Below are 53,537 nucleotides of genomic sequence, written 5' to 3'. Positions count from 1 at the left end.
GGCCGAGACGCGGCGGGCCGAGACGCGGCGGGCCGAGACGCGGCGGGCCGAGACGCGGCGGGCCGAGACGCGGCGGGCCGAGACGCGGCGGGCCGAGACGCGGCGGGCCGGCGGGTCTCGCCCCAGGGCGAGACCCGGCCGTGAACGGCCTCTAGCGGCCGGAACGCCTGCGACGCGAGGAAGCCGGCCTGGCGCCGGAACGCGGAGCGGACGACCCGGCGGGTTTGCCTCCGGCGCGCGGGGTGGACGACGTGGACGGCCTGGCGCCGGTGCCCGGGCTCGGCGTTCCGGCCGGCTTCGCAGCGGTGCCGGGGACCGGCGTCGCGGACGGCTTGGCGCCGGGGCGTGGGGTGGACGATGCGGCCGGTTTGGCGCCGGGACGTGGAGTGGAGGACGGGGCCACGGCAGGAGGGCCGGCCGGGGTGGGGTAGCGGCGGTGGATGTAGATCTGCTGGGCGAGGGCGACGAGGTTCTGGGTGGTCCAGTAGAGGAGGACGCCGATCGGGAAGATCAGGCCGGAGACCAGCAGCGAGAGCGGGATGACGTACAGGATGACGCGCTGGACGGTGCGCTGCTGGGGGTTCTCCGACCAGCCGGTCTTCAGGATGGACATCCGGCTGGTCAGGAACGTGGTGGTGACCATGGCGGCGATCAGGACCGCCGCGACGATCTTGACGGTGGCGCCGTGGGCGGCGAGGGAGCCGAGGTCGGTGACGGCGGTCTGGAAGCCGGCGGCGATCGGGGCGCCGAACAGCTTGGCGTGCGAGGCGTCCTCGAACTGGGCGGCGGTCCAGCCGTAGAGGGTCCGGGCGGCGGGGTCGGTGATGGACGGCTGCAGGTGGCGCAGCACGTGCAGCAGGCCGATGAAGATCGGGAACTGCAGCAGCATCGGCAGGAAGCCGCCGAACGGGCTGGCCTTCTCGGTGCGGTACAGGTCGGCGAGGGCGGCCTGCAACGCCTGCGGGTCGCCCTGGTGCTTGTCCTTGAGCTCGCGGAATCTCGGCTGGAGCCGCTGCATCGCCCGCTGCGACCGGACCTGGCGCAGGAACAGCGGGAACAACACGGCACGGACGGTCAGCACCAGGAAGACGATGCCGAGGACCCACGCCCAGTCGGTGGCCAGGGCGTGCGGGTCGCCGAGCAGGCGGTCCCAGGCGCTGTGCCAGAACAGCAGGACGGCGGAGATGACGTGATAGACGACGGACATGAGTGCGCTGAACATGGTGGAGGTACCCCCAGGGGCGGCTAGCAACCAGTCAATGACGGACAGTCACCGGCGGCCGCCGGGAGCGGGCGGCAGACATCAACGGAAGAAGTGCGCAGGGCCCGCTCAGGCGACCGCTGCGCCGCCGGTCGGCCCCCTGGGGCGGGTGCGCCCGGACGCGTCGGGATCTCGGTGGCGGGGCACGCCGGTCCGCTGCGAACGGTCACGCAGCGCGAAGCCGGCGGAGCGGTGCACGCCGCCGGTCGCGGGGAGGACCAGGACCGAGCGGGCGAGGACGGCGATCAGGATCAGGCCGACGAGGGCGCCGGCGCCACCGGCCAGGTCGGACGACCCGGCCTCGGCCAGCAAGCCGGCCAGGCGACTGAGGGCGTCCCACCACTTCACGGCGCCACCGTAACACCGGCCCGCCACTCCCGCCGACCCCTGACAGGGGAGGGCGGCCGGTTCTCAGAGCGCGCGGTGGCGGCCCACGTGGTGGTCGGCGGGGACGGCGGCGGAGGTCGGGGCGGAGGCGGCGCGTTCGTCCCAGGGGGAGATGGCCGGGGTCCGTTCCGGGGTGAGTTCGCGCAGCGGGACGTAGACCCGCGCGTCGACGGCCTCGGCCAGCAGCAGGGCGGCGACCAGCGCGGTGGGGCGGTCCGCCGGGTCGCGGGCGAGGCAGCGCGACACCAGGTCGAGGACTTCCGGGGGCAGGTCGGGGAAGTGCGGCAGCGGTTCCGGGTCGGCGAAGCGCTGGGCGGTGACGAGTTCGGTGTGGGTACGCGCGGTCCACGGCAGACGGCCGGAGAGGCAGTGGTAGAGCAGGGTGCCGAGGGCGAACATGTCGGCGGCGGGGGTGGCCGGCAGGCCCTCGAAGCGTTCCGGGGCGATGTAGGCGGGGGTGCCCATGACCGGGCCGTCGGGGTCGGGTTCCGGGGAGCCGATCACGGCGGCGATGCCGAAGTCGAGGACCTTGGCGCCGGCCGGGGTGAGCATGATGTTGGCCGGTTTGATGTCGCGGTGCACCACGTCCTCGGCGTGCGCGGCGGCCAGGGCGGCGGCGACCTCGGCGCAGATCCGCACGCCGATGTGCCAGTCCAGGCGGCCGGCGGCGAGATGGTCGCTGAGGGTCTGGCCCTCGACGAGTTCCATGACGATGTACGGGACGTCGCGATCCGCCCCGGGCGAGGTGCCGAAGTCGTGGACGCTGGCGACGTTGGGGTGGGCGAGCCGGGCGGCGGAGCGGGCCTCGGCACGGACCAGCGCGACGCCGGTCTCGCCGAGGGTCCCCTCCACCGCCGGGGTCATGATCTTGACGGCGACCGGGCGGTCGAGGACGCGGTCGTGCCCGCGCCACACCTCCGACATGCCGCCGAGACCGATACGGTTCACCAACCGGTACCGTCCGCCCAGTGTCCGCACCCGCACCCCCCAGCCCGCGCCGACTTCCGGCGTCAACGGGTGCCGTTACCCCGGCCGCCGGGGGACAAACGCCGCACCGGCCCCGAGGGGTGACGAGGAGTCACCGAAAGTGATGGCGGGGCCGGTCCTTGTGAGACCGGCCCCGCCATCGGCAGTGGCCCGGTTTTCCGTACGCACTTGACGCCGCCGACGACGTTAGGGCATGTGGATCAAGGGGTCCACACCCGCCCCCGGCCGAGGTGATCACGCTCTCACTGTCATCCCGCCCGACCGGGTTCGATCACCCTGCGCAACAGCGGATCAGAACAGCTCGGTACGCAGATCGTGCGCCCCGTCCGCGCGGGTGGCCTCGTAGTACAGCCGCTGCCCGCCGTCCGGCAGCGCGACCACGCTGAGGTAGCGCAGGCCGTGCGGCTCGTGCGGGCTGCCCAGCGGTTCCCGCTCCACCGCGGTGAGCGGGCCGAACGTGCCGTCCGGCAGTCGCACGCCGTGGGCCAGGCCGGTCCGCTCCTCCCAGTTCTCCCCGGCGGTGGCGCGGCCGTCGTAGGAGGCGGTGATCCGGTCGCCCTCGACCACCACGGAGGAGATCCGTACGCCGCGGGCGTCCCACTCCCCCGGCCGGCCGGCGAGGGCGGTCCGCACCCAGGTCCAGTGCACGCCGTCGGGGCTGGTCGCGTACTCGGTGGTCATCCGGTCGGCGTCGTCCCACGACTCCAGGGGATGCACCGACGCCCACAGGTGCCAGCCGTGCCCGTCGTGGTGCAGCACCGGGTCCTTGACGCCGATCGTGTCGTCACCGGCCAGGACGGTCCGGGGCGCGGCCGTCTCCAGGCCCTCCGGGGTGCCGGCCTCGATCAGGTCGACCCGCCAGTGCTTGGTCCCGGGGGTGGCGGCGCTGACATACAGCCGCCACCGGCCTTCGGGGGTACGGACCAGCGCCGGCCGTTCCAGGCTCTCGGCGCCGAAGCGGTCCTTGCCGATCTCGGCGACCACCGTGAAGTCGAGGCCGTCCGCCGAGCGGGCCACCACGTTGGCGATGCCGCGGCCGGCGCCGATCGGCAGCCGCAGCCGGTACGCCAGGTAGATGTGGCCGTCGGCGTGGACCGAGCTGGGGGCGCCGGACCAGGCTCCCGGCTCGGTGCCCGGCGGCTCCACCACCACGGTGGACTCCTCCCAGCCGGGAAGTGGCAGGGTGGTGGTTCCGGTGCTCAAAACGGCTCCCTTCGGTAGAACGGTCATCGGGCCGAGGCGTGCCTGTCCAGGCTCAGCCAGTCGTCGTACCGCTCACCGGTGACGTCCTGGAGCAGGGCGATGTCCTCGGTGAAGTACGGCAGCAGGGCGGCCCGCTCCTCCGGCGTGGTCACCGGGCGGTTGCCCTTCTTGCGGTGCAGCAGGGTGAGCAGCGGGCCCCGGGCGGCCAGCCGCAACGGGACCGGGAAGTGGTGCCCGGCGTTCCCGCCGGCGCGGAGCAGGCCGCGCAGCACCCGGTTGAGCCCGTTGTCCTCGACGTAGTGCCGGTTCACGTTCTCCTTCGGGATCGCGGTGAGCACGCCGGTCCGCACCCCCAGGAAGGAGCACACCCGGTCCAGCGTCTCGGCCGGGGAGTCCTTGAGGTCGCGGTAGCGCAGCAGGAGCACCTGCTCGCGGGAGAAACGCTGGAACAGGTGCTGAAGTTGCCGTCCGTAGAGCCCCAGTCCGATGTAGTGCCAGAAGCCGGCCCACTGCCGCGCCTTGCGGGACTCCTCGGCCCGGCAGGCAGCGAGGAAGTCGGCCTCCTCCTCGAGACCGGCCACCCACAGGTGGGTCCAGTTGGAGTGGGCGCGGTCGACCGGGTCACGCAGCAGGATGATCAGCTTGACGTCCGGGATCAGATTCCTGATCCGGTCGTGGGACTTCAGGTCGTACAGGTAGAACGGGGTGGCCTCGCCGGTGAGGGCGCCGGGCGGGGCCGGCGCGAAGAGCTTCTCGTACTCCGGCTGCCGCCAGACGTGCTCCTGGTACGTCTGCACGTCCCCGGGGCCGCCCACGGTGGGCGGCGGGCCGCCGGAGAGGAAGAACTTCGGCTCCTTGACCGACGGCAGGAACAGCTCGGGGTGCCTGGCGAGCGCGGCGTGCAACGCGGTGGTACCGGCTTTGGGCACGCCCGCGATCAGGAAGTCGGGAAGTGACATCGGGATCTCCCTCGGCTCAAAGTGAGCTTAGCCTACAGATCCACTAGGATTTCGCAGCCTTCCGCTCACCTGACGGACGCCCTGTTGCCGACCCGATGCCCGTTCCGGGCCGTCCGGCTCGCGGGAAAGAGGTGACCGCTCCCGGCCACCGGCCGGTTCAGCCGACCACCGATCCGCCGATGCGGCAGGGCGCCGGGGGAATCGGCGTCATCCGTTCGGCCGAGGCCTGATCAGGCGCCGCCACCAGGCCGTGGCCGGCCGGAACCGAGGACAGCGGCCCGCCTCGCAAAGGGCGCATTCCGTCCCGGAGCGGTAGTGCTCGTGTGCCTCGAACGGATGCCCACAACGGCATTGTCCGTTTCTCTCCGTCATCGCCGCACCGGGGACCAGGTCACCGTGGGCCGCATCCGCGATCTCACAGGTCGATGGTATCGCCCACGCATCGTTATCACGGATTGACACTGCGGCGATCCGCCATTAACTGCAGGTAAATGGCCTGACTACGCGCCGCGATAACCGCACTTGTCCGTATTTGTCATGATCGACTGCCGCCTTTTGCATTTGCCGGAGAGCCGGTCGGGTAGCCCGATTCTGCCTGCTTGACCGTTACGCAACGTAACTAATGTGGCCTTGATCGCGCCGTACCACACGCAACACGCGTCTCACGACATACTGCGAGCTGCAGCTTTAGCCCGGCTGTGATCTGAACCGTCCTCTTGAACTGTTGACGCTACGTAATCCGTTGCTAGGTTGATTGCCTGAAGCGAGCGGCTCTGCGATCCCGCTCGGATATCGCGCAACAGAGTCGTATTGCCGCCCCCGGAAGGGACCGACATGGAGCTTTCGCACGTGCACTCGAACACTGACAGTAATCGTCCTCAGTCACCCACAGTGAGCGTGGTGATTCCGACCCTGAACGAGGAGCGGAACCTGCCGCACGTGTTCGCGAAGCTCCCCGCGATGATCACGGAGGTCATCGTGGTCGACGGCGGCTCCAAGGACCGGACCGTCGAGGTGGCACGCCAGCTCCGGCCGGACGCGGTGATCGTGCAGCAGACCCGTAAGGGCAAGGGCAACGCGCTGGCCTGCGGGTTCGCCGCGTGCACCGGCGACATCATCGTGATGATCGACGCCGACGGCTCGACCGACCCGGCCGAGATCCCGCTGTTCGTGGACAAGCTGATCAACGGCGACCACTTCGTGAAGGGCTCCCGGTTCAGCCACGGCGGCCACAGCCACGACATCACCCGGCTGCGCAAGCTCGGCAACGACGGCCTCAACCTGGTGGTGAACGTCCTGTTCCGGACGCATTTCACCGACCTCTGCTACGGCTACAACGCCTTCTGGCGCGCGGTCGTGCCGGCGCTGGACCTGCCGGACGTGAAGCTGCCCCGCCCGTCGGACGGCAGCAAGCTGTGGGGCGACGGCTTCGAGATCGAGACGATGATCAACATTCGGGCGGTCGCGGAGAAGCTGAAGGTCGGCGAGGTCGGCAGCACCGAGCACGAGCGGATCCACGGCGAGAGCAACCTCAACACCTTCCGTGACGGCTTCCGGGTGCTCCGCACCATCTTCAGCGAGTACGGCAGGATGCGCCGCCGCCGGAGCGCCGGCCTGCGCCCGTTCGTCGACGGCCTCCAGGTGAACACCGCCCCGGCCCGCGGCCTCAACCCGGTCCCGCCCCGGCACCCGGCCGACCCCCGCCGCGAGGCCGGCCACGTGAGCCGCGCCCGGCGCACCGACGACATCAACAAGATCCGCGCCCGGGAGCTGGACGACCTCGGCGGCCGGCCGACCCAGGACATCAACAAGCTTCGCAGCGGCCCCTCCGCCGACTGAGCGCCCCTTCCGCCCACAGGAGCACTCCCCTCGTGAACCACACCCCCCTCGCCACGACGATCGTCATCCCGACCTACTCCGAGGTCCGGTGGGACTACCTCACCCGGACCCTGGAGTCGGCCCGCGCGCAGACACACACCCCTGAAGAGATCGTCGTGGTGGTCGACCACAACCCGGCGATGTACGAGCGCATCCAGCGTGAGCTGCCCGGCGTCACGGTGCTGCGGAACGCGTACGCCCAGGGCGTCTCCGGCAACCGCAACACCGGCGCCTTCCACGCCCGGACGCCGCTGATCGCGTTCCTCGACGACGACATCATCGCCGACCGGCACTGGCTGGCCCGGCAGATCGAGCCGTTCAGCGACCCGTCGGTGGTCGGCACCGGCGGCGCGATCGAGCCGGCCTGGGAAGGCCCGGCTCCGCGATGGATGCCCGCGGAGTTCCTCTGGGCGGTCGGTGGCTCGTACGCCGGGATGCCCACCCGGACCGCGCCGATCCGCAACGTGTGGTCGGCCAACATGATCGTCCGTAAGGACGTGTTCGAGGCGGCCGAGGGCTTCCGGGTCGGCTTCGGCAAGCTCGGCTCCCGCAACCGGCCCGAGGACACCGACCTCTGCCTGCGGATGAGCCAGGTCAGCGGCGGCCGGTGGATGTACGTGCCGAGCGCCGTCATCCAGCACGAGGTCCCCAGCGAGCGGGCGAGCTTCGCGTTCTTCGTGCGGCGCTGCTACGCCGAGGGCCGCGGCAAGGTCCAGATGGCCGGCCTGCACGAGAACGACGCGCTGGGCGCCGAGCGGAACTACCTGTGGTCGCTGCCCAGGGCGATGTTCCGCTACCTCGGCGCCGGCCTGACCGGCCGGGGCGCCGACAACTTCCTGCGGTCCGGCGGCGTGGTCGCCGGAGTCGCCGCCGCCGGTCTCGGTGGCGTCGTCGAGACCGTCAGCTCCCGGCGGCCCGGCCGCCGTACCCCCGTAGAGGTTGCCCCGTGACCGCGACAGTCCCCCCGCAGCTCGACGCGGAGAACGACGTCCTGCCCGCCGTCGTCCTCGACCTGGAGATGTCCGGGCCCCTGCCCGCGGTCGGCGCGATCGCCCCGGACGGGCGCCGGGTCCAGCAGGCGTGGGCGCTGGTCCGGGTGTTCACCGAACCGCTCGGCACCATCCTCGTCGACGTGCCGGAGCCGGGTCTCACCCCGGACGACCTGGCCGCGGCGGTCGACCGCGAGCTGGGCGACCTGGTCCGCCCGCGGCTCGCGGCGGCCGCCGGCGGGTCCGAGCCGGCCTTCCTCGCCGGCCGGCGGGCGGCCCTCGCCTCCGCCCCCGATATCACCGTGGTGATCTGCACCCGGGAGCGGCCGGGCGCGCTGGCCCGCTGCCTGGACAGCCTGCTCACCCAGGTGTACCCGCCGGCCCGGATCCTGGTGGTGGACAACGCCCCGGTGACCGGCGCGACGGCCGAGGTGGCCCGGTCGGCGGCCCGCCGGGGCCCGGTCGACTACCTCACGGAGCCGAAGGCGGGGCTGTCGTTCGCCCGCAACACGGCCGAGGCGGCGACCCGTGGCGAGATCGTCGCGTGGATCGACGACGACGAGCTGGCCGACCGGTACTGGCTGGCCGAGGTGGCCCGGGCGCTGGTGGAGAACCCGGACGCCGACGTGATCTCCGGTGTCATCGTCCCGGCCGAGCTGGAGACCCGGGCGCAGATCTGGTTCGAGCAGTTCGGCGGGCACAGCAAGGGGCGCGGGTTCACGCCCGACACGTTCGGCCCGCACACCGCGCACCGGCAGAGCCCGCTCTACCCGCTGCCGCCGTTCGGCACCGGCGCGAACATGACGTTCCGGCCCGGTGTGATCGGCCGGATCGGCGGCTGGGACAACGCGCTCGGCGCCGGCACCCCGGCGATGGGCTCCGAGGACACCCTCGCGTTCACGAAGGTGCTGCTGGCCGGCGGGACGATCGTCTACCAGCCGACGGCAGTGACCCACCACTACCACCGGCGCGACTTCGAGGGCCTGCACAAACAGATGGTGGGGTACGGGACCGGGCTGACCGCCGCGTACACCAGCCTGCTGCTCGGCCGCCCCGGGCTGCTCTGGCCGCTGATCAGGCTGGCCCCGGCCGCGCTGCGGGACCTGACCGGATCGGACAGCCTGCGGGTGTCGACCCTGCGGGACGATTTCCCACGTGACCTGCTCACGGCCAACCGGCGGGGGATGATTGCCGGACCGGGCGCGTACCTGCGGGGGCGGCGCGCCGCCCGGGCGAAGCTGCGCGACTCCCGCTGACGACGTACCGCCCTCGACCAGCTGTGGAGGCACTTTCTCATGGGGGACCAGCCGACGTCCGGCCGGAAACGGGCGCCGGAGGACACGGTCGTGATCAGGAAGGCCACGGCCGACGACACCGTCGTGATCAAGAAGGCCACGGCCGACGACACGGTGGTGATCAGGAAGCCCGCCGGCGACGACACGGTGATCATCCGGATCCCCGGCGGGCCCTCGTCGAAGCGGAGGAAGACGGCGGGTGACGACACCGTCATCATCCGGCTGCCCAGCGGGCCGAGGAGTGGCGGCGGCGCCAGCGTCACCAGCACCCAGGCGCTGACCACGGCGCGCAAGCGGGCCGCCGAGGACACGGTCGTCATCCGGCTGCCGCAGGCGCCCGCCAAGAAGGCCGAGGAGACCGTCGTCATCCGGCTCCCGGCCGCCGCGCCGGAGCCCGAACCGCGAGAACGTCTCGCGCTCGGCTGGGCCCCGTGGGTGCTGGCGCTGTCCAGCCTGGGCGTGGTGCTCGTGGCGCTCGCCTACGCGGGCGGCCGGCACGAGGCGTCCTGGGCGATGGCCGCGTACTGGATCGGCCAGGTCATCGTCTTCTCCCCCGTGGTGTTCCGGCTGCTCAGCCGGCTGGCCGGGGTCGCCGAGTCGTTCGTGCTGGTGATGGGCCTGGCCACCAACCAGTACATGCTCAAGTGGATGTACAGCCCGGACCAGTTCCGGTTCCCCGACGAGCTGCAGCACTGGCTGGCCACCACCCTGATCACCGAGTCCGGCGAGCTGTTCCGGCAGAACAACGCGCTGCCACCTGCCGTGCACTTCCCCGGCCTGGCCGAGATGGGCGCCGGGTTGTCGCTGCTCACCGGGCTGCCGGTGACCGCGGCCGGGATCATCGTGGCCGGCATCGCGCACCTGATCTTCGTGGGCTGGCTGTTCGCCGCCGTGCTGCGGGCCAGCGACTCCCCGGCGATGGCCGGGGTGGCCTGCGTGACCTACGCGACGGCCATGCACTACCTGTTCTTCAATTCGATGTTCCTGTACGCGACCGCGGCCCTGCCGTTCTTCATGCTGACCGTCTGGGCACACCGGCGGTGGCGTACCGGCGGCGGCAACCGGTTCCTGGCGCTCGCCGTCGCCGGCATCGCGATGACCACGGTCAGCCACCACGTCACCGCGTTCGCCCTGGTCGCGACCCTGCTGCTGTTGTCGCTCACCGAACTGGCCCTGGACCGGCCGGTGCCGTGGGCGACGCTGTTCACGCCCGCCCTGGCGCTGGCCGTGGTGTGCTGCTGGATCGGGTTCGTGGCGCAGGACGTCATCTCCTACCTGGAGGCGCCGGTCGAACGGCTGGCCGCGGCCCTCAGCCAGATGTTCGGCGGGGCCACCGCCGGCGCCGAGGAGGCCGGCGCCACCAAACCGGTCCCGCTGGTGCAGCTCGCCGTGCAGGGCCTGGGGATCCTCGGCCTGCTGGTGCTGTTCACGGCGGTGGCCCGGGACATGATCCTGCGGAGGGACCGGGACACCTGGCGCTGGGCGGCGCTGGTCGGCGGTGCGGTGTTCTTCGCCGGCAACGGCGCCCGGTTCCTCGGCTCCGGCGGCCCGGAGATCGCCGGCCGGCTCTCCACGTTCACCTACGTCCCGATGTCGATCATCGCGGCGATCGCGATCGTGCACGCCGTGCCGGTCGTCCCGCCGAAGGACTCGCACGGCAGGCGCTGGCTGTCCCCGCCGCCGCCGGGCGTCGCGGTCACCACCGGGCGGCGGCTGGCCGGGCAGGTGTACATCGGCACCACGCTGATCACGCTGCTGATGGTCGGCGCGCGGACCGGCGGGTGGCCGCCGGTGTCGGCGCTGCTGCCGGGGCCGTACATGCCGGCCGCGTACGAGCGGTCGGTGGACGCGTACGGCGTGGACGCCGCCCACTGGCAGGACCGGCACCTGCCGCACGAGTCCCGGGTCGGCGGCGACATCACGGCGGTGGCCCTGTCGTCGACGTACGGGCGGATCGACCCGGTCCGGGAGGTCGGCGACCTGTACTGGGCGCCGTCGTGGGGCGACGCCGAGTGGGCGGCGGCCCGGCAGCTGGCGATCGACTACCTGGTGGTGGACCGGCGGCTCGGCGAGCTGCTGCCGATGGACAACGCGTACTTCCAGGGCGACCCGATGGCCGGGCGGATCACCGCGCCGCTCGGCGCCGAACAGCTCGGCAAGTTCGACACCACGGGCGGCATCTCGCGGCTCTACGACAACGGCAACGTGCGGATCTACCGGCTGGAGGCGCCGTGAACCCGGTACGCGCGGGCGTCCTGGCCGCCCTGACCATCGCGTCGTCGGTCGCGGCCGGCCTCGGGCCGCTCGCCCTCGCCGTGCCGGCCGGCCTGCTGCTGGTGTTCGTGCTGCCGGGGTACGCGATCACCGCGGCCCTGTTCCGCCGGGAGATCGGGATGGTGGAGCGGTCGGTGCTCGTGCCCTCGCTCAGTCTCGCCGTCCTGGTGCTGGGCGGGCTGGGGCTGTGGGCGTCGGGCGGGCACCTGAACCGGGCGAGCTGGACGCTGCTCTGCGCGGTGGCCACGCTGCTCGCCGCCGGGGTGGCGTACTACCGGCACACGCAGTCGCCGGTGGAGCCCGAGCGGACCGGGTTCCGGATCACCCAGGAGCGGCTGATCCGGGACGTGCTGCCGCTGACCCTCGCGGTGCTGCTGCTGGCCGGGGCCGGGGTGTGGTCGTACGCGGACTCGGTGAACACCTACGACATCCGGGTCAGCACCCTGTCGGCGGATCCGCCCGGCCCGGCCGGCACCGACGGCAACCGGACCGTGCAGGTCAGCGCGACCGGGCTGGCGTCGTCGGCGGGGCCGTGGTCGATGGTGCTCACCGGCGCCGAGGGAGCCGAGATCAGCCGGCAGGACATCACGCCGGGCACCGGCGGGGACTGGACCGGGCGGCTCACCGTTCCGGGCGACGAGCGGGTCACCGTGAACCTTTTCCGCGGCGGGGAGACGGGCGCGTTCCGTACCCTGATCATCGCTGCCGCCGCCCAGTAAGTCGCACGGAGAACCTTGATGTCGGATATTTCCGGTGCGCCGTTGCGGCGCCGCCTCTGGCTGGCCGTCGCCGGGGTGGCCGCGCTCGCCCTCGGCATCTCCATCGCCATCACGGTCAACCCGGCAGACGACGATCACTCCCCGGCTCCCCCGGTCACGAACCCGCCGAGCGCCAAGACCGGCTGGCTCTCCGGCGTCAACGGGTTCCCGCTGCTCAACACCGCTGCCGTCACGGAGTTCTGCGCGGCCCGGGGCCGTCCCTGCGACGTCGCGCAGACCTACACCGACCGCACCACCTACGACTCGATGACCCGCGGCTCCGGGTGGGTGTTCGAGTACTTCGCCGACTTCGACGGCCTGCTCGTCATCTCCCAGGCGCTGGTGCCGGACAAGGGCGAGAACCTGATGGCGGCGTGCGCGAAGGGCGACTACGACCAGCACTGGCGGGACTTCGGCGCGCTGATGGTCGCGAACGGGCGCGGCGACTCGATCGTGCGGCTCGGCTGGGAGATGAACGAGGGGTCGATGGCGTGGCGCGGGCTGAACACCGCCGACTACATCGCCTGCTACCGGTCCGCGGCCACGGCGATCCGGGCGGTCAACCCACAGGTGGTGCTGGACTGGACGATCAACGCGCACAACACGCCGGCCGACCTGTGCGGCGGGCTGAGCACCAACTGCTACCCCGGTGACGAGTACGTCGACATCATCGGCATCGACAACTACGACCACCATCCGTGGTCGCCGACGAAGGCGGACTTCGACCGGACGGCGGACGCCCCGGAGGGCCTGAACTGGCTGTACGGGTTCGCCCGTACCCATGGCAAGAAGTTCTCCGTCGGCGAATGGGGCATCATGCCGACCGGGGACGCCGGCAAGGACAACCCCGAGTTCATCCGCTGGATGCACGAGTGGTTCACCGAGCACGCCGAGCATCTCGTCTACGAGGCGTACTTCCAGCGGTGCGACGGAACGTTCTCCCAGTCGGCGATCCTGCGCCCGAACGACCCGAAGTGCCTTCCGAACACCGGGTCGTCGGACGTCTACCGGGAGCTGTTCAGCCGCTGAAGCGGGCGCTGCGGGCCATCGCCGTGTACGCGGCGGTGGTCTCCGCCGAGGTGTCGAAGCGCCACTTCTCCGGATAGTGCGGGTGCGTGTCGGTGTCGAACCACACCACCGCGCCGATCGCCGGGCGCTGCTCCACGTACCCCTGGAACTCGGTGATCCAGTCGGCCTTGGTGCTGCCGCCGTGATCCTTCGAGCCCACCTCGCTGATCATGATGGGCTTACGGGACGCGTACTTGCTGTAGATCGGGTCGAACAGCCGGGCGACCCGCTCCTTGCCGACGTTGTAGCCGGAGACGCCCACCCAGTCGACGTACTCGTCGCCGGGGTAGTAGTCGACGAGGCGGTTCCAGGACTCGTTGGGCTGGTTGTTCCAGTTCGGGCTCCACACCCAGCAGACGTTGGCGGCGCCCTCCGCGTCGAAGATCTTCCGCAGGTGACGGAAGCACCGGATGTAGCCGTCCGGGTTCTTGTCGTTGCGGGAGCCGCCCCAGTCGTACCAGAATCCGTTCATCTCCCAGCCCCAGCGCAGGAACACCGGGCGCTTCCAGGCCTTGAGGCGCCGGGCGGCGCGGGCGATCAGCTCGTCGGAGCCGCCGTCGAGGATCCTGCGGTACTTCGGGCCGCGCCACGACACCATCGGGATCGAGTCGTCCGGCATGCCCTTGATGGACGAGGGCAGGGTGTCCGGCCAGGCGTAGAAGACGTGGGTGATCCGCTGGTCGCGGCCGAGTTGCCGGCGGCGGAGCTTGACGGCGTCCCCGTACGACATTTCGGACAAATCGAGATATGAGCCGAGCATTGCCTTGCCCGCGATGAACGGCACAGTGCCGCCGCGCCCTTCCGGCAGGACAGCGGAAGGGGTTGCGGCAGGCGTCGGGGTGAGGGCGGGCGGCAGCGACTCGACCAGGGCGGCGGCGGGCCCGGGCTCCTTCGCCGCCGCCTTCCAGATGCCGAACGCGCCCGCTGCGGACGCCCCGCCGAGACCGGCCAGCCCGATCAGGCCGCGGCGGCTGATCTTCCCGTCGCTCACGTCAGGTTCCGGCCGGCCGTGCGGGCGAGCCGGCGGACCATCCGCCAGCCCGGCTGGGCGTACTGCTTGAGCTTCGCCGGCAACGGCGACCCGGCGCCCTCGACCAGGCGCACCAGGTCGGCGCCGGTGTGATCCGGGGTCGGCTGGAACCGGGGCACCGCGAACCGCTTCTCCCGCGGGGTGTGCGGGCGGCGGCCGACCTCGGTGGCGTTGTCGTGACCGGACGCCTCGACCACCCGGCGCACCCGGGCGCTGTTGTAGCCGTGCGGGTACGCGAACGACCGCACCTTCCGCTGCAACCGCTGCTCGAGCTGGTCGTGGCTGCTGACCACCTCCGCGCGCAACTGCGCCGCGGTGAGCACGTCGAGCGGGTGGTGGATCAGGCTGTGGTTGCCGATCTCGATGCCGGCGGCGGCCACCTCGTCCAGCTCGGACCAGGTCAGCATCGGGCCGAAGTCGGGTGACCAGCGGCCGAGCCAGCCGGCGTGGCCGCCGAGGTGACCGACCGAGGCGTACAGGGTGGCGCCCGCGCCGGCCTCCCGGAGCACCGGAACACCCTGGGTGAGGAAGTCGCGGTATCCGTCGTCGAACGTGACCGCGACCATCTTCTCCCGCGACCCGGCGGCCAGGAGATCGAGCGCCTCGGTGAGGCCGACCAGGCGGTACCCCGCACCGGACAGGGCGGCGAGCTGCTCGGCCAGGCGCTCCGGCGGGACCGCCAGATCACGGAGCGGACCACCGACCACGGAGACCGAGTGATACATCAGCGCCGGCAGCGTAGTCCAGGTCACCGCGCGTTCTCCCCCACTCTTGCTGTCCTTGTACCGGCCCGGAACGCTACCCGCCGAGGCGATCATGGCGGCTCCGACGTTCGGACCGTACCTCTGGCCATTTCGCACTACAGCGAGTAACGTCCGAGGCCCTCCGGGCTTCCAGCCTGCACAAATACGGTCACTGCTACATCACTCAAAGTGACTTGTGAACCGAAGTCGTGCCGCGGACGTATCCGGGGGAGACACCGAGAACCGCTCTAACCCCGGGAGCGCGCACCATGTTCCGCCTCATCCAGCTGCACACCGAAGCCGGTGTTCCACGCATCGGCGTCGACCCCGACGGATACGTCAGCGCCCGTGCCGCGCTGGCCCACTACCGCACCGCCCCGGCGACCTACTTCGCCGTCGGGCGCTTCGACCACGAGGGCACCCTCACCGAGGTGATCCTCGACCCGATCTGCGGTCTCGACGGCGCCTGCCAGCGCCCCGCGTCCGTGATCCACGCCCAGACCTACGAGCGGCTCTGCGAACGGTGCGCCTCCGGGCTCGACGTGCTCACCGTCCCGCAGCTGGCCCGCCGCCTCGGCATCGCCTGCCGTCTCGCCCCGTCCGTCGCCCGGTTCCGCCAGACCACCCTCGGTGGCCTGCGCGCGCCCGCCGGCAACCGGATCGCCCGCGAGTTCCCCGACCACGTCCACGACCCGGTCTGGCGCCAGGAGCTGTGCATCAGCCTCGCGCAGAGCCCCACCGCGCTGAACGGCCTGCTCATCGGCGTGGGCGCGCTCAGCCACCGGCAGGTCCTCGACCTCTACCCGGTGCTGTGCGCGCTCGGCGACGAGCTGCCGGAGGAGATCCGTGCCGATCTCTCCCGGGCCACGGCACGCGCCCTCTCCCCCGCCGGCGTCGCCGGCCTCCGCCTGGGCCTCCGCGTCCTGCCCTGAGGTCGAGGCCGGGCGGACACGGACGATGCCGGTAGGTTCGGCGCATGACGCACACGTTCGCCGAGCTGGTGGCCCGGGCCCGGGATCTGGGCGTGTACCGGCGGGCCGTGCTCGGCATCGCCGGACCGCCGGCGGCGGGCAAGACCACCCTCGCCGGCGATCTCGTCGCGGCACTCGCCGCGGCGCCCCCGGCCGGTCACGGCGCGGACTGGGTGGCGCACGTGCCGATGGACGGGTTCCACCTGGCGGACGTGGAGCTGGACCGGCTCGGGCTGCGCGACCGCAAGGGCGCGCCGGAGACGTTCGACGCCGGGGGCTACGCGGCCCTGCTGCGGCGGCTGCACGAGGACCGGGACGAGATCGTGTACGCGCCGGGCTTCGAGCGGGACCTCGAACAGCCGATCGCCGGCAGCATCCCGGTGCCACCTGCCGCCCGGCTGATCGTCACCGAGGGCAACTACCTGCTGCTGGACGATCCGCGCTGGACGCCGGTGCGGGAGCTGCTCGCCGAGGTCTGGTACACCGACCTGGAGCCGGCCGAACGGCTGCGGCGGCTGGTCGACCGGCACGTCCGCTTCGGCAAGGAGCGGGCGGCGGCGGAGGCCTGGGCGAACGGCACCGACGAGCGGAACGCGCGCCTGGTCGAGGCCGGCCGCTCCCGCGCCGACCTGATCCTCGGGAGCCCGCCCGGCTGAGAGTGGGCTGAGTCGTGACGGAGGGCACAGGCGGCGGTTTTGCCGTGGGCGAGTGGCATGCTTGCCCTCATGTCGGTGGGTGAGACGGTCGAGGCGGAGCCGCGCCGGCGCGGGCCGCGGTTCGCGCCGTTCGGGGTCATTCTGGTCGCGGTGATCGGGCTGCTGTTCGGCGTGCCGTGGGCGACGCTGGTGTGGTCGGGCAACGACTGGCCACCGGCGGTCTTCGCCGCCGGGACGCTGCTGTTCGCCGTCCTGGCGGCCGGGTTCCCGTGGCTGATGTTCCGCGGTCACGGCGGCCACCGGGACCGCGAGTCCCGGATCGCCGACACCCTGCTCGGCGTGGTCTGGGTGCTGTTCGTCTGGTCGGTGATCGGGCAGGCCGCCGGTCTGGCGCTGCTGGCGCTGGGCGTGGACGACCCGGTCCGTTCCCGGCTGGTCTCGGCGTTCGCCGTGGTGGTCTCCGCCGGGCTGCTGGCCTGGGGCCACCACGAGGCGATGCGCGTCTCCCGGGTGCGCGAGGTCGAGGTCACCATCCCCCGGCTCGGTCCCGGGCTGGACGGGCTGCGGGTGGCGCTGATCACCGACACCCACTACGGCCCGATCGACCGGGCCCGCTGGTCGCGCGGCGTCACCGAGGTGGTCAACTCGCTCGACGCCGACATCGTGGCGCACACCGGCGACATCGCCGACGGCCTGGTGGAGCAGCGGCTCGAGATGGCCGCGCCGCTGGCCGACATCCGGGCCCGGTTCGCCCGGGTCTACGTGACCGGCAACCACGAGTACCACAGCGGCGCCCAGGGCTGGGTCGAGCACATGGAGCGCCTCGGCTGGGAGACCCTGCACAACCGGCACGTGCTGGTGACCCGCGGCGGCGACTCGCTGGTGGTGGCCGGCGTCGACGACCGGACCGCGGGCGGCTCCGGGCTCCCCGGGCACCGCACCGACCACGAGGCCGCGCTGGCCGGCGCCGACCCCGACCTGCCGGTCCTGCTGCTGGCGCACCAGCCGCAGCAGATCAAGGACGCCGTGGCGCACGGCATCGACCTGCAGTTGTCCGGGCACACGCACGGCGGCCAGATGTGGCCGTTCCACTACCTGGTGCTCACCGACCAGCCGAGCCTGCAGGGCCTGTCCCGGCATTCCGAGCGCACCCAGCTCTACACCAGCCGCGGCACCGGTTTCTGGGGCCCGCCGTTCCGGATCTTCGCACCCAGCGAGATCACCCTGCTGACGCTGCGCACTCCCCGGACCTCCTGAGCCGACCGGGCGTTTCGCCGGGAATAAACCGGTTGAGCAGGGCTCGCCGGGCGCAGCAGGATGGGAGAACCGCCGCTTCCCTATCCTGCCGAGGACTCCTCCATGCGTCTGCTCAGCGACCTGTGGGCCACAAGCCGAAGTCGCACCGCGCTCGTCGCGATCCTGATCGTCATCGGCGCGTCAGGTTCGGCGGGCGCGCTGGCCCTGGCCGGCCCGGTGCTGGTCGACCGCTCCTACCCGCTGTTCCTGCTGCTCGCCGGGGCCCTGGTCGCCTCCGTCCTCTCCGACGTGACAGTCGGCCTGGTGATCGCCCGGCTGACCGCCGACTGGGCCGCGCGGGCCCGCCGCCGGCTCAACCGGGTCGCGTTCGGCCAGGACATCCCCACCCTGGAGAACACCCCGGTCGGCGAGATGCTGGACCGGATCGACTCGGACGTCTACCAGGTCGGCTCGGAGCTGCGCGGCAGCGGCATCCGGCTGGCCCAGTCGGTGGCGCTGGCCACCCTCTCGATCGGTACCACGTTCTTCGTCTGGTGGCCCGCCGCGATCGCGATGATCGCGGTCAGCGTGCTGCTGTTCGTGGTGATGAACAAACCGATCCAGCGGATCGGCCCGATCCGCATCGCCGAGGAGGAGGCCTGGTCCGACCTGGCCGCGGTGATGGAGGAGGCCATCCACGGGCAGGACGACGTGCGGACCAGCCTCGCCGCGCCGTACGTCCGCCGCCTCTACGCCCTGCGGTCGGCCGAGGTGCTGCGCCGCGGCCGCCTGGTGTGGCGGACCTCCGCCCGGGTGACCACGGCGGCGGGCGCGATCACCCGGTCGCTGATCGCCGCCCTGGTGGTCGGCGGCGCGTGGGCGCTGTTCACCGGCCATATCACCGGGGCCCGGCTGACCGCGGTGTGGCTGCTGGCGCTCGGGTTCGGCGGCACCCTGGAGCACCTGACCCGGATGGTCCCGGAGATGCAGAACGCGCTCGGCGCCTGGGGCCGGGTGCAGCTGCTGAGCCAGGTGCCGCAGGAGCCGACCGACGGTGTGCCGCCGTCCGGCGGTGACCTGGAGGTGCGCGGCCTGACCTTCCGGTACGGCGAGGCCGACAGCGGCCGCCCGCCGGCGTTGCGGGACGTGACCGTGACGTTCGAGCGCGGCCGCTCCTACGCGCTGATCGGCCGGACCGGCTCCGGCAAGTCCACGCTGGCCAAGGTGCTGACCCGGGCGGTGGACGTGCCGCGCGGCACGGTGTTCCTGGGTGGCGCCGACATCAACGACATCGGGGTGGAGGCGCTGCGCCGGTGGACGGCGATCGTCCCGCAGCGCACCGAGATCCTGGCCGGCACCCTCGCCGAGAACATCGCGCTGTTCGACGCGGAACTGCTGCCGCGGGCCGGCGCGGCTCTCGACGAGCTGGGCCTGACCGCGTGGGTGGCGGGGCTGCCGGACGGTCTGGACACCAAGCTGGGCGAGAGCGGCTACAAGTTGTCCGCCGGCCAGGAGCAGCTGGTGGCGTTCGCCCGGATCCTGGTCCGCGACCCGCAGGTGGTGATCCTGGACGAGGCGACCGCCCGGATGGATCCGGTCACCGAGTCGTGGGTGCAACGGGCCACCGACCGGCTGCTCGAGGGCCGGATCGGGGTGATCGTGGCGCACCGGCTGTCCTCGGTGCAGCGCTGCGACGAGGTGGTCGTGCTCGCCGACGGCGCGGTGCTGGAGTCCGGGCCGCTGCGCGAGTCGCGGCGCTTCGCTGAGCTGATGGCCAGCAGCAATCTGGCGGTTCCGGCGGCCGGGCCGTCCGGTGGCGGGGTGCTGCTCGCCGAACGGGACTGGGACGCCGGCCTGCGTGAGGAGCTGGGCCCGGACGCGCTGTCCAATCCGCTGCCCACGGTGGAGCCGCCGGAGCTGCCGGAGCCGCCGCGGGCCCGCACCATGCGGGAGATCGCCCGGCTGGCCACCAACGACGCCCGGTACGGCCTGGGCGCCTGCGTGTTCTTCGTGTTCCTGGTGCTGCTCGGTTTCGACGGCGCGATCCTGCCGCTGCTGTGGACGAACGTGGTCGACGGCATCGGCAACCCGATGTACCCGGCGCTCGGCATCGCGGCCGCGCTGCTCGTGCTGATCCCGACGCTGTACTACACCGGCGCCTGGTTCCCGGAGTGGTGGGTGCGGCAGATGCTGCGGATCAGCCTGCGGCTGCTGCACGGGCAGATCGGCCCGCGCCGGGTCAGCAAGCACACCCCGGCCGAGGTGGTCGCGCAGGGCGGTGACACCGAGCGGGTGGTGATGCTCGCCGACAACCTGATCGACAACACGGTGGCGCTGTTCGCCCTGGTGTCGATGACGGTGTTCGCCCAGTCGCTGGTGCCGGGCATGTTCTTCCTCGGCACGATGCTGCTGTCCGGGCTGGCGGCGACCCTGTTCGGGCCGCGGCTGGAGCAGGCGGCCCGGCGGACCGTGGCGGCCCGGGCGGCGTTCGCCACGTCGCTGGTGTCGTCGCTGTCGGCGGCGCGCACGGTGAAGCTGGCCGGCGCGACCGAGCCGGTGCTGGCGCATCTGGCCGAGCTGGACACGACCCGCAGTGAGCTGCAGCGCCGGGAGATCGCGATCCAGGTGTGGGCCCGGTCCACGCCGTCGATCGTGAGCGGGCTGCTGCCGATCGCGGCGTGGTGGCTGTACCTGGGCGGGCACCTGACCGCGGCGGCGACGCTGATCGCGGTGTCGGTGCTGGGCGCGGCCCGCTGGTTCGCGTGGACGACGGCGTCGCTGGTGTCGCACTTCCCGTCGGCGAGGGTGTGGACCCGCCGGACCGCCGCGATGACCGGCACCGCGGAGTACTCCGCCGAGGTCACCGGGGTGGACATCGCGGCCGGCACGGCGCCGGCGCCGCCGACCGCGCCGCGCAACCCGCTGCGCACGCTGGAGCTGTCCGGCTTCAGCGCGGTCCACGAGAACGGCGCCCTGGGGGTACGCGACATCGACCTCACCGTCGAACGCGGTCAGCTGGTGCTGGTGCTGGGCCCGGTCGGGGCCGGCAAGTCGTCGCTGCTGCGGGCCCTCGCCGGGATCGTGCACCACACCGGTGAGCTGCGCTGGAACGGCGATCCGGTGACCGAGCCGGAGATGTTCCTGCGGCCCAACCAGGTCGGGTACGTGGCCCAGCTGCCGCGCGTGCTGTCCGGGACGGTCGCCGACAACATCCAGCTCGGGCACGAGGTGGACGCGGCCGACGCGGTGTCGGTGGCGCAGCTGGAACACGACCTGGCCGCGGCCGGTGGCGGGCTGTCGCTGCTGATCGGGCACAAGGGCACCCGGCTGTCGGGCGGCCAGTTGCAGCGGCTGGCGCTGGCCCGGGCGCTCGCCCCGCGGACCGAGCTGCTCATCGCCGACGACGTCTCGTCCGCGCTGGACGTGACGACCGAGCTGGCGCTGTGGCAGGCGCTGCGCGCGCACGGGGTGACGGTGGTCGGTTCGACGTCGAAACGGGCCGCGCTGGCCCAGGCCGACAAGGTGGTGGTGCTGATCGGCGGCCGGGCCGAGGACCAGGGCACCTGGGACGAGCTGGCCGACCGCTGGGGCCACCTGGCCGGCTGACCTCGGGCGTGTTGAGTTGCGGCGTAATGCACGTCGCAACTCAACACGCTCGCCGTGGCCCGACCCGGCGTGTTGACTTACGGTGCGATATCCGTCGTAAGTCAACACGCTGCCGTGGGAGCTGTCATCGCCGAGCGCGCCTTTCTCCTGCTCAAGCCGGACTGTCTGCGGCTGGGGCACACCGCTGCGGTGGACCGGGCCGTCGCCGCGGAGGGGCTGGGCATCGAAGGGCGGCGGGAGCTGACGCTGTCCCCCGCCGACGTGCGGCATCTGTGGGCGGAGTACGACGAGCGGGGCAACGCGCTGACCCTCGCCTTCCTGGACCGCTACCTCACCACGGGCCCCTCGGAGTTGCTGCTGCTGCGCGGGCCGGACGCGTTCGAGGCCGCGCGCCGGATCAAACGCACGATCCGGTCGGGGTACGCCGAGGGGCCGTTCGCCAACGTCATCCACGCGGCCGAGCGGCGCGACGAACTGGACCGGCAGCAACGGCGCCTGCTCGGCGCCCGGACGGAGGCCGGCCTGTCGGCTGTCCCGCCCCGGCCGCGCGGCCTCGACTTCGGGGCGCTGTTCGACGTGCCGGCGCTGGTGGACCAGGTGTGGCCGCTGATCCAGGGGACGCCCGCCGACCCGGGGCCGGCCGATCTCGGCGGCACGCCCGGGCCGGCGGCGGTCCGTCTCGGCCCCGACCCGGGACACACCCTGGACTCGACGGTCACCGCGCTGTGGCACGCGATTCCGGGGATCGAACCGCGGCGGGCCGTGCTGCTGGTCCTGCATGCGGGCTGGTCCGGCAGCACGGCGATCGCGGTCGGCGACGGCACGGCGCTCCGCCGCTGTCTCCGGACGCTGCGCGAACACGGCATCCGGAACTGCGGAACGGGTCCGGTCAGTCCCGCTTGAGCCGTGCGGCGAGCCACTCCACGGCGAGCGGATAGCGGTAGTCGATGCCACCGTGCGCGGCCGGGAACAACTCGAACGCGATCCTCTCGTCCGGGACGCCGATCCGCCGCAGCCCGTCCCGGAACGCCTCGGCGCCCAGATCCAGGAACCATTCGTCACGGGTGCCGGCGTCGATCCACACCGCGCGGAGGTTCCGCAGCGCGGCGGCGTACCGGTCGATCATGCGGATCGGGTCCCACGCGAGCCAGCGCTCCCACAGCTCCGGCTTGATCTGCCCGGACCTCGCGTCGAACGGCAGCCGCGGGGTGCCGTCCGGGTCGGCGGAGAACGCGGCGGTGCACCCGAGGAGGAGCGTGAGCGGCATGTCCTCCTCCTTGGTGAACGCGACCCGCGACTGGAAGTCCTTCCACCACGCCTGGATGTCGTGGTCGTAGGCGCGCAGCGCCCGCACCGACTTGGCGAAGTCGGGAAGGTAGCAGTACTCGTAGAGGGCGTCGCCGGCGTGGGTGGCGAGCGCGCCGAACAGGTCGGGCCGCAGCATCGGCGTGATCATCGCGCCGAACCCGCCGGACGACTTGCCGGAGATGGCACGCGACTGCGGGTCCGGGATCGTCCGGTAGTGGGCGTCGACGTACGGCACCACCTCGTCGCAGAGATAGGTGTGGTAGTTCCCGGTGCCGGGCGAGTCGACGAACTGCGAGCCGCCGTACGCGGTCCACGCGTCGACGTAGACGAGCACACAGCCCAGCGCCTCGTCGCGGGCGAACACCTGGTCGGCGGTCTCCGGGAACGGCTGCCGGAACGGTGTCCGGTTGCTCCACATGGTGACCTGCCCGGAGTACCCCTGGATCACGTAGATCGCCGGGTACCGCCGGTCGCCGCGGTCGTAGCCGGGCGGGGTGTACACCCACAGCGGCCGCACGTGCGGATCGCCGAGCGGGTTGCCGCGCAGCGCCTGCGAGTCGATCGTGTCGTGATGCAGGACGCCGGCGAGTTCAGTGCTCCAAATCGACATGCCGTCGAGTCAACTCCTCTCCGGCGATCACCGCAGCACGCATCGCCGGTAGGGCCCGCGGATCCCCTCGGCCGTACGCCAGACGCCCTACCGGGCCCCCGAAGCAGTCCTGACGTACGGCTGGCGAACTGCCGGGCCGTGACCCCGACCGCCGGCCGTCGCTCAGTCTCGCCACCGCGGCCCGGTGACCGGCCTGAGCGACGGCCGCCAACCCGAGCCGTCGCTCAGGCCGGTCACCGGGGAACCGTGGCGTGTCCGGGCGACGGCAGGCGATCGGGGTGGGGCGCACGACGGCTCCGGGGGGAGCAGGGGCGGTGCTGGTGCGGTTGGGGACGTCTCCGTGCGTACCGCCGCAGGGTTTAGAGGGTTTGATCGAGCCAGCGGAAGGCGTCGTCCTGCATGTCCGCGGTGAAGATGTGGCCGAGGCCGGGCCAGGTTCTCGTGCGCAGGCGTGACGCGGCGTGATGGGCGGACCAGACGCGGGCCATCTTGGTGTGGGCGACGGCGACGCCCTCGGCGGTGAAGAGCGGGTCGTCGGCGCCGTTGACCAGGAGCATCGGGCGTGGGGCGGCGAGGGCGGCGACGTCGGGGATGTCGAGGTGGCGGTACAGGCCGGGGTGCAGCATGAAGAACGCCGACTGGCCACGGAGCGTGTTGTTGCCGGGGACCATCATCTCCTTCAGGCCGGTCATCCAGCAGGCGGAGACCGTCGCGGCGATGTGGCCGGAGAGCGCCGCGACCTGCCACGCGCGGTAGCCGCCCATGGAGAAACCGACAGCGGCGATCCGGCGCGGATCGACCTCGGGGAGGGTGGCGAGCAGGGCGGCGGCGCGGGTGTCCTCGCGTGCCATCAGACCGGCCGGTGACGAGCCGAGGTGGAAGAGGTTACCGGCCAGGGCCTGCTGCCCCTCGTAGGTGAGGCCACCGCGATCTCCCCAGCCGAGGGCGTCGACGGCGAGGACGGCGTAGCCGCGGGCGGCGAGGTGGTCGCCGAGGAACCGGCCGCTGAAATACTTCGCGGACCAGGCGCGGGCCGAGGCCAGGCGGGTGTCGTCGTACCAGGGTTCGATCAGCTTCTCCTTGCCGATGTCGAACCTGGCGCCGTGGTCGTGCAGCAGCAGCGCCGCCGGGAACGGTCCCCGGCCGCCGGGGATCAGCATGGTGGCGCGGACCCGGCTGTTGCGGCTGAGGGTGAAGACCATCTGACGGCGGCGGTACCCGGGTCCGGGCTGCTCGTCGATGATCTCCGGCCGGAACGGGGTACGGTCGGCGGGCTCGATCAGATGGCTCTCGAACCGTTCCCGGGCGCGGCGGCGCCACGCGCGGACGTCACCGCCGTCGTAGGCCGCCGGGAACGTCAGCTCGGCCTTGAGCCGCTCGTGGAAGACCGGCAGGTTGCCCTCGATCACCGACGGCCCTTCGAACCCGGCCGCGGCCAGGGCGTCGGACAGGTGCGGGGCGGCGAGGGCCGCCGCGGGGAGGGACAGCACGGAACGACGTTTCATCGGATTCCTCACCATCGATGGGAACCTCGACGCTAGAAAGCCCTTTCCCGCATGTCAATGATCGTGACCCCGACTCTCGCCAGGGTCACGGTCCGGTGCGGGTCAGCGGCCCTGGAGGGCCTTGACGTTGTCGGCGAAGGTCCAGTTCTTCGAGCCGTCCCAGTTGATCGACCAGGTCATCAGGCCCTTGATGCCGGGAACGCTCTGATAGGCCTGGGCGACCAGCGCGGGCGTCATGTGGCCGCCGCCGGCGCCGGGCTGGGCGGGCAGGCCCGGGACCTGCTTGTCGTACGGGATCCGGATCGTCGTGCCCTGGATGGTGAGGCCGTCGGCGAGGCACTTCGTCTGCGCGGTGAAGCCCTGGACCGTGCCGGCGGCGTAGGAGTCGCCGGAGCAGCCGTACATCGAGCCGTTGTAGTACTGCATGTTCAGCCACCAGAGACGGTTGTTGTCCAGGTACTTCTTGATGATCGGCAGGTACGAGCCCCAGATCGAGCCGTAGACCACCGAGCCACCGGTCACGTACGCCGTCTCGGGCGCCATGGTGAGCCCGAAGTTCGACGGCATCGCCGCCAGCACGCCGTCGATGACCCGGATCAGGTTGGCCTGCGAGGTGGACAGCGTGCCGATGCTGCCGCTGCCGGACAGTCCGGTCTCGATGTCGATGTCGATGCCGTCGAAGTGGTACTGCTTGAGGATCGGCACGATCGTCGCCACGAACCGGTCGGCGACGGCGCTGGAGCTGAGGTCGATGCCGGCGGCCGCACCGCCGATCGACATCAGGACGGTCGCGCCCTGGGCCTTCGCGGCGCAGATCTCGGCGGCGGTCGGCACCTTCACCCCGGCGTCCATGCCGTTCTCCCAGAGGACGGTGCCGTCGGAGCGGATCACCGGGAAGGCTGCCATCAGGACGTTGTAGCCGTGCTGGGTGATCCGGCCGTCGCTGATCGGGATCCAGCCCAGGCCGGGGTGAACGCCGTTGGAGGCGCCGTCCCAGTTCTCCCAGTAACCCTGAAGGACCTTGCCGGCGGGGCGGCCCTTGACGCCGCATCCGGTGGGGGTGCTGGTCGACGGGCTCGGGCTGGCGCTGGCGCTCGGGCTGGTGCTGGCCGATGGGCTCGTGGACGGTGACGGGCCAGGGCCGCCGGTGCAGGCGCCCAGCGGTGACCACAGCGTCGGGGTCGCGGCCGGGTTCCAGCCCGTGCCGGCCCAGGCGGTGTGGTCGACCCGCGCCTGGTACAGCGCCGACTGGTAGGTGACCTGCCGGCCCGCGGTGTAGGCGACGCCCTCGGCCCAGACGGTCGAGGAGCAGGCCACCGCGGCGTTTCCGGTGGCGGTGAAGACGACGGCCGAGCCCAGCACCACCCCCGCTCCGGCGACCAGGGCCAGCATCCTGCGGCGAACGCTCATGACGAACTCCTCGACTACGTGTGCGACCTGTGCCACACATCCTGGAGTTCACCTGCGTAAATATCAAGGGTTCTTAACAGTTAAAGGCAGACCCACGAAGGCGGCGTACGGCTCCAGAGCCGGCACCGCCTCGCCGAGGTCGAAGTCGGCCAGTGGCAGCACCGTGACCGTCACGGCCTTCTTGCCGAGGGTGCGTCTCCAGGTCGCCATCACCCGGCCGTCACGGACCAGCGTCGACTGGAACACCCCGTTGCCACCGGGAATGATCTTGGCGACCTGCTCGGTGGTGGCCATCATCGACCGGTCCTTGTAACCCAGCATGTACTCGTCGAAGCCGGGCAGCGCCCGCCAGCCGGTCACCGGGCCCGCGTCGAGCACCTCCGGGTCGGCCCACATCTCCACACCCTCGACGTCCACGGATCGCAGGCCGGCCGCGGCGACGCCTTTCCGGCAGTCGCCCATGGTCAGGGCGGTCCAGCCGGCGAAGTCCTTGATCGTGGTCGGGCCGTGCGACCGGAAATAGCGCCGGGCCAGGATCGCCAGCCCCTCCTCGCGGGACGGGCTGTTCCGGCGCGGGGCCCACTCGTCCAGCAGCACGAACGTCTGCTCGGCGCCCTCGTTCGGCGCGATGGCCGTCACGCCGCGCTGGCTCACGTACCACAACAGGTGGTAGCCGCGCTGACCGTCGACCGCGATGCCGCCCTCGGTGAGCGCGGCCAGGCACGCCGATCGCGTCAGGCGGCCGCCGCCCGCCGTGATCGCGGCGGCCAGGATCTCCATCGCCCGGTGCGCGGTCTTCTCGTCGAGGCCCAGGTATTCCCAGCGCTTGGCCACGCCGGTCAGCGAGCGCACGCCGGCCAGCTCCAGCATCCAGTGCGCGTCGGCGGACGGGATCAGGTGGACGGTGCCGCGCATCGGCCAGGTGCGCACCACGTCACGCCGCTCGGTCGCAGCGACCACCTCGGGCAGGGTGCTCCCCGGCAGGCGCGTGCCGAGCGACCACAACACGCTGTTGAGATCCTGCGCCTGCAGGGCGCCGAACCACTCGGCGATGCCCAGCACGTCGGGCTGGGACCGCTCGCCGAGCAGCAGGCTGGTCATCCGGAGGCTCAGGGCCGTGTTCACGTCCACGCCCCTGAACCTACCGAAGGGGTACGACAGGAATCAGCGGCCGCGCTGCGCCCGGTACCGCTTGATCAGCGTGTTCGTCGACGAGTCCGCGTCGTCGGCCGGGCTCTCCCCCGCCGTCAGTTTCGGCGCGAGCTGGTTGGCCATCACCTTGCCCAGCTCCACACCCCACTGGTCGAACGAGTTGATCTCCCAGATCACGCCCTGGGTGAACGTGATGTGCTCATACAGCGCGACGAGCTGGCCGAACGTCTGCGGGGTCAGCGAGTGCGCCAGGATCGTGGTGGTCGGGTGGTTGCCCTGCATCACCCGGTGCGGCGCCACCTTCGCGTCGGTGCCCTCGGCCTGCACCTGCTCCAGCGTGCGGCCGAAGGCGAGCGCGCCGGTCTGGGCCAGGAAGTTCGACATGAAGAGGTCGTGCATCTCGCCGATGTCGTGGTTCGGCACGCTGAAACCGATGAAGTCCGCCGGGATCAGCTTCGTGCCCTGGTGGATCAGCTGGTAGAAGGCGTGCTGGCCGTTGGTGCCGGGCTCGCCCCAGAACACCTCGCCGGTCTGGAAGGTGACCGGCTCACCGGACAGCCGGACCGACTTGCCGTTGCTCTCCATGGTGAGCTGCTGCAGGTAGGCGGCGAAGCGGTGCAGGTACTGCGCGTACGGCAGGACGGCGTGCGACTGGGCGCCGAGGAACGTGTCGTACCAGACGTTGATCAGGCCGAGCAGGACTGGGACGTTGCGCTCCACCGGCGTGCTGCGGAAGTGCTCGTCGACGGCGTGGTAGCCGGCGAGCATCTCGGCGAACCGCTCCTTGCCGATCGCGATCATGACGGCGAGGCCGACCGCGGACGGCAGCGAGTAACGCCCGCCGACCCAGTCCCAGAAGCCGAACATGTTCGACGTGTCGATGCCGAAGTCGGCGACCTTCGCGGCGTTCGTGCTGACCGCGACGAAGTGCTTGGCGACCGCGGACGCGTCCCCGCCGAGGCCCTGGAGCAGCCAGGCGCGGGCCTCCTTGGCGTTGGTCAGCGTCTCCTGCGTGGTGAACGTCTTCGACACCACGATGAAGAGGGTGGTCGCCGGATCGAGATCCCGCGTCTTCTCGAACAGGTCGGTGGGGTCGATGTTGGAGACGAAACGGCACTCGATGTCGCGCTGGGAGAAGTCCTTCAGAGCCTCGTACGCCATCACGGGGCCCAGGTCGGAGCCGCCGATGCCGATGTTGACGACGGTCCGGATGCGCTCGCCGGTGTGGCCGCGCCACTCCCCCGAGCGGACCTTGTCGGCGAACGCGCCCATCCGGTCCAGGACCTCGTGCACGTCGGCGACCACGTCCTGCCCGTCCACGACGAGCTGCGCGTCGCGCGGCAGCCGCAGCGCGGTGTGCAGGACGGCGCGGTCCTCGGTGACGTTGATGTGCTCGCCGGCGAACATCGCCGTGATCTTCTCGCTCAGCCGCGCGCGCTGGGCGAGCGCGAACAGGGCGCTCAGCACCTCGTCGTCGATCAGGTTCTTGCTGTAGTCGACATACAGCCCGGCGACCTCGGCGGCGTAGCGCTCACCGCGCTGTGGGTCGCTGCCGAACAGGTCGCGCAGGTGCACGGCGGAGAACTTCTCCGCGAGGCCCTGGAGGGACTGCCATTCGGCGCTCTCGGAAACGTGCTCGCTCATCTCTCCCACTCCGAACCTGGACGACGCGTAAATCGTGGCACGACCCGCGGCCTGCGCACCCGCGAACCGGCCGGGTCGCAGCCCTGCCCGCGAGGTTAGTCCCCCCGAAGCCCCGGTGTACCCGCCGTCCCGAAGTGTCCTTCTTCTCACTCGCTTACGATGCGCCGATGATTCTCAGGTTGTCGGCGGCCCTCGCCGGGCACCGCCGGGCCGTGCTGCTGACCACGGTGGGGCTGGTCGCGGCAGCCCTCGCCGCGCGCGTCGCGGGCGTCGCCCCGGACCGGCTCGCGCCGCTGCTGATGGCCGGGTTCCTGACCGCGGCGCCGGCGGCGGTGCTGCTCAGCCTCGTGCAGTCCGGGCCGCGGCTGGCCCGGGCGTTCGTGGTCGACGAGGCGGGGCGCGCGTTCCGTACGCCGCTGATCGGTTTCCGTCATGTCGCCGGGACGGCTCACCTGCTGCTGATCGGCACGGCCCTGCTCTACCTGGACAAGATCGTGGCCGACGGACTGCGGTCGATGGTCCCGTTCGGACTCGTGGCGGGCTCCTTCGTGACATACCTGTGGGGACAGTGGCACGGGGTCGGCGTCGTCCTCACCCCGGACGGGCTGCGGGCGGACAAGGGCGCGGGCGCGTTCTCCGTACCGTGGGAGGCCCTTGATCCGCGCCAGCCGCACCACGACGGGATCGGGGAGGTCGAACTGGCCGTCACCCGGCGGGATCTGATCTCGGTACGGGGCGTGGTGATCCGCCGGAGCCTGCCGTTCGAGGGAGCCGGCATGACCCCGGAACTCCTCGCCGCGACGGTCCGGCACTACGCCGCGCATCCGCGGGAACGGGCCGGGATCGGCACCGCGAAGGGGCAGGAACGCCTGATGGCGGCCCTCCGAACGGAAAATGTCGTACCGGGCCTCTAGTTTCTGCGCATGGTTTCCGCGGCGTACTCGTACCTCGGCTCGTCGGCCCTCGACGACGGGCTCACCCTGCAGACCTCCGGCGGCCCGGCGGCGCACCCCCGCTTCTTCACCGGCTTCCTGACCGACCCCGGCGCCGCCGCCACCGGCCTGCTGGCCGTCGCCGAGGTGGCCCGCACCCGCTATTTCCGGCCGCTGCCACCGGCCAGTCTGGACCCGGTGGTCACCGCCGGTTCGGACCGGCTGCGGTTCGAGTCGTTCTCCGGCTGCTGCGGCGTCTACGCCCGGATGGACGTGCTCCCCGGCGGCCTGGACGGGGAGATCCTCGCCCACGGCACCACCAACGTGGACGTCAACCTGCCGTTGCAGCGGGCGCTGACCCGGGTCGGCCGCGCCGATCCGCTGCACGTCGCAGTCGGTCCCGACGATCTCACCGTCACCACGTTCGACGGCGAGCTGGTCGAGCGGAAGGTGCCGTTGCCGTCGCGGTGGCTGCGCGGCTTCGCCGAGGCGCAGGTGCTCACCGCCCGGTTCGACCCGCGCGCCGAGATCGGGGTCGCCGAGGCCCGGATCCTGCTCCACCGGCTGCCCGCCGCCGACAGGTCGATCCTGTGGGCGGTGCCCGCCGGGCGGACGCTCCGCTTCACCTCACGGCCCGGCCCGGGCGCGGTCTGCCTTCCGGGCGCCGGCCGGCTGGCGGCCCTCAGACCCTTCCTGCGGTACGCGACCGCGCTGCGCGTCTACGGCCCGGCAGTGGCCGCCGGCAGCGGCCCGGTCGCCAGCACCTGGGAGCTGACCACACCCACCCTGCGGCTGTCGGTGACCCTGTCCCCCGAGCCGTACCGGGGCTTCTCCGGCGAGGGCGCCGTCCTGGAGTCCCTGGCCAGCGACGAGGCCGCCGACGACGCCGACCTGATCAGCGCCCTGCTCTCCTGGGACCCGACGATCGACGTGGACGCGCTCGCCACCGCGTCCGGGCTGGACACCGGCCGGGTCCGGGACGCGCTGACCCAGCTCGGCACCTCCGGCCGGGTCGGCTACGACGTGGCCGAGGCCGGCTATTTCCACCGCACCCTGCCCTACTCCGCGGCCGTGGTGGAGAAGATGAACCCCCGCCTGGCCGGAGCGCGGGCCCTCGCCACGGGCGGCGCGGTCACCGTGGGCGCCGCCGGGCCGGACGTCTCGGCGGTCCGCAGCGGCGACGCGATCTACCACGTCCGCGACGCCACCTCCTGCACCTGCCCGTGGTGGGCCAAGCACCGCGGGGAGCGCGGCCCGTGCAAACACGCCCTCGCCGTGCGGATGGTCCTGGCCGGCGCCGACACGACAGCGGACGAGTTCGAGGTGACGGCATGAGCCTCGACTGGACGGTGCTGCTCCGGCGGTCCGTCAACGCGGATCACTCCGGCGTCACCGCGCTGCTGCTGGGCGCCCCCGAGGCCGAGCGGCTGGCCTTCTTCCCGCACCTCGAGGCCGGCATCAAAGGACTGCACGACTGGTGGAGCGGCCCGTCCAACCCGGCCACCGGCCTCGCCCTGGCCGTGATCGGCACCGCGCCCGGCGCGGCGAAGGCGGCGGCCCTGCTGAGCCGCCGGGACGTGCGCGACCACTGGCGGTGGATGTCCGCCGACCGGCTGCTGGCCGTCGCCGCCGCCCGCGAGGTGGACTGGCTCGGCGACCTCGGGCTGCGGCTGGCCGCGCGGCTGCCCACCCGCGACGTCCGGGACGGCCAGGCGTGGGAGTTCGTGGCCGCCCTGCTGCGCGCCGGCGGGACGCCACCGCCGGTCACCGAGGGTGTGGTGCGGGGCTGGCTGGCCGGTCTGATCCGGCCCAGCGGCCGCTGCCTGCCGCCGCTGACCGTGCGCCTGCGCGACGACGAGCACCTCGATCTGCTGCTGCCGGCGGTCTTCGAGGTCGACGGGCTGGGCGCCGACATCTCCAGCGTCTCGGTCAGCAGGAACGCCGTCCGGTTCCCCGAGGCGGTCGCCGCGCTGGTCACGGAGGGCCGGCTGGAACGCAAGACCGTCCTGGCCGCGACCGTCGACCGGCTGGTCCGCGGTGACAAGCCGAACGCGTTGCGGCCGTTCATCCTGCTGCACGAGGCCCTGGCGCCGACCGTCGACGAGATCGCCGCCCACGCGGTCGACTACACGCGGCTGCTCGCCGAGGGCCCCGGCCCGATCGCCACGCTCGCCCAGCCGCTGCTGCGGGCCCTCGGCGAGGCCGGCCGCCTCAACCTGGACGATCTGCTCGAGGTCAGCTCCACGGTCCTGCTGCGCCGGGAGAAGACCCTGGTCAAGGCCCAGCTGTCCTGGCTGGAGAAAGCCGCCCGCCGGGAGCCGGACCGGGCCGGCGAGGTCTACGAGACGATCAGTTACGCGTTCGGCCATCCGGCCCTCGACATCCAGGACCGGGCGCTCACCATGATCGCCAAGCGGCTCCCCCGGCTCGCCCCGGAGAGCGTGGCCCGCCTCGCCGGGGCCGCCGAGATCCTGGCCGGCGACCTGCCCGCCCGCGCCGCCACCCTCTTCGGGGACGCCCTCCCGGCCACCGGGCCGGCCGAGCCGCCCGCGCTGCCGCCGCCCGCCGGGCCGGCCCTGATGCCGCCGCCGATCGGCTCACCCGGCGAGCTGGCCGAGGAGATCGCGGTGCTGCTGCACGAGCAGTCCGGCGTCCGGTGGGAGCGGGTGCTGGCCGCCGTGGTCGCGCTGCACGCCGACACCGACCGGGACACGCTGTCCGCGGCGCTGAGCCCCCTGATCGAGCGGTACCCGAACTGGTTCGCCGCGAGCCGGTGGAACGCGGGCTCGCCGTTCGTGTGCCTCGCCACCGCGATCCGGATGGTCACGGCACAGCCCCGGCACGACAGCGCGCACCAGCGCCTCTACAGCGCGGTGCGCACCGCCTGGCAGGAGGGCCGCCGGGGCGGGACGAACTCCACCCTGTCCAGCGGCCCGGACGGGGTGCTCGCGCTGCGGGCCGCCGAGATCGCCGTCCACATCAGCGGATCGATGGCGCCGGAGCTGGTGGCCACCCCCACCCACGTGAACGGGAGCATCGATCCGGCGGTCCTGCTGGAGCGGCTGAGCCGGGCCGAGGCCGAGGGCCGGCAGCCGTGGTCCTTCGACCTGGAGCAGGCGCTGCTGCGGCTGCCCCGCGGCGCCGTGGACCCGGCAGTGACCGCCGGGGCTGCGGCGCTCACGTCACCGGCCGGGCGGCAGTTCGCCCAGTGGCTCGCCTCGGGCGGGCTGCCGGACCCGGTCAGCGCGACGTTCGTGCAGCTCGGCCAGAGGAACGCGGACGGGTCGCACACCTGGGACCGAGCGGTGCCACGCCGGGTGACGGCGACCCTGCGCCCCTCCCGGGACGGGGGCCTGCGGCTGGAACGGCAACTGCTCACGCTCACCCCGCCGGCGCATCCGATCTACACCCCGGACGACTTCGCCGGCATCGAGGAGGTGCTCGCCATGGTGCTGCCGCATCACCGGGAGGTCGCCGCCGCCTGGGCGCTCGGTGACCTGGCCGCCCTCGCCGACCAGGACCAGAAGGGCGCCGGCCGGTTGCTGCCGCTGCTGGCCGAGTGCGGCGGGCCGGTGGGCCCGGCGCTGGCGACCGGGCTGGCCTACACGTTCGGCGCCAAGCAGGAGAGCGACCGGGCCGCCGCCGTCGACGCCTTCCTGACCCTCGCCGCCGACCCCACCGCACTCGGGCCAGGCGCGGCCGGCGGTGGGCCCCGGGTGGCCGGCGCCGGGGCGGCCCCGGCCGGATCCGGGGCGGGCGGCGGTGCGCCCGGGACGGCCGGCGCCGGGTCGTTCGCGGCGGCGGCCGGTGTGGCTCTGGCGGACCTGGCCGCCGACGGCACGGTGAAGCTCAACCGGGTGATCCCGGCGCTGGCCGACGTGCACCGGGCGGGGGCCTCCGCCGCCGTGTGGGAGCTGCTCGCCGCCGCCCTGCCACCGCTGCTCCCGACCGGTCAGCGGGCCGTGCCGGAGCTGCTGGAGCTGGCCACCCAGGTCGCCGCGGCCCTGGGTGTCCGCGCTCCGGTCGCCGGTCTGGCCGAGGTCGCCGGCCGCCCCGGGTCGTCGCGCCTGGTTCAGGAGTCCCGGCGCTTGCGGGCCGTGCTGACCGCCCCGGCCTGAACGGTGCGGCAACCGGGCGGGCTGACGTTCGGCCCGGACATGCGAACGCCGCGGCGCCGCCCTCGGTCAGGAGGGCGGGACCGGGGCGGGCGGCGCGGTCTTCGTGTGTTGATTCCGGCCGCGTAACGCGGCCGGAATCAACACAGCGGGACGGCCGGCCGTCAGTTGCCGGTGCCCGGCTTGGTCACCGTGCCGGGCTTCGCCGGGACGGTGGGCTTCGCCGGGGTGAACAGGGCGCGCTCCATCAGCGGCGCGACCGCCTCGGTGTAGGCCACGGTCAGGTGGCTGTTGTCCCAGTAGACGAGGGTGTCGCCGATGACCGGCGGGCACACGTCGGTGCACAGCCACGGCACCGGGTCGACGACCCGGATCCCGGCGGCGCGGGCTGCCGTGGCCACCAGCGCCCGGCGGTTCGGCTCGGCGACGGCCTGCCCGCGCGGCCGGTTGCAGGCGCCGACCTCGCGCGCGTTGGTGACCAGGCAGGTCGGGGCGACCCCGGACGGCCAGGCGGTGTCCTGCAGCAGCACCATCGGGACGCCGGCGAGCTTGCGGAACGACTGCTTCCACCGGTCGGCCCAGATCGCGTCGTCGGCGGTCCCGGCGGTGGGGATCTTCTTGCCGGCCTCGTCGAGGATGCCGCCGTTGTCGAGGTCGTTGGACGCGAGGATCACCATCTGTGGGCGTTCCTGGCGGATGCGGGCGAACACCTTGTCCCGCCACTGCACGCATTCGGTGTAGGGCCGCTTCAGCGCCGTGTTGTAGACCAGCACCTGCGGGACCTGGCAGGAGAACTTGGTCAGCACGACGAGGCGCCAGCCCCGGTTCCGGGCGGCCCTGTCGACGGCGGGGAACCAGTGGTGGGCGTGCGAGTCGCCGATCAGGAACATGGTCTTGGCGCCGGCCGGGTCGCCGTAGACGCACGGCTCGAAGTCGACGTCGGCGTAGTTGAGCCGGCAGCCGTCGGGCATCGGGGGGCGCGGCGGGTTGGGCTGGACGACCGTCGGATACAGGTTGGACGGCATCCGGGCGCTGGCGGCCGACGCGGCGATCAGCTGGGTGAGCCGGGCCTGCGGGTCGGCCGCGCCGGTGATCTCGGCGGCGAGGCTGGGCGCGGCGGGGCCGGTCGGGATGGGTGGCGTGTTCTGGCCGCCGATGCCGGCGATCAGGGCGGTGGCCGAGGACAGGGCGAGCCCGACGGCGAGACCGGTGCGGGCCTTGGCGCGCAGCGGCTTGCTGTTGCGGAACGGGTTCTCCACCAGGTGGTACGTGATCAGCGCGAGCACCAGGGAACCGGCGGCCAGGGCCAGGTTGACCGTGAGGGTCGGTGCGACGCCGAACGCGGCCGGGCCGATCATCAGGGCCGGCCAGTGCCACAGGTACCACCCGTACGACAGCTTGCCGATCTGCCGCATCGGCCAGATGCCGAGCAGCGTGCCGGCGCCGCCGCGGGCCTCCCGCATGCCGGCGGCGATGACCGCGCCGGTGCCGAGGACCGGGAGCAGCGCCGCGTACCCGGGGAAGGCGGTCTCCTCGGTGAACAGGACGGCGGCGACCATGACGGCGGCGAGGCCGGTCCAGGACAGCACGACCGAGACCATGCGCGGCTGGCGGGCCAGCGCGGTGGCGCCGACGGCGAGCAGGGCGCCGACGCCGAGTTCCCAGGCGCGGGTGTGCGAGCCGAAGTACGCCCACGGGGCGGCGGTGCCGGTCTGCCACACGCTCAGCGCCAGCGACACGGCGACCATGGTGGACAGGCCGGCGATGAGCAGGCGGCGGCTACGGAAGGTGATGATCATCAGTAGCGGCCAGATCAGGTAGAACTGTTCCTCGACCGCGAGCGACCAGAGGTGCTGCAGCGGGGAGGGTTCGGCGGTGGCGGCGAGGTAGTCGACGCCCTGGCCGGCGAGACGCCAGTTCATGCCGTAGAACGTGCTGTACAGCGCGTCGACGGTGATGTCGTGGAACCGGGTGGCGGGCAGGAAGAACCAGGCGGCTGCCACGGTGGCCAGCACCATCACGGTGGCGACCGGCAGCAGCCGCAGGGCCCGCCGGGCGTAGAAGCGTCCCATCGCGATCCGGCCGTTGCGGCCCTGTTCGGCGAGCAGCAGACCGGTGATCAGAAACCCGGAGATGACGAAGAACACGTCGACGCCGACGTAACCGCCCTCGAACCGCCCGATCCCGGCGTGCGAGAGAACGACGAGCGTTACGGCTACAGCGCGTAACCCCTCGATGTCAGGGCGGAACCGGGAATGCCCCGAAACGGGCGTAGCCGCGCCTGATTCCGGGCGCGGCGAGTTGATCAACATCTGGGACACGGCGGATTTCAACAGGTCATGGCAAACAACAGGTAAACGAGCAGTGAACGCGAGGAGATTCCACAGATTTCGGCCGGCCGGTGAGGTATCGACCACGGAACGGGAGAAGCGCCGCCCGGCGGGGGACCGGACGGCGCTTCTCAGGGGGAGGAAAGATCAGTTGATCTCGACGTGGAAGATCGGGTCGGCGGCCAGCTTCCGGAAGGCGGCCAGGCTCGCCTCGGTGCTGTCGATGCTGATGTCGCGGTCGCCCTGATCGTCCTGCTTCGTGTCGAAGTGGACGATCGCCTTGATGGCGGGGCGCTTCCTCAGCTCGGCGAGGACGCTGTCGTAGACGAACGACTTGTCGGCGATCTTGCCGACCCGGTGGTACGCGCCCCACTCGGCGACCATGACCGGCTTGCCGGCGTGCTTGGTGGTCGCCCAGTCGTAGAAGCCGAGGCCGCCCTTCTTGGGCTTGCGGTCGAGCAGGTCGGCGAAGGTGCCGTGGTGGTAGTAGCCCTTCTCGGCCGAGACGTAGGAGTCCAGGCCGATCCAGTCCACGACGTCGTCACCGGGGTAGAGGTCGGCCCACCACGACTGCGCCATCCACTTCTCGTTGCCCATGTAGGCGAGCACGTTGACGACGTTGGTGACGCCCTGGTCACGCAGCCGCTCGATGGTGTGGCGGTACATCGCGGCGAAGTCCTTGGCCTCCATGCCGGACCCCTTGCGGGCCACGACGTCGTTCTCCGGCTCGTGGTTGAGGACCAGGAAGAACTTCTTGCCGTACGCCTTGGCACGCTTGGCGAAGGCGTCGATGCGCTTGTCCTGCTGCCCCTGGGCGACCTTGGCCCAGGTGGAGCCGTACGCGATCTTCCAGTTCTCCAGCAGCACCCGCGGGTTCGCCGGGTCGTTCGTCATGGCGATCTCGGCCTTGGTCGGGAAGGCCTCGTTGCCCTTGTGGTACTGGTGGAAGATCGTGGCGGTCCGGCCGCTGGCCTGCTCCCAGCTCTTCAGGGCCAGGTCACGCGGCGTGGAGGTGAAGCCACCGGCCGCGCCGCCCCAGAGGACGTTGCAGGACGGGACGAGCTTGGCGTCGGTGACGCAGTCGGCTGCCGGAGCGGCGGCCTGCGCGGCGGACGGGGCCAGGGCGGCTCCGGCGCCGGCGATCACGGCGGTCAGAGCTGTCAGGAACTTCGGCAGCTTGGCCAGTCGCAAAATGAACTCCCCCGGTCTGTCCGGCGCGTTGTCGCACCGGGCATGTGAAAGAGATTCCAGGGCGGCGGGTGCGTGCTCAGTGCCCGTGCCGGTGCCACCCGGTTGCGGTGAAACGGGCGCGGAAGGCTTGCTCTCCGGGGCGCCTGGGGGTAGCCAGAGAGGATGAACGTGATCATCGACGGCCACAACGACCTGCCGATGCGCCTGCGCGAGTGGCACGGCTCGGCGGTGGCGGGCCTGGACCGGGAGCGACCGCCGCTGCACACCGATCTGCCGCGGCTGCGGGCCGGCGGGGTGGGTGGCCAGTTCTGGTCGGTGTACGTGCCGTCCGACCTGTCCGAGCCGGCCGCGGTGGTCAGCACGTGCGAGCAGATCGACCTGGTGCACCGGATGGTCGCCGCCTACCCGGACGATCTGGTGATGGCCTACACCTCCGCCGACGTGGAGCGGGCCGTGGAGAGCGGCCGGATCGCCTCGCTGCTCGGCGTGGAGGGCGGGCACTGCCTGGCCGGCTCGCTGGGGGTGCTGCGGTCGCTGGCCCGGCTCGGCATCCGCTACGTCACGCTCACCCACAACCATCACACCGGGTGGGCGGACTCGGCGACGCAGGATCCGGTGCACGGCGGCCTGACGGCCGAGGGGCGGGCGATCGTACGGGAGATGCAGCGCCTGGGCGTCCTCGTCGACCTCTCGCACGTCTCCGCGGACACCATGCGCGACGCCCTGGACGAGGCCACCGCCCCGGTGATCTTCAGCCACTCCGGCGCCCGCGCGGTCACCGACCATCCCCGCAACGTCCCCGACGACGTGCTATCCCGACTGCCCGGCAACGGCGGCGTCGTCCAGCTGACGTTCGTGTCCTTCTTCGTGTCGGCCGCGGTCCGGGACTGGCAGCACGCCGCGGACGCCGCGTGGGAGCGGCTCGGCCTGCCCGCGTACGGCACGGACTGGCCCCGCGCCCCGCACCCCGGCGAGGATCCCGCGCACGTTCCGGTGACGCCGCCGCACGACCCGGCCGCCGAGCCGGCCTTCCAGCGGTGGCTGGCGGCGCACCCGAAGCCGGCGGCGACCCTCGCCGACGTGATCGCGCACGTGGAACACGCCCGCGAGGTGGCCGGCATCGATCACCTCGGCATCGGCGGCGACTTCGACGGCACCCCGGAGGTGCCGGACGACCTGGCCGACGTCTCGTGCTACCCGCGGCTGCTGGACGGGCTGCGGGACCGTGGCTGGTCCGGGGAGGACCTGGCGAAGCTGGCCAACCGCAACATCCTGCGGGCGCTGCGGGACGCCGAGGAGCACGCCGCGGAACCCCTCTGGCCCCGGTGATACGAACTGTGCCGCCCGCCACACGGGCGGCTCGTTCATTTCCCGTTAACCTTCCGTACCCCTTTGATTTGCTGTGCTCTGGTCAAATCCGCCGTGCAGTCGACCGTGTCTTCCCCACCGCAGACGGCCACCGCCGCAGCGACCCCCGCGAGAGGCCACTCGTCCGGGTTCCGGCCGGACATCGAGGGCCTTCGCGCCATAGCCGTGACCCTGGTCGTGCTCTCGCACGCCGGCATCGGCCGGTTCGAGGGCGGTTATGTCGGCGTCGACGTCTTCTTCGTCATCTCCGGCTTCCTGATCACCACGCTGCTGCTGGCCGAACAGGCCCGTGCCGGCCGGATCTCGCTGACCCGGTTCTACGCCCGGCGCGCGCTGCGGCTGCTGCCGGTCGCGACCGTGACCGTGCTGGCCACGGTGGCCGCCGCCTGGTTCTTCCTGCCGGCCACCCGGTTCCACGACATCGCTGTGGACGCGCTGTACAGCACGTTCTACGGGATGAACTGGCGGCTGGCCGCCCAGGGCGTGGACTACCTGGCCGCCGCGGCCGAGCCCTCCCCGCTCCAGCACCTCTGGTCGCTGGCCGTGGAGGAGCAGTTCTACGTGGTGTGGCCGCTGCTCATCATGCTCACGTTCCGCAGCCGCCGCCTGTTGATCGCCACCCTGTCCGTGCTCGCCGCGGTCTCGCTCGCGCTGAGCGTGTGGCAGACCGGCGAGGCCGCCCCGTGGGCGTACTTCGGCTCGCACACCCGCGCCTGGGAGCTGGGCGCCGGCGCGCTGCTCGCGGTCGGCGCCGCCCGGATCGCCCGGATGCCGTCCGGGCTCTCGGTGGCGCTGTCCTGGACCGGCCTGCTGGCGATCTTCGGTTCGGCCGTGCTGTTCACCGAGGAGACCTCCTTCCCCGGGTACGCCGCCCTCCTGCCCGTCCTGGGCACGGCCGCCGTGATCGCGGCCGGGATGAACCCGTCGCGCGGCGGCTCCGGCCCGCTGCTCGGGATCTGGCCGATGCGGCAGATCGGCAAGCTGTCGTACGGCTGGTACCTGTGGCACTGGCCGGTCCTGATGATCGGCCCGTACGCCTTGGACAAGGAGCCCACCCGGGTCGTGAACGTGGCCCTGGCCGTGGGCTCGCTGGTGCTCGCGCTGATCACGTACCACCTGGTGGAGAACCCGTTCCGCAACAGCAAGCCGCTGCGCGCGAGGGCCCGTACCGGCCTCGCCGTGGGCCTGGCCCTGTCGTCGCTGGTCGCGGTCGCCGGGGCGGTCGGCAGCCGGCACACCCCGCCGGTCCCGACCGCCGCCGCCGCGCCGGGCCTGGCCGCCGGGCTGGACACCGCCACCGACCCGCAGGCCGCGATGACCGCGCTGATCACGAGGTCGATCGGCGCCACCCGGATGCCGGCGAACCTGACCCCGCCGGTCACCTCCCCGGCCGAGCTGCCGGCCCACAACGCCGACAAGTGCCACGTCGACCACCGGGACAACACGATCCGGCCGTGCGTCTACGGCGACCCGGCCGGCACGAGGACCATGTTCCTGATCGGCGACTCGCACGCCGGCCACTGGTTCACCACCGTCGACGCCGTCGCCCGCGAGCACAAGTGGCGCCTGGTCGCGCTGACCAAGTCGGCCTGCCAGATCGCCGACGTGCTGGTCTACCAGCCGGCGCTGAAGCGGTCCTACGACGAGTGCCCGAAGTGGCGGGACGCGGTGTTCGAGCGGGTCCGGCAGGAGAAGCCGAACCTGGTCGTCCTGGCCTCGCACGACGGCGACAACGGCGGCCTGCTGAAGGCCTCCGGCAAGCCCGTCGCGAAGCCGATGGGCGCCCAGAACGACGGCCTGTGGGCGCAGGCGTGGGCGGACTCGTTCGCGAAGGTCAAGGGCATTCCGGCGGTGCTGATCCAGGACACCCCGTGGCCGAACGACATCGTGCCGAACTGCCTGACCAAGAACCCCAAGAAGATCACCGTGTGCAACAGCCCGGTCGGCAAGGCGATCACCCTGCCGAAGCGGCGGGCCCTGATCGCCGGGGCGGCGAGGACCGCGGGCGTACGGGTGGTCGACCCGACGCCGTGGTTCTGCACCGACGTCTGCCCGGTGGTCATCGGGGACACCCTGGTCTACCGGGACAAGGGGCACATGACGGTGGCGTTCGCGCGGACCCTCACCCCACTGCTGGACCCGGCGCTGTTCCCGCCGGCGAAGAAGAAGTAGAGACGCGGAACCCCCGGCACACGAATCGCATGCCGGGGGTTCCGTACGGATCATCGCGGCGGCCGGGGGACGGTCCCGGCCGGGCTGACAGGTCCTACGATCTCCCACTTCCGCGTCCACACCAAATCCACCAGGTAAAACTCCCGGCACGAAAGTGATGGCGACCACTGGATCCGGGTAAGCCGGGTCACTCCGCAGCGCTCAGCAGCAGGTCATGACCGGTTGGTGATCTCCCCCACCGCGAGGGCGGGAAGAGCCGAAAGTAGCTGGGTACGCGACCGGACGCCCAGTTTGCGGTACACCCGGGTGAGCGTCGCCTCGACGGTCTTCACGCTCAGGTAGAGCCGGGTGGCGATCTCCCGGTTGCTGGCGCCGTCCCGGACCATCCCGGCGATCCGCAGCTCGGTCGAGGTGAGGCCCTGCTCGGGCGCCCCCTCGGTACGCGTCAGCATCCGTTCCGCCTCGACGGTCCAGGGCCGGGCGTCCGACGTACGGAAAAGGGTCAGGGCCTCGCCGATCGCCTGCCGGGCGGCCGCGTAGCGACGCCGCCGCCGTTCCGCCCCGGCCAGCACCAGCAGGGCGTGCGCCTGCTCGACCGGCTGCCGCGCGTCCTGGAACCGGCGGGCGGCGACGGCGGCCAGCTCCACCGCGGCGTCGGCCCGGCCCGACTCGGACGCGACGACCGCGGCGGCCCGGTCCAGGTAGCCGGTGTGCGCTGCCGCCCCACCGGCCCGGGCCAGCTCCAGGGTGGCGGCGGCCGCCCGGTGCTCGCCGGACAGCGCCAGCGCCACGGCCAGGTCGGCCCGCCAGCGCACGATCATCGGGTCGGCACTGCCCGCCCCGGCCTCCAGATCGTGCAGCCGGCGCAGGGTGGCGACGGCGGCCCGGGTGTCGCCGGACCGGACCTCGGCCTGGGCCAGGGCGTGCAGATTGCGCCGCAGGTAGAGGCCGTCGCCCTCCTGGTGCGAGGAGCGGATGCCCCGGCGGGCGAATCCGGCGGCGGCGGCCAGGCTGCCCCCGGCCAGCTCGGCCACCGCGGCGGTGTACCAGGTGGGGCCGGGACTCAGGCCCGCCTCCTGGGCGGCACGGGCCGCGCGGTGGCCGTACCGTAGGGCCTCCTGGCAGCGGCCCGCCCGCGTCGCCACCTCGGAGAGGCTGCGCAGCACCTCGACCCGGGCCTCGCCGACCCGGTCGTGCTCGGCGACCGCGAGCAGGGCGAGGAGTTCAGCGCGGGCCTCGTCGAGCCGGTCGTCGAAGAGCGCGAAGCGGGCGGCCATGTAGTGCGGGCCGTAATGCAGCCAGTCCGGGGCGGGCGTGGCCGGCAGCGCCAGCGCGCGGTCCAGGGCGTCCCGCCAGCCGGCCACGCCCCGCACCCGCTGGATCGACGCGACGATGGTCAGCGCCATCGCCTCGATGGTCGGGTCCCCGGCGAGCCGGGCCGCCCGCTCCGCGCGCCGCGCCTCGGCCGCCGCCGCGTCCAGGTCCCCGGCGAGGAACGCGGCGAAGGTCAGCCGCAACCGGACCGGCGCGGCGAGCTCCGGGTCGTCGCCGGCCTCGGCCAGCGCGGCGGCGAACGTCTCCCCCATCTCGGACAGCGCCTGACCGGCCAGGTCGAGCAGCACCAGGCGGGCCCGGACCCGGTGCGCGGGCGGCGCCCCGGCGGCCAGCACCGCCTCGGCGGCCCGTCCGGCCACCTCGGGCGCCCCGCCGGTGATCGCCGTGCGGGCGGCGGTGACCAGCCAGTCCAGACGGTCCGCGGACAGCTCCGGCGGGCAGCGGTCGGCGGCCAGCAGGTACAGCTCGGCGGCGGTCCGTTCGGCGCCGTGCCGGGCGAGGCGGCCGGCCGCGGCGGCCAGGTCGGCGGCCACCCGGGCGTCCGGGCGGGCGGTGCGCAGGGCCTGCTGGCGCAGGGCTTCCACCGGGTCGTACGCGGCCGCGGCCAGCTCCGCGTGCACCAGGCTCCGCTCGGCCGCCGGCGTCTCGTCGGCCAGCACCCGGCCCAGCAACGGCGGGGTGAACCGGATCCGCTCCCCGGCCAGCTCGGCCACCCCGGCCGCCACCGCGTCCCGTAGCTCGCCGGACGCCTCGTCGCGCCCGGCCCGCAGCAGCAGGGTGACCGTCGGCTCGGTCGCCAGCGCCGCCGTCAGCAGGGTGCGGCGGACCGCGGCGCTCAGGCCGGCGAGCCGTTCCCGGGCCAGGTCACGGACGTTCTCCGGCAGCGGCGCGGGCCGCCAGGTGGCGCCGGGCGCGACCGCGCCGCCCAGGGCGAGGGCCAGGAACGGGTTGCCCCCGCTCTCCCGGTGCAGCCGGCTGGCCGTCCGGCAGGGCAGTCCCCGGGCTTCGAGCAGGGCGGTCAGGTCGTCCGGCGACAGCGGGGGCACTGCCGTCTCGAGCGCCGGGGCGGGGCACAGCCGGACCGCGCGGGACCGGCCGGGACGGCGTTCGGCGGCGACCACCCGGACCCGGGGGCCGGGGCGGCGGCGCATCGCGAAACCGATCAGCTCGACCGACTCGGGGTCGAGCCACTGGACGTCGTCGAGGACCAGCAGCACCGGGGCGGCACGGGCGCAGCGGGCCAGCAGCTCCGGCAGGACCATGCGCCGGACCAGGGCCGGCGCGCCGGTGCGGGAGGCCCGGCCCCGGCACAGGGCGGCGAGCGAATGGCGGGGTGCGGGCGCGAGGGCGGCGACCGCGCCCGCCGGGACCTGGCGGACGAGGTCGGCGACCCCGGCGTACGCCAGGGTCCGCTCGCCGGGGGCCGGGCGCAGCCGGAGGACCAGCTCCCCACGGGCCGCGGCCCGGTCGGCGACGGCGTCGAGCAGCGCGGACCGGCCGATGCCGGGCGGCCCGTGCAGGGCCACGCCGCCACCGGTGGCCAGCCGGGCTTCGATAGCCGCGAGCAGTGCCTCCCGGCCGTGCAGATCAGGCACGCGGCCAGACTAGGGACCGGGAGACATCCGTATCAATGAATTCCCGGGTATGTCACACCGCTGTCACTTGGTGGCGGTCACACTCGTGGCGGTCACCGAGCCGTCACCGGCGGTCTCGCCCTGGACGGTGACCGACTGGCCGGCCTTGACGTCGCTGAGCTTGCCCTTGGTGGCGGTGTTCACCGTGGTCGTGCCGTCGGTCTTGACGGTGACGACCGTACCGTCCGCGGTCTCGACGTAGATCGTCTTGCCGTTGACCAGCTTGACCTTGCCGGTGGCGCCCTTCTCCGCGGAGGCCGCCGTGGTCTGTTGGCCGAATCCTCCCGGCGCGCCGCTCGCGCCCATGCCGCCCGGGAAGCGACCGCCGCCGGGGAACCCGCTCGCCGCCGGGGAGGGGCTCACCCCCCACGTCTTCTGGGCCTGCACGCCGCCGAGGAAGCCGCCCATCAGCAGGGCGGCCACCCCGAGCCCGACGGTGCCCTTGTTCCACCACCTCTTCGGCGCGGCGGCGGCCAGTTCCGCGGAGAGGTCGTCGTCAATCGCGGGAATGATGGCTGTCTCGTCATTCATCGTTGTCACAACCGGGTCCTCACTCGTAGCGCAGCGCGTCGATGGGACGCAGGCGGGCGGCGCGGGCGGCGGGCAGGCCGCCGAAGAACAGCCCGATCGCGATGGAGACACCGACGGCGTATCCGATCGAGCTGGGCACGATCACCGGCTTCACGCCGACGATCTCGAACTGGGCGCCGATCAGGGCGGCGGCCACCCCGAGGGCGCCGCCGAGCACGCTCAGCAGGCTCGCCTCGATGAGGAACTGGGTGAGGATCACCCGGCGGGGCGCGCCGAGGGCCTTGCGGATGCCGATCTCGCGGGTCCGTTCGGTCACCGTCACCAGCATGATGTTGGTGATGCCGATGCCGCCGACCAGCAGGCTGATCGCGGCGACCGCGCCGAGCAGGGTGGTGAAGGTGCCGGCGGTCTCGGTCTGGGTCTCCAGCAGCGACGAGGCGTTCTGGATCCGGTACGGGGTGCTGCCCGACGACGCGTCGACGTCGAGCTTCTGGTTCAGGACCGTGGAGACCTGGCTCTGCACCTTGTCGACGTTGTCCGGGTCGTTCGCCTCGACGATGATCGAGGTGAGCGCGCCGTACCCGGTGAGCACCTGCTGCACCGCCGTGAGCGGCGCGACCGCGGTGTCGTTGCCGTCCTGGAAGCCGGTGGAGCTCTTCTCCTCCAGGACCCCGACGACGGTGAACAGCGCCCCGCCGACGGTGACCTGCTTGTCGATCGGATCGAGCCCGGGGAACAGCTCCTCGGCGACGGTCTGCCCGATCACCACCACCCGGCGGCCCTGATCCACGTCGTCGGCGGTGAACCCGGCGCCCTTGCCGACCGGGGTGCTGGAGGCGGTGAACCAGGCCGGCGTGGTCCCGACGAAGGTGGCGACCGTGTGGTCGGCGCCCTCGTACGTCATCGTCGCCGACGACGAGCTGACCACCGGCGACACCGTCCGGACGTCCGGGGCCAGCTCCGCGTCGACCAGCGCGTCGGCCATGTCCCTGGTGAGCGACGTGCTGCTGGAGCCGCCGCGGCCGGTGCTCATCACGGTGATGGTGTTGGTGCCCAGCGCCTCGATCCGGTCGCTGATCGCCTTGGCCGAGCCGTTGCCGACAGCGACCAGCAGGATCACCGCGGCGACACCGATCAGGATGCCGAGCATGGTGAGCGCGGACCGCAGCTTGTTGGCGCTCAGGCCGCGCAGCGCGAAACGGACCACTTCGAAGAAGTTCACCGCGCGTGCCGCCCGCCCGCGAGCGCGCCCACCGGCGGCAGGTGCAGCGGCGACTGCCGCCGGTCCAGCACGATCGACCCGTCCACCAGCTTGATCAGCCGTTTGGCGCGGGCGCCCACCTCGTCCTCGTGCGTGATGATCACGATGGTCCGGCCGGCCGCGCTCAGGTCGTCGAAGACCTGCAGCACGTCGTCGGTGGACGTGGAGTCCAGGTTGCCGGTGGGCTCGTCGGCGAGCAGCAGGGCCGGTTCGGTGACCAGGGCCCGGGCCACCGCGACGCGCTGCTGCTGGCCGCCGGAGAGCTGGTTGGGCTCGTGGCCGGCACGGTCCGCCAGGCCGACGATGTCCAGGGCCTCCATCGCGCGGCGGCGGCGTTCCCTCGCCTTGACCCCGGCGTACGCCAGGGGCAGTTCCACGTTGGCCACGGCGGTGGTCCGCGGGATCAGGTTGAACGACTGGAAGATGAAGCCGATGAGCCGGTTCCGGGCCAGCGCGAGCTGGCCGTCGGAGAGCCGGCTGACGTCCACGCCGTCCAGGAGGTACTGCCCGGAGGTGGGGATGTCGAGGGCGCCGAGGATGTTCATCAGGGTCGACTTGCCGGAGCCGGAGGAGCCCATGATGGCCGCGTAGTCACCGCGCTGCACGGTGAGGGAGACCCCGCGCAGCGCGTGCACGGTCGCCTCGCCCTCGCCGTAGATCTTCTTCAGGTTCGTGACCTGGATGACCGGCTTGCTCATCGGGCGCCACCCCGGGTGCCCGTGCCGCCGCCGGGAGCCCCGCCGCCCGGCGCGCCGCCGCCGGAGAAGCCGCCGAAACCGCCGCCGCCCATCATGCCGCCCTGCTGGCTGCCGCTGGTGCTGGTCGAGGTGGTCGTGACGACGACCTGCTCGCCGGCGGTGAGCCCGGAGGTGATCTCGGTGGCCGCGTCGCCCTCCAGGCCGATCTCCACCGCCCGGGTCTCCTGCACGCCGTTCGCGACGACGGTGACGGTGCGCCGGTTGCCGGCCTTGGTGATGGCGGCCGCGTTGACCAGGATCACGTTCTCCTTGGATCCGGTGGTGACCGACACCGAGACGGTCTGGCCGACCTTGGCGCCGGCCGGCACCTTGTCCAGGGTGAGCGTGACGCCGTACGTCACCACGCTGTTCGCTGTCGTCGCGGACGGGTCGACGGCGGCGACCCGGGCGCTCTGCGAGACGCCGCTGAGCGCGTTCCAGGTGACCGTGGCGACCTGCTTCTCCTTGAGGCTGGTCGCGTCCGCCTCGGCGAAGCTCGCCGCCACCTGCATCTTCGTCAGGTCGGCGATCTCGATGAAGCCGCTGCTGCTCGACGACGACGAGCTGCTGCCGCCGCCGGTGCTGCCCGAGCCGCCGCCGGAGGTGCCGCCACCGGACGAGCCGGACGAGCCGGAGCTTCCGGAGGCGGAGCCGCCGAGGGTGCCGTTGACGGCGGTGACCGTGCCGGCCATCGGGGCGGTCAGCACCGTCCCGTCCACCGCGGACTCGGCCTCGTCCACGGCGAGTTCGGCCTTGGCGACCTCGTTCTCGGCCTCGGTGGTGTCCGAGGCGGCGGTCTCGGCGCGGTCCAGGGCGTCCCGGGCCGCGTCCAGGTCGGCCTCGGCGGCGTCCAGGGCCCGCTGCGCGGCGGCCGGGTCGACCTTGGCCAGCACCTGGCCCTTCTTGACCTTGTCGCCGACCTTCACGCTGATCGCCGTGACCGTGCCGCTGGTCTCGAAGGTCGCGCTCGCGGTGCTGGCGCTCTCCAGGGTGCCGTCCGCGGTCGCGGTCCTGGTCACCGTGCCCTGCTGGACGGTGACCGTACGCTCGGAGGCCGTCGCCGTCGTCGCCCCGTCGCCGGAAGAGGAAAATGTCTCGTACACCGTGCAGGCCCCGGCGACGAGCACGACGCCGATCACGGCGTTGACCACCAACGACGGGTGGCGGCTCAGACGTACCTTCATGCCGCACACTCTCGGGCTCAGGGCTATGAGGAGCTTCGGCGCAACCTGGGAGCCAGCTCAAAACTCACGCGGCGTCACCGACAGCCGGCAGCTCCACCCGGAAGGTGGCCCCGCCGCCCGGCGTCTCCCGCAGCGCGACCGAGCCCCCGTGCTGCGCGACGATCGCGGCGACGATCGCCAAGCCGAGCCCGGAACCGCCGCCCTTGGTGCGGGAACGGCTGGTGTCGGCCCGGTAGAGACGCTCGAAGATCCGGTCGGCGTGCTCCGGCGGGACGCCCGGGCCGTTGTCGCGGACCTCCAGGACCGCCACCGCGGCGCCGTCGCCGGACGTGGACAGCCCGACACGTACCGTGACGATGGTCTCCGGCGTCGTGTGGTGCAGCGCGTTCGCCACCAGGTTCGTGGCGACCTGCCGCAGCCCGTGATCGTCGCCGAGGACCGTGGCCGGCTCGAAGAGGTCGTCGTCGCCCAACCCGGCCAGCAGCACCTGACGGCCCGGCGTCCGGGCGTGCGCGTCCCGGACGGTGTCCGCCGCGATCTCCAGGAGGTCCACCCGGCGCAGGTCCAGGGTGCGCTGCTGATCCATCCGGGCCAGCCGGAGCAGGTCCTCGACCAGCACCGCCATCCGGGCCGACTCGGCCTCGATCCGGGCAAGCGTCTCGTCGAGCTGCGGGCCGGGCGGGGCGCCGCCGCGCCGGTACAGCTCGGCCCACCCGCGGATCGAGGTGAGCGGGGTGCGCAGCTCGTGCGAGGCGTCCGCGACGAACTGGCGCAGCCGCTGCTCGGAAGCGGTCCGCGCGTCGACCTCGCCCTCGATCCGGGTGAGCATGGCGTTCAGGGCCAGGCCGAGACGGCCGGGCTCGGTGTGCGGGTCGGTGTCGGGAACCCGGCCGGACAGGTTGCCGCCGGAGATGTCGGCGGCGACCGACTCCATGGCGGTGAGCGGGCGCAGGCCGATCCGTACCACGAAAGCGGCCCCGAACCCGAGAGCCGTCAGCACCAGCAGCAGCACCCCGGCGTCGATCAGGACCAGTTGCTCGGTGGTCTGCTCGACCTCCTCCAGGGAGTAGCCGATGAGGGCCCGCTCCCCCGTGTCGCCGACGTCGACGGCGAGCACCCGCCAGTCCGAGCCGCTCGCTGTCGGCACCGTGTAAGGCCGGGCGCTGTCACGGATCGCGTCCGCGGCGGGGCGGGTGTCGTCGGCGGGCGAGCTTCGGCCGGTGTCCAGCGCGCCGTCGGCACCGTAGACGTACATGATCTGGTCCGGGCCGAGGCCACGGAACCGGCCCGGGCGCGGGCCGAAGCCCGGGTACGAATCGGACAACGGTCGGCTTATGCCTATGAGCTGGTCGTCGATCCGGTCTTCCAGATATTTCTGGATCAGCAGGACGCCGGCCACGTTGGCGACCACGAGCGCGATGCCCGAGAGCAGCGCGACGACGAGCACGAGCCTGGACTTGAGGGTCCAGAACCTCCAGGGAATCATTCCTCGCCGCTGCGGGGCAGCCGCAACGCGTACCCCACGCCGCGCACCGTGTGGATCAGCGGCGGATCCGTCCTGTCGATCTTCCGCCGCAGGTAGTAGACGTAGGACTCCACGATGCGGCCGTCGCCGCCGAAGTCGTACTTCCACACCCGGTCCAGGATCTGCGCCTTGCTGACCACCCGGCCCGCGTTGATCATCAGGTACCGCAGCAGGTTGAACTCCGTCGGCGACAACTCGATCAGCCGGCCCGCGCGGCGCACCTCGTGGGCGTCCTCGGAGAGCTCCAGGTCCGCGTACCGCAGCACGCCGGTGTCCTCCTGCGGCTCCTCCGGCTGGCTGCGGCGCAGGATCGCGCGTATCCGTAGCACGACCTCCTCGAGACTGAACGGCTTGGTGACATAGTCGTCGGCCCCGGCCGACAGCCCGAGGATCCGGTCCTCCACCGCGTCCCTGGCCGTGAGGAACAGGACCGGGACCCGGTGACCGGCGGCACGCAGCCGCCGCGCCACCTCGATCCCGTCGACGTCCGGGAGCATCACGTCGAGGACGATCAGATCCGGCTCGAAATCCTGGACCGCCACCAGGGCCCCGTGGCCCGACTCGGCCACCCGCACCTCGAAGGCGACGAGCCGGAGCGTCGCGCTGAGCAGCGCGGAGATGTTCGGCTCGTCATCGACGACGAGGACGCGGGCGGGACCACGGGTTTCGGTGAGCACCGTACTAGAACTATCAGCGTTTTCTTTGAATCGGCTATGAGCGTCCCTACCAGGACCTGGCTACCGCGTCGCCTTCGGCGATCCCGGAGACGATCTCGGTGTACGTGTCACCACGCAGCCCCAGCTTCACCGGCACCTCCGCGCCGTCCTTGCGGACCGTGCCGCTGTCCCCCTTCACATCGTGCACCGCGGTGCTCGGCACCCGCAGCACGTCCGCCTTGCTGCCGGTGGTGACCCGCACGTTCGCGCTCTGCCCGACCAGCAGCTCGTCCGGGGCGTCGGTGAACGACAGCAGCACCCCGAACCGGGTCAGCGTGCCGTCGCTGGTGCCGACCGGGTCGACCTGCGCCACCGTCGCGTCGAACGTCATCCCGGCCCGGTCGGCGAGCGTGATCACGGCCTTCTGGGAGACCGCGAGCCGGTCCGCGTCGGCCTCCGGGAAGTCCGCGCTGATCTCCATGTCGTAGACGTCGGCCAGGGTGATGAAGGTGGACCCGGACTTGGCGCTGCTGCCCACCTTGCCGCTCACCGAGATGACCTTCCCGGCGATCGGGGCGGTGATCCTCGTACCGGCCAGCTGCTCCTCCGCCTCCTCCAGGGTCACCTCGGCGGCGTTGACCCGCTGCTCGGCGGAGAGGATCCCGTCGGTGCCGGAGCCGCCCCCAGCGCGGGCGCCGGATCCCCCGCCGGTCGAACAGCCCGTGCTGCTCGTGGTCGGCCTGCCGGCCTTCCTCGTGGATGACGGCGACGCCGTGGCCGTCGGGCTCGTCGTCGCGGTCGGCTTCGTCACGGTCGCGGTCGCGGCAGGTTTCGTCGCGGTCGCGGTGGGTGACGCGGTCGCGGTCGGCGCGGCCGTCGCAGCCGTGTACGCCGCCGCCACGTCACACCCGCTCGAGGTGGCAGCGGTCGAGGCGGAGGCCGCCGCGTCCTGAGCCTCGTCGAGCTTGTCCCGCGCCTCGTCGAGCGCGTCCTCCGCGTCCGCCACCGCCTCGGCGGCATCCGTGTCGTCGACGGTCGCGAGCACCTGCCCCACCGTCACCGTCGTGCCCGCCCGTACCGTGACCGTCTCCACCTCGGCACTCACCGCGAACGACAGGCTCCGCGTCTGCGCCGGCTGCAACGTGCCCGTGGTGGCGACCTCGGTGGTCACCACGCCCTTGCCGACCGTGACAGTCTCGGCCGCTGTCGTCTCCTCCCGCACGGCGCCGGCCGTCAGCGCACGCACCACACCGAAGGCGAGCGACGCGAGCACGACGACCGCCACGGCGAGCCAGATCAAACGCCGGCGACCGGCCAGTGCAACACCCATGGTCGCCGAGTGTGGCGAGCGGTCCTCGCCGCGGGCTCGGTCCCACCTGGGAGTTCGCTCGGAGCAGCTTCTTAGGTAACTCCTAGGGTCGTCCGACGTTCCGCACAGGTGCGCCGGTTTTCCTTCACGACGTCCCGCACCATCGCTCATGAAGGAGAACCCCGTGCCGGTGATCAGCCTGAAGGCGCCGCGCCGTACCGCAGCCATCTTCGCCGTCTCGGCGGCCATGCTGTTCACCGCGGCCTGCGGCTCCGGCGACGCCGCCACGGACAGCACCGCCGACGGCGCCGGTGGCAACAACGCGTTCGCCGCCTACATCAGCTGCCTCGACGAGAACGGCGTGACCATCACGATGCCGTCCGGCGGCCCCGGCGGCGGCATGCGCCCGTCCGGCGCCCCCGACGGCGCCGGCCGCCCGTCCGGTCAGCCCCGCCCCTCCGGCAGCGCCGGCCAGCGCGGCGGCGGTTTCCCCGGTTTCAGCAAGCCCGAGGGCGTCGACGAGGCCACATGGACGAAGGCTCAAGAGGCGTGCGCCTCGGTCCGCCCGAGCATGGGCGCCGGGCGCGGCCCCGGCGGCGGCAACGGGCAGAACGGCGGCGCCCCGGCCGGCGACGCCCCGGCCGGCGGCGGCAACGCCAACGCCGCCTACGAGAACTGCCTCAAGGAGAACGGCGTCACCGACCCCACCGACCCCGACACCACGAACGCGACGGTCAAGAAGGCCACCGAGACCTGCGCCGTCCTGAAGCCCACCGCCTCCTGACCCACCTCCCACCCCGCGTCCGTCTCACGGCAGGCGCGGGGTCACCGTTTCCCTTTCCCGGTACGCCCCGCCCCACCCCAGTACCACCCAGCCGAGTCCCCGGTCACCGCGCCAGCCGTCGCTCAGACAGGCCATCCGCACTCCACAACCCGTCTCAACGACGGCTCCCGCCGTCACCTGCCCCACTCCCCCACCACCCGTCGCCCAGACAGGCCATCCGTCCTCCACAACCCGCCTCAACGACGGCTCCTGAGCGGCAGCCGTCGCCCAGACAGGTCATCCAGCCCCACAACCGGCCTCAACGACGGCCCGGCCCGGGCTCATGCCCCGTGGCGGTGGTGCTGCGGATGATGAGGCGGGGCGGGATGACGACGGCGCGCGGGGTGGCGGTGGGCTGCTCGATGCGGGTGACGGCACGTTCCACGGCGGCCGTCGCCATCGCGTCGACGTCCTGGGCGATCGTGGTCAGGTCGATGTGGGCGAGCCGGCTCAGGCTGGTGTCGTCGTAACCGACCACGCTGACGTCGCCGGGCACCCCCAGGCCGTTGCGGCGGAGCACGTCGAGCAGGCCGGTGGCGCTCAGGTCGTTGAACACGGTGACCGCGGTCGGCGGATCGGCCAAGAGCTTCTCGGCGGCGCGGGCGCCGTCCTCCTCGCCGGCGCCGCCGGGGACGATCCGGACGTACGCGTCCAGGTCGTGCCGCCGCATCGCCTCCTGGTAGCCGGCGCGCCGCTCGGCGGAACCGGCCAGGGCGCCGCCGTCGACGTGTGCGATCCGCCGGTGCCCGAGCGCGACCAGATGATCGACGGCTTGCCGGGAGCCGAGCGCGTCGTCGCTGTGCACCACGTCGACGTCCCGGCGGCGGGCGCCGCGCATCATCGCGATCACCGGCAGCCGGGCCGCGATCGACGCCAGCTCGGAGCCGCGCAACTGCCCGCCGAACAGGACCAGCGCCTCGCAGCGGTCCTGGAGCAGGTCGCCGACCGCCGTACGCTCGCCGCGCCGGGGTGTCACCGCGCTGAGGGTCAGCTGATAGCCGGCCCGTTCGGCAGCGTCGTAGAGGCCGGTGAGTAGATCGTGGTGGAACGGGTGCCGCACGTCGAAGACGACCCCGAGCAGGCGGCTGCGCCCGCTGCGCAACAACCGGGCCCGGCTGTCCGGCTGGTAACCGAGCCGGCCGGCCACCTCGAGGACCCGCTCCCGGGTGGCGGCCCCGACGCCGGGCGCGCCCCGCATCACGATCGACACGCTGGCCACCGACACCCCGGCCGCGGCGGCCACGTCGGCGAGGGTCGCCCGCCGCTCCGCTGACTGCATGCGAGCGATCGTACGTTGTGATTACTAGAACGTTCTATAGCGCCGCCTACTAGAACGTTATAGCGTCCGTGACCGTGGAAGAAACGACCGCCGGCCGCCGCTGGGCGGCCCTGCTCGCCCTGTCCCTGGGCGGTTTCGGGCTCGGCCTGACCGAGTTCGTCGCCATGGGCCTGCTCCCCGAGATAGCCCGCGACCTGCTCCCGGACGCCTACACGGCCTCCGTCC

General features: G+C 72.5%; 41 protein-coding genes (1 of these 41 only partly in view). 18 read left to right on the top strand and 23 right to left on the bottom strand.

Translation table 11 applies throughout. The features are described from left to right. Positions 1 to 151: 151 nt before the first annotated feature. From yidC to ACZ3II_RS37750, 5 genes are all read right to left on the bottom strand, one after another. Positions 152 to 1,207, bottom strand: a complete 1,056-nt coding sequence (gene yidC / locus ACZ3II_RS37770; protein WP_465524548.1) for a membrane protein insertase YidC — start codon at positions 1,205 to 1,207, stop codon at positions 152 to 154. Between the two features lie 123 nt (positions 1,208 to 1,330). Further along, a complete protein-coding gene (locus tag ACZ3II_RS37765) occupies positions 1,331 to 1,609 on the bottom strand; it encodes a DUF6412 domain-containing protein (RefSeq protein ID WP_465524546.1) in 279 nt (92 codons plus the stop codon). Between the two features lie 63 nt (positions 1,610 to 1,672). Continuing rightward, complete coding sequence (locus ACZ3II_RS37760) at positions 1,673 to 2,626, bottom strand: serine/threonine-protein kinase (RefSeq protein WP_465524544.1); 954 nt, start codon at positions 2,624 to 2,626, stop codon at positions 1,673 to 1,675. 300 nt (positions 2,627 to 2,926) lie between these two features. Further along, a complete protein-coding gene (locus ACZ3II_RS37755; RefSeq protein ID WP_465524542.1) occupies positions 2,927 to 3,838 on the bottom strand; it encodes a glycoside hydrolase family protein in 912 nt (303 codons plus the stop codon). Positions 3,839 to 3,861: 23 nt separating this feature from the next. Next, on the bottom strand, positions 3,862 to 4,797 hold the full coding sequence (locus tag ACZ3II_RS37750; protein WP_465524540.1) for a sulfotransferase family protein: 936 nt from the start codon (positions 4,795 to 4,797) through the stop codon (positions 3,862 to 3,864). Positions 4,798 to 5,631: 834 nt separating this feature from the next. Here ACZ3II_RS37750 and ACZ3II_RS37745 point away from each other — a divergent pair. The 6 genes from ACZ3II_RS37745 to ACZ3II_RS37720 are packed head-to-tail and all read left to right on the top strand — an operon-like array spanning position 5,632 to position 13,020. After that, complete coding sequence (locus ACZ3II_RS37745) at positions 5,632 to 6,636, top strand: glycosyltransferase family 2 protein (RefSeq protein WP_465524538.1); 1,005 nt, start codon at positions 5,632 to 5,634, stop codon at positions 6,634 to 6,636. A gap of 32 nt (positions 6,637 to 6,668) precedes the next feature. Beyond that, positions 6,669 to 7,625, top strand: coding sequence for a glycosyltransferase family 2 protein (locus tag ACZ3II_RS37740; protein ID WP_465524536.1), 957 nt, complete (start codon positions 6,669 to 6,671; stop codon positions 7,623 to 7,625). Continuing rightward, entirely contained in the window at positions 7,622 to 8,920 is a 1,299-nt protein-coding gene (locus tag ACZ3II_RS37735) for a glycosyltransferase family 2 protein (protein ID WP_465524534.1), read from the top strand. The genes ACZ3II_RS37740 and ACZ3II_RS37735 overlap by 4 nt, the downstream gene beginning before the upstream one ends. A gap of 39 nt (positions 8,921 to 8,959) precedes the next feature. Then, positions 8,960 to 11,194 (top strand): hypothetical protein, encoded by a 2,235-nt coding sequence (locus ACZ3II_RS37730; protein ID WP_465524532.1) that lies wholly within the window; start codon positions 8,960 to 8,962, stop codon positions 11,192 to 11,194. After that, positions 11,191 to 11,952, top strand: a complete 762-nt coding sequence (locus ACZ3II_RS37725) for a DUF1616 domain-containing protein (RefSeq protein ID WP_465524530.1) — start codon at positions 11,191 to 11,193, stop codon at positions 11,950 to 11,952. The genes ACZ3II_RS37730 and ACZ3II_RS37725 overlap by 4 nt, the downstream gene beginning before the upstream one ends. 18 nt (positions 11,953 to 11,970) lie before the next feature. Beyond that, positions 11,971 to 13,020, top strand: a complete 1,050-nt coding sequence (locus tag ACZ3II_RS37720; protein ID WP_465524528.1) for a glycoside hydrolase family 26 protein — start codon at positions 11,971 to 11,973, stop codon at positions 13,018 to 13,020. On the opposite strand, the gene ACZ3II_RS37715 is transcribed toward ACZ3II_RS37720, so the two are convergent. After that, on the bottom strand, positions 13,010 to 14,050 hold the full coding sequence (locus ACZ3II_RS37715; RefSeq protein ID WP_465524526.1) for a glycoside hydrolase family 26 protein: 1,041 nt from the start codon (positions 14,048 to 14,050) through the stop codon (positions 13,010 to 13,012). The genes ACZ3II_RS37720 and ACZ3II_RS37715 overlap by 11 nt on opposite strands. Further along, positions 14,047 to 14,841 (bottom strand): polysaccharide deacetylase family protein, encoded by a 795-nt coding sequence (locus ACZ3II_RS37710; protein ID WP_465524524.1) that lies wholly within the window; start codon positions 14,839 to 14,841, stop codon positions 14,047 to 14,049. Before ACZ3II_RS37710 ends, ACZ3II_RS37715 begins: the two co-directional genes overlap by 4 nt. Before the next feature lie 260 nt (positions 14,842 to 15,101). Here ACZ3II_RS37710 and ACZ3II_RS37705 point away from each other — a divergent pair, with 260 nt between their 5' ends. The 5 genes from ACZ3II_RS37705 to ACZ3II_RS37685 all read left to right on the top strand — a co-directional run bounded on the left by ACZ3II_RS37705 (position 15,102) and on the right by ACZ3II_RS37685 (position 22,204). Further along, a complete protein-coding gene (locus tag ACZ3II_RS37705) occupies positions 15,102 to 15,764 on the top strand; it encodes a hypothetical protein (RefSeq protein WP_465524523.1) in 663 nt (220 codons plus the stop codon). Between the two features lie 44 nt (positions 15,765 to 15,808). Then, complete coding sequence (locus ACZ3II_RS37700; protein WP_465524521.1) at positions 15,809 to 16,459, top strand: nucleoside/nucleotide kinase family protein; 651 nt, start codon at positions 15,809 to 15,811, stop codon at positions 16,457 to 16,459. A gap of 69 nt (positions 16,460 to 16,528) precedes the next feature. After that, positions 16,529 to 17,716 (top strand): metallophosphoesterase, encoded by a 1,188-nt coding sequence (locus ACZ3II_RS37695; RefSeq protein ID WP_465524519.1) that lies wholly within the window; start codon positions 16,529 to 16,531, stop codon positions 17,714 to 17,716. Between the two features lie 102 nt (positions 17,717 to 17,818). Next, positions 17,819 to 21,301, top strand: coding sequence for an ATP-binding cassette domain-containing protein (locus tag ACZ3II_RS37690; protein ID WP_465524517.1), 3,483 nt, complete (start codon positions 17,819 to 17,821; stop codon positions 21,299 to 21,301). Positions 21,302 to 21,415: 114 nt separating this feature from the next. Continuing rightward, positions 21,416 to 22,204, top strand: coding sequence for a nucleoside-diphosphate kinase (locus ACZ3II_RS37685; protein ID WP_465524515.1), 789 nt, complete (start codon positions 21,416 to 21,418; stop codon positions 22,202 to 22,204). On the opposite strand, the gene ACZ3II_RS37680 is transcribed toward ACZ3II_RS37685, so the two are convergent. The 5 genes from ACZ3II_RS37680 to pgi form a co-directional block, all read right to left on the bottom strand. After that, the gene (locus ACZ3II_RS37680) at positions 22,191 to 23,219 is read right to left on the bottom strand and encodes an alpha/beta hydrolase (RefSeq protein ID WP_465524513.1); all 1,029 of its coding nucleotides are present in this window, start codon (positions 23,217 to 23,219) and stop codon (positions 22,191 to 22,193) included. The two genes, ACZ3II_RS37685 and ACZ3II_RS37680, sit on opposite strands and share 14 nt — an antisense overlap. 359 nt (positions 23,220 to 23,578) lie before the next feature. Further along, on the bottom strand, positions 23,579 to 24,724 hold the full coding sequence (locus tag ACZ3II_RS37675; protein ID WP_465524511.1) for a dienelactone hydrolase family protein: 1,146 nt from the start codon (positions 24,722 to 24,724) through the stop codon (positions 23,579 to 23,581). 102 nt (positions 24,725 to 24,826) lie between these two features. After that, the gene (locus tag ACZ3II_RS37670; RefSeq protein ID WP_465524509.1) at positions 24,827 to 26,134 is read right to left on the bottom strand and encodes a glycosyl hydrolase family 18 protein; all 1,308 of its coding nucleotides are present in this window, start codon (positions 26,132 to 26,134) and stop codon (positions 24,827 to 24,829) included. A gap of 63 nt (positions 26,135 to 26,197) precedes the next feature. After that, complete coding sequence (locus tag ACZ3II_RS37665; protein ID WP_465524507.1) at positions 26,198 to 27,265, bottom strand: winged helix DNA-binding domain-containing protein; 1,068 nt, start codon at positions 27,263 to 27,265, stop codon at positions 26,198 to 26,200. A gap of 33 nt (positions 27,266 to 27,298) precedes the next feature. After that, positions 27,299 to 28,930 (bottom strand): glucose-6-phosphate isomerase, encoded by a 1,632-nt coding sequence (gene pgi / locus ACZ3II_RS37660; RefSeq protein ID WP_465524505.1) that lies wholly within the window; start codon positions 28,928 to 28,930, stop codon positions 27,299 to 27,301. A 167-nt stretch (positions 28,931 to 29,097) separates the two neighbouring features. On the opposite strand from pgi, the gene ACZ3II_RS37655 reads away from it, so the two are divergent. Genes ACZ3II_RS37655 through ACZ3II_RS37645 form a run of 3 tightly spaced genes read left to right on the top strand, consistent with a single transcriptional unit; the run spans position 29,098 to position 33,980 of the window. Then, a complete protein-coding gene (locus ACZ3II_RS37655) occupies positions 29,098 to 29,844 on the top strand; it encodes a hypothetical protein (RefSeq protein WP_465524503.1) in 747 nt (248 codons plus the stop codon). A 9-nt stretch (positions 29,845 to 29,853) separates the two neighbouring features. Then, positions 29,854 to 31,197 (top strand): SWIM zinc finger family protein, encoded by a 1,344-nt coding sequence (locus tag ACZ3II_RS37650; RefSeq protein WP_465524501.1) that lies wholly within the window; start codon positions 29,854 to 29,856, stop codon positions 31,195 to 31,197. Next, on the top strand, positions 31,194 to 33,980 hold the full coding sequence (locus tag ACZ3II_RS37645; RefSeq protein ID WP_465524499.1) for a DUF7824 domain-containing protein: 2,787 nt from the start codon (positions 31,194 to 31,196) through the stop codon (positions 33,978 to 33,980). The genes ACZ3II_RS37650 and ACZ3II_RS37645 overlap by 4 nt, the downstream gene beginning before the upstream one ends. Before the next feature lie 161 nt (positions 33,981 to 34,141). On the opposite strand, the gene ACZ3II_RS37640 is transcribed toward ACZ3II_RS37645, so the two are convergent. Next, a complete protein-coding gene (locus ACZ3II_RS37640; protein WP_465524623.1) occupies positions 34,142 to 36,289 on the bottom strand; it encodes an acyltransferase family protein in 2,148 nt (715 codons plus the stop codon). A gap of 165 nt (positions 36,290 to 36,454) precedes the next feature. Next, positions 36,455 to 37,498 carry a glycoside hydrolase family 26 protein gene (locus ACZ3II_RS37635; protein WP_465524497.1) on the bottom strand — a complete coding sequence of 348 codons (1,044 nt, stop codon included), beginning with the start codon at positions 37,496 to 37,498 and terminating at the stop codon, positions 36,455 to 36,457. Positions 37,499 to 37,660: 162 nt separating this feature from the next. On the opposite strand from ACZ3II_RS37635, the gene ACZ3II_RS37630 reads away from it, so the two are divergent. Further along, complete coding sequence (locus ACZ3II_RS37630; RefSeq protein WP_465524495.1) at positions 37,661 to 38,827, top strand: dipeptidase; 1,167 nt, start codon at positions 37,661 to 37,663, stop codon at positions 38,825 to 38,827. Between the two features lie 105 nt (positions 38,828 to 38,932). After that, complete coding sequence (locus tag ACZ3II_RS37625; RefSeq protein WP_465524493.1) at positions 38,933 to 41,038, top strand: acyltransferase family protein; 2,106 nt, start codon at positions 38,933 to 38,935, stop codon at positions 41,036 to 41,038. Between the two features lie 212 nt (positions 41,039 to 41,250). Here the strand turns inward: ACZ3II_RS37625 and ACZ3II_RS37620 are convergent, their stop codons facing one another. The 8 genes from ACZ3II_RS37620 to ACZ3II_RS37585 all read right to left on the bottom strand — a co-directional run bounded on the left by ACZ3II_RS37620 (position 41,251) and on the right by ACZ3II_RS37585 (position 51,231). Then, positions 41,251 to 43,968 (bottom strand): AAA family ATPase, encoded by a 2,718-nt coding sequence (locus tag ACZ3II_RS37620; RefSeq protein WP_465524491.1) that lies wholly within the window; start codon positions 43,966 to 43,968, stop codon positions 41,251 to 41,253. 63 nt (positions 43,969 to 44,031) lie between these two features. Beyond that, the gene (locus tag ACZ3II_RS37615) at positions 44,032 to 44,538 is read right to left on the bottom strand and encodes a hypothetical protein (protein WP_465524489.1); all 507 of its coding nucleotides are present in this window, start codon (positions 44,536 to 44,538) and stop codon (positions 44,032 to 44,034) included. A 19-nt stretch (positions 44,539 to 44,557) separates the two neighbouring features. After that, the gene (locus ACZ3II_RS37610; protein WP_465524487.1) at positions 44,558 to 45,760 is read right to left on the bottom strand and encodes an ABC transporter permease; all 1,203 of its coding nucleotides are present in this window, start codon (positions 45,758 to 45,760) and stop codon (positions 44,558 to 44,560) included. Then, the gene (locus ACZ3II_RS37605) at positions 45,757 to 46,497 is read right to left on the bottom strand and encodes an ABC transporter ATP-binding protein (RefSeq protein WP_465524485.1); all 741 of its coding nucleotides are present in this window, start codon (positions 46,495 to 46,497) and stop codon (positions 45,757 to 45,759) included. The genes ACZ3II_RS37610 and ACZ3II_RS37605 overlap by 4 nt, the downstream gene beginning before the upstream one ends. Next, positions 46,494 to 47,720: an efflux RND transporter periplasmic adaptor subunit gene (locus ACZ3II_RS37600; protein WP_465524483.1), complete on the bottom strand. Its 1,227-nt coding sequence runs from the start codon at positions 47,718 to 47,720 to the stop codon at positions 46,494 to 46,496. The genes ACZ3II_RS37605 and ACZ3II_RS37600 overlap by 4 nt, the downstream gene beginning before the upstream one ends. 64 nt (positions 47,721 to 47,784) lie before the next feature. Then, positions 47,785 to 49,206, bottom strand: a complete 1,422-nt coding sequence (locus ACZ3II_RS37595; RefSeq protein ID WP_465524481.1) for a sensor histidine kinase — start codon at positions 49,204 to 49,206, stop codon at positions 47,785 to 47,787. Continuing rightward, entirely contained in the window at positions 49,203 to 49,922 is a 720-nt protein-coding gene (locus ACZ3II_RS37590; protein ID WP_465524479.1) for a response regulator transcription factor, read from the bottom strand. Before ACZ3II_RS37590 ends, ACZ3II_RS37595 begins: the two co-directional genes overlap by 4 nt. 46 nt (positions 49,923 to 49,968) lie before the next feature. Further along, positions 49,969 to 51,231: an efflux RND transporter periplasmic adaptor subunit gene (locus tag ACZ3II_RS37585; RefSeq protein WP_465524477.1), complete on the bottom strand. Its 1,263-nt coding sequence runs from the start codon at positions 51,229 to 51,231 to the stop codon at positions 49,969 to 49,971. A 148-nt stretch (positions 51,232 to 51,379) separates the two neighbouring features. Between ACZ3II_RS37585 and ACZ3II_RS37580 the strand changes: the two genes are divergently transcribed. After that, on the top strand, positions 51,380 to 51,994 hold the full coding sequence (locus tag ACZ3II_RS37580) for a hypothetical protein (RefSeq protein WP_465524475.1): 615 nt from the start codon (positions 51,380 to 51,382) through the stop codon (positions 51,992 to 51,994). Between the two features lie 298 nt (positions 51,995 to 52,292). Here the strand turns inward: ACZ3II_RS37580 and ACZ3II_RS37575 are convergent, their stop codons facing one another. Next, on the bottom strand, positions 52,293 to 53,312 hold the full coding sequence (locus ACZ3II_RS37575) for a LacI family DNA-binding transcriptional regulator (RefSeq protein ID WP_465524473.1): 1,020 nt from the start codon (positions 53,310 to 53,312) through the stop codon (positions 52,293 to 52,295). A 74-nt stretch (positions 53,313 to 53,386) separates the two neighbouring features. On the opposite strand from ACZ3II_RS37575, the gene ACZ3II_RS37570 reads away from it, so the two are divergent. Then, positions 53,387 to 53,537, top strand: the 5' portion of a protein-coding gene (locus ACZ3II_RS37570; protein ID WP_465524471.1) for an MFS transporter. It continues 1,070 nt past the right edge of the window; the window shows 151 of its 1,221 coding nt (coding positions 1-151); it begins with the start codon at positions 53,387 to 53,389; its stop codon lies off the right edge, out of view.

This window comes from Actinoplanes sp. NPDC019969, assembly GCF_055562375.1.
The sequence above is the reverse complement of the archived record's forward strand: the minus strand, read 5'-3'. Positions and strand labels throughout refer to the sequence as shown.

Coding starts and splice junctions, on each gene's coding strand:
- yidC (WP_465524548.1), bottom strand. CDS start 1,207: ATGTCCGTCGTCTATCACGTCATCTCCGCCGTCCTGCTGTTCTGGCAC.
- ACZ3II_RS37750 (WP_465524540.1), bottom strand. CDS start 4,797: ATGTCACTTCCCGACTTCCTGATCGCGGGCGTGCCCAAAGCCGGTACC.
- ACZ3II_RS37745 (WP_465524538.1), top strand. CDS start 5,632: ATGGAGCTTTCGCACGTGCACTCGAACACTGACAGTAATCGTCCTCAG.
- ACZ3II_RS37730 (WP_465524532.1), top strand. CDS start 8,960: ATGGGGGACCAGCCGACGTCCGGCCGGAAACGGGCGCCGGAGGACACG.
- ACZ3II_RS37720 (WP_465524528.1), top strand. CDS start 11,971: ATGTCGGATATTTCCGGTGCGCCGTTGCGGCGCCGCCTCTGGCTGGCC.
- ACZ3II_RS37705 (WP_465524523.1), top strand. CDS start 15,102: ATGTTCCGCCTCATCCAGCTGCACACCGAAGCCGGTGTTCCACGCATC.
- ACZ3II_RS37700 (WP_465524521.1), top strand. CDS start 15,809: ATGACGCACACGTTCGCCGAGCTGGTGGCCCGGGCCCGGGATCTGGGC.
- ACZ3II_RS37695 (WP_465524519.1), top strand. CDS start 16,529: ATGTCGGTGGGTGAGACGGTCGAGGCGGAGCCGCGCCGGCGCGGGCCG.
- ACZ3II_RS37690 (WP_465524517.1), top strand. CDS start 17,819: ATGCGTCTGCTCAGCGACCTGTGGGCCACAAGCCGAAGTCGCACCGCG.
- ACZ3II_RS37680 (WP_465524513.1), bottom strand. CDS start 23,219: ATGTCGATTTGGAGCACTGAACTCGCCGGCGTCCTGCATCACGACACG.
- ACZ3II_RS37675 (WP_465524511.1), bottom strand. CDS start 24,724: ATGAAACGTCGTTCCGTGCTGTCCCTCCCCGCGGCGGCCCTCGCCGCC.
- ACZ3II_RS37670 (WP_465524509.1), bottom strand. CDS start 26,134: ATGAGCGTTCGCCGCAGGATGCTGGCCCTGGTCGCCGGAGCGGGGGTG.
- pgi (WP_465524505.1), bottom strand. CDS start 28,930: ATGAGCGAGCACGTTTCCGAGAGCGCCGAATGGCAGTCCCTCCAGGGC.
- ACZ3II_RS37655 (WP_465524503.1), top strand. CDS start 29,098: ATGATTCTCAGGTTGTCGGCGGCCCTCGCCGGGCACCGCCGGGCCGTG.
- ACZ3II_RS37650 (WP_465524501.1), top strand. CDS start 29,854: ATGGTTTCCGCGGCGTACTCGTACCTCGGCTCGTCGGCCCTCGACGAC.
- ACZ3II_RS37645 (WP_465524499.1), top strand. CDS start 31,194: ATGAGCCTCGACTGGACGGTGCTGCTCCGGCGGTCCGTCAACGCGGAT.
- ACZ3II_RS37640 (WP_465524623.1), bottom strand. CDS start 36,289: ATGTTGATCAACTCGCCGCGCCCGGAATCAGGCGCGGCTACGCCCGTT.
- ACZ3II_RS37630 (WP_465524495.1), top strand. CDS start 37,661: ATGAACGTGATCATCGACGGCCACAACGACCTGCCGATGCGCCTGCGC.
- ACZ3II_RS37615 (WP_465524489.1), bottom strand. CDS start 44,538: ATGAATGACGAGACAGCCATCATTCCCGCGATTGACGACGACCTCTCC.
- ACZ3II_RS37605 (WP_465524485.1), bottom strand. CDS start 46,497: ATGAGCAAGCCGGTCATCCAGGTCACGAACCTGAAGAAGATCTACGGC.
- ACZ3II_RS37600 (WP_465524483.1), bottom strand. CDS start 47,720: ATGAAGGTACGTCTGAGCCGCCACCCGTCGTTGGTGGTCAACGCCGTG.
- ACZ3II_RS37595 (WP_465524481.1), bottom strand. CDS start 49,206: ATGATTCCCTGGAGGTTCTGGACCCTCAAGTCCAGGCTCGTGCTCGTC.
- ACZ3II_RS37585 (WP_465524477.1), bottom strand. CDS start 51,231: ATGGGTGTTGCACTGGCCGGTCGCCGGCGTTTGATCTGGCTCGCCGTG.
- ACZ3II_RS37580 (WP_465524475.1), top strand. CDS start 51,380: ATGAAGGAGAACCCCGTGCCGGTGATCAGCCTGAAGGCGCCGCGCCGT.
- ACZ3II_RS37575 (WP_465524473.1), bottom strand. CDS start 53,312: ATGCAGTCAGCGGAGCGGCGGGCGACCCTCGCCGACGTGGCCGCCGCG.